Genomic DNA, 57,671 nt, shown 5'->3' with positions numbered 1-57,671 from the left:
ATTAGATACTTCTTTTACATAATCAAACTGTGGAATGAGTTCATCGGGAGGTGCTGGTCTATTTTGTTTGTATCCATCAAACATATCATTTCTGAAGGTTGATTTCCCCATATCCCAACATACAGCAACATGTGAAGGGCTGATTTCATTTATTGCTGTAAAAACGTGACGTACAAATCCTTGTATACCATTTGTCGGTGTCCCCGAAGAATTACGCATAAATTGATTGTGTAGACTTGTAGCATAATAGTGGCGAAATAATAATGCCATACCATCTATCAGTAATATTTTGTTAGACATTTTGTGAAGTACCTCTTTCTTTTTTACAATAATGGTTTTAATTGGGCATTTGTATGTTGTAATTGTTCAACAAGCGCATGATCAATTTCAAATGATAATAATTGTTGAATTTGCTTATGAATATCTTGTTCAAATTCATAGAATCTTGCTTCAGCATTTTGGTTCATTTTAATAACAATTTCTATGAGTGCTTGTCTTAAATCTCCAATGCAAGGTGCTAAAAGGTTAACTGTTGCATGGGTGATTTGCGTTTGTATTTCATTTTGTGTTTTAGCTTGTAGTATATTTTTCTTAGATAAAGATTTAGGTAATGAATCGATCATTGTAGTTAAATCTAATTTTAAATAAGGTTCATCTAAATTGATATCACTTTTGTTAAATTCTGGTTCAAAAAATACATGAATTTGTTCCAATTTTTGTTTTAAAGGCGCAATTTCAGTATGAAGTTGTTCATGAAAGTATTTCTTAACACGTTCAACCAATAAAGATTGTTCTAAATAAAGGCGTTGATGTATTTGATCTAAGTATATCTTGGTAGAATGACGTTTTTCTTCAGAAAAATTGCTATTTTTCGTCATCTGTCCATTATAAATCGATTTGACTTCATCAAGCAATTGTAATTTTAGTCGTTCGTTCAGATGATATATTTGATCTTCGACTTCATTTGACGCACGTTGTTCTGCAATCTGTAATATATCATAACTTAATATATTAGACTGATCATACCGCTTCAACTGTTCTTTACGTTGCTCGACTTGAGCTTGATTGTTCTTTGAGTCTTCTATCATTTGATCAAACGCTTCGGAAATATGCATCAGTTGTTGCAACATTTGTTGTTGTAGTATGTCTTTAGACTTAACTTGAGAAAAATACTGTATGCTTTCTTTAAGTTTTTCAATGCCTTCATTATGAGATTGTAAGGCTTGTCTACTAGAAACAGCAAAAATGTCCGAATCCATATTGACTTGTGTTAATGCATCCCCTACATATTCAACAACGTCATTCAAGTCTTCGTCAGTTTCAGCTAAATCAGTAGCATTGATAATCATTTTAAACGCTTGGTTTTCATTTAATTGGTTCATTTCTTTCATATGTTCAATGAAACGCTTATCATTTTCGGTAAATGAATGATTAAAATAACTTACATATAAGATTAAATCAGAAGAAGTTAATATTTTTTCGGTTTCATTCGTGTGTCGTTGATTATTAGAATGTAACCCTAATGAGTCAACGATAATTTTATCTTTTAGCCAATCTAGTGGTAATTTAAGATGTACAGTATTAACAAATGTTGCAAATTCATCTTCTGCGCTCCATTTTTTTATTTCTTCTTGTTCTATGGTATGCGTAAGGCCTTTGGAAATCATATCTTGATACATGTTGTAATGATTTTCAATTGCACTGACAAAAGCTAGTTTGTTTTTTTCCAAAGTCGCTTTGAGTTTACTTGTATTTTTATTTAAAAATGCTTCTATACTGTCGAAATTTTGATTTTCTATTTCAAAAACTTGATTCAATTCTTCTAATAATTGTTCAACTGATTTTAACGTAATTTGACTTTCATTACCATATGATAATTCTGTCATGGCTGCAGTCGTTGGATTAGGAGAACTTACTAGATAATTATCACCGAGTAAAGCGTTAATTAAACTACTTTTCCCAGCACTAAATGTCCCAAAGACACCAATTTTTACTACTTTTTGATCTAATCTTTCTAGCGTGTCGTTAATATCCTGCTTGGTCTGTGCAAACAGCGGGATATCTTTAATCAAATCGAGCGCTTGCGCTATTACTTTTGTATTATCTTGATTACTGTAGTGTTGTTCAGTAATAGGTTGATGAGTTACTTTTACTGAATCTGGTTGAGTTTTCGCTTCATAATGAATTTCAGTACGATCTATCAATTGATCTAACGAATCATCTATATGAATGTAATAGTGCATATAATTTTGTGTCGCAAGTGATTCTCTTAGATTACGTAATTCGATAAATTTAACATAGTCATTATAATCGTCTTCTTGTTCCGTACCTATATCGTTTGCTTTTGAATATTTTATAGCTTTTTTAAAAAGTGGATCTGATACTTTAGCGATATATTGTTTCAGTGATTTCATTAAATCATCAGCAAAAGTCAGTACATATTGATTGCTAATACTGATTTGCATTTGATATAGATCAGTAATGAGCTCTGGATGGATGGTATAGTGTTGGTTTAATATTTCATCAGTAATTTCAGATGAATTAATAAAGCGAGTTAAGAATGACATATCACTTCTGAGTGGTTGTCTGATTTCTTGATTTACTTTTTCTTGTATATGCCCTACTAAATCGTCTAAACGAGATTGTTGTTCTTCGATTGTTTTACTTTTTTTATTGAATAATCCCCCCACTTTAAAATCTTTAGTACGACTTTCTAAGTAAAACCTGATTTTCTCTCTTGTATCGTGAGTCATGATATATGCATTTTCTAAGATAGTTTTGCGTTTTTGCTTTAAAAATTCATAAAGGCGTTCAGGATTGTTTAAAAGCTTAGCTTCTTCACTTACTTGTTGATGTTGTTGGAAATTTAAATAAGCTTGATCAAAATCCGCTTCAAATATATCGAGTTTATCTAATAAGTCTTGTATTTCATATTGTATATAGGATAGCTGTTCTTCAGTGATAAATGTCACTATTCTATCTACATAATCGTCGATGGACTCTCTATGGTTATCCTTTTCAACGAGGTAATGAGAAAGTGAGTCAATTTCATTATGCTCATGCTCAAATTTAGACACATAGTATATGCGATCTAAATTGATTTCCCATTCTGCAATGGACTTTTCAACCCGTGATTTAAAAGTATCAAAACTAATTTCGTCTTCGTTATGTTTATCTATTTGGTTAATCACAAACACAACAGGTACCCCAGCATGATTCAATTGTTTCATAAACTGAAAATTTAATGCTGATTGCACATGGTTATAATCTACCGTGTAAAAGAGAACATTACTCGTATACATAAATTCTTCAGTGCTCGATTGGTGCGTCGCTACATTTGAATCTACCCCTGGTGTATCTTGTAATGTGAACCCTTTATTGAATTTATCTGAAGGACATTTGATCTCTACAGATTCTACATCAATGTTTGCTCTATTCATTTGTTTAACTTCATCATAGTTATTGAGTAAAGTATATTGTTTATTACTTAAGTTAGCGATAATTCCTTTTTCATCTGTAACTGAAACGATAGCTGTGTTACTAGTAGTTGGTACAGGTGAGCTCGGTAATATATTGTCTTCTAATAGTAAGTTAATGAGTGTAGACTTTCCAGCAGAAAAGTGGCCTACAAATGTAGCGGTATACTGTTCTAAGTATACTTTTTTAATAACTTGATTAATGATATGGACCAATCTTGTATTCTTTGATTTTTCGACTTCTTTTTTTAATTTGTATAAAATATCGAGTTGCTCAGTATTAGACATCATACTATCCCCTTTGTTACTTCTATATAATTATTCTTATTGTATAACAAATCGCTCAATGTCAAAAGTAAGTTTGTTCAATTCACTTGTTAATATATAATTAATGGTGCTTTTGCATAAGTTGTTCGTTGGTTGAGCTAGCCGCTGAATGATTTAATAAAAACGTCATTCCCTGTATCAAGGAATGACGTTGTAAGTATTACGTATAATTTATGTGCTATGCATAATATATGATCTAGTCGCTTCGGATATTTAACTTACTTCCATCTAGGCTTATCAAAATCAGTATTAGGTTTGTTAATACCAATATTTTCTTTGAGATGGAGTGTTGGGTTTTTAGCGATGTTAACAGCTACAGCTGCTACACTTTTTCTTGATACTTCTGTCCCCTTAAAGGCTTCATCTTTTTGTGTGATCTCATAATCAATTTCATTTGTATCTGTTAACCATGCTGGTCTAAAAATCGTATAGTCCAATCCAGAATTCTCAATAATATCCGCTGCTTTTTTATAAATCGGAGCATATTCACGCGTATGCTGTTCTACCCATTCACCAAATTTACCAGGTACTTCATTGTATATACCCAAAGATGTAACAAATATAAGTCTTTTAACACGCTTCTCTTGCATAGCTTTTACAATAGTTACCGCTTCTTTATCTAAATCACCTGATAAACTTGCTAATACAATGTCTACATCGTCCATAGCGTTATATACGTCTTCATAATTCGTTGCATCCCCTTCACGAACTCTAATCCGATCTGACGCATAGTCAGGTAATCTGTTCGCATCTCTCAGGAATAATCGTAAGGTATATGATGTATTTTCTAAAAATGAGTTGATTGCTGCTTTAGAAATTTCACCATTGGCACCTAAAATAAGTACTCTTGTCATCAAATCACTCCTATAATTGTTTATTTTGATAGCATATTAACATTAAATTATACTGTTCACACTTTTTAGTGTCTAGTTCGAATAGTACGTTAGATATTTAATATAACGTTATCTCGTTTATATCCACACTACTACAGTTAACCTGTTTGCACCAATATTAAACTCAAATTTAATACTTACTATAGAGTTAGACATGTGCTTATTACATTTAAAACACTTTTATGTTTCTCATTCATTTGAATTTTTTGATTGCCAGTCTTATTGACAATGCACTATCACTATAACGAAAAAAATCCCTGAATGTATAGACGTAATTAACATGAGTTCACTACATTCTATAGTCAGGGAAGATACTTATTTTATATACTGTTATTGTATAACGGGGTTTTTGCTTTTTTTAATTTTCAAATATTGTGAAATGCTATATATAATAATTCCTAACCAAATAAAGATAAATGTAATTAATTGATCTACATCAAAATGTTCTTTAAATAGGAATATACCTAATATAAACATAATCGTTGGTCCCACGTATTGTATAAAGCCAGTTAAAGATAATGGTATTCTACGTGCACCAGCTGAGAATAAGATTAATGGAATAGCTGTTACTGCACCAGAGAATAATAACCAAAATGATGAAATATTCATACCGAAAGTTAATCCGCCATGTTGCCATATGTACCATAAATAGATAAGTCCAGCTGGAGCAGTCACGATACATTCTATAGTTATACTGCTAATAGCATCTATAGGTATAAGTTTTTTGATTAAACCATAGATACCAAATGAACCAGCCAGTAATAATGAAACGCCAGGGAAAACACCCATTTTTAATGTCATGTATAAAACACCAATCACTGCAAATGCAATAGCAATCCATTCAAATTTAGTGAAACGTTCTTTTAAGAATATCACAGCGAGTAGTATACTAACTAATGGATTGATATAATACCCTAAACTGGACTGTAACACATGTCCATTGGATACTGCCCAAATAAAGGTACCCCAATTGATTGTGATGACATAACCTGCTGCAATAATTGCAATAAGCTGGATTGGATTTGAAAAGAGCTTCTGTATATCACGTTTAAAGGGTTCTGTATTTTTGGTAATCACTACCACAAACAACATGAATATCATAGAAAGTACAATTCTAAATGCCAATATCTCGAAAGCACCAATATCATTAACTAATTTCCAATATGCAGGGAGAATTCCCCATAAAATGTAAGCACCAAAAGCAAAAATGATACCTTTTTTAAACTCGGTGTTCAAGTGAAGCACCACCTTTCACTCATGATTAGTCTCGCGTTTTAATTCTGAGGTTTTCTTTTACCCCAATATTGATAATACGTACATTCAATATAGCCATTAAATAATTTTCTACGTTTTGTTGCCTTTTTATTTACTAGATGTTCAAACTCTGCGCTGCTTGTTAATACATAAGTAGATAAATGTGGATTGTGATTCATGAGTTCGCCTAGGTAACGATACATTTGTTCTACCTCATCACGATCTCCGATACGTTCACCATATGGAGGGTTACCTATTAAAGCGATAGGCTCATCTGTTTCAATAGTTAGCGTATTTACATCTTTGACGCTAAATTGAATAATATCAGCTAAACCAACCTCTTCAGCGTTACGACGTGCAATTTCAATCATTTCTGGGTCAATATCTGAAGCATAAATTTCTAACTTTCGATCGTAATTTGCTTGTTGATCTGCTTCATCTCTCATTTCATCGTAAAGTCGATCAGGCATAATGTCCCATGACTCAGAAACGAAATCACGATTAAATCCAGGCGCGATGTTTTGTGCGATTAAGCTCGCTTCAATCGCAATGGTACCAGAACCACAGAAAGGATCGATGAGTGGTGTATCGCCTGTCCAATTGGCTAAGCGTATTAAACTTGCAGCAAGCGTTTCTTTGATCGGTGCTTCACCTTGAGCGAGTCTATAGCCACGTTTATTTAATCCAGAACCTGACGTGTCTATTGTTAGTAAAGCATTATCCTTTAATATTGAAACTTCTACTGGATATTTGGCACCTGTTTCGTTTAACCAACCACGTTCTTGATACGCGCGTTTCAAACGTTCTACAATAGCCTTTTTAACAATAGCTTGACAGTCTGGTACACTGAATAAAGTGGATTTCACACTACGTCCCTGTACTGGAAAGTTACCGTCTTGTTCTATAATAGCTTCCCATGGTAGAGATTTTGTTTTTTCAAATAATTCATCAAATGTAGTGGCTTTAAATTGACCGACTACAATTTTAATTCTATCTGCTGTGCGTAACCAAAGATTACATTTGACGATTGCAGTTTCATCGCCTTCAAAAAATATTCTGCCATTTTCTACAGTTGTGTCATAACCTAGTTCTTGAATTTCTTTGGCAACAACTGCTTCTAATCCCATTGGACATACGGCTAATAATTGATACATTGATTTGCTCCTTCGTAAATAATGATATGTATTTATTTTATCAAAAGTTTTTTTAAATAGATATGACAATGCAATAACTTATTTATTATAGTTTGTTATTACATATGTATACTAAGACAATTAAAAAAGCTCTCCTTTGTGGGAGAGCTTGGGTCTAGTGATGATGCTTCTGTAAGCCATGTTTTGTACCGTTGTACTGCTAATGTGTACTAGCTACACTCGTACGCTGGTGGTAACCATCTGTCTACCGATATTTAAATGTAAATATCGGTCTTAATTATACGTTGAATTCCGCTAAAAAAGTGCTCCTACCTAATTTGGATTGCTCACTCGAGGGGTTTACCGCGTTCCACCTTTTATATTTCTATAAAAGCTACGTCACTGTGGCACTTTCAAACTATTCTAACCATATTATAATAACTTAGGTTATTTCATTGCCGTCAACTTAATGCCTTGACTTATTGTTTCGTCAAGCACGAACACTACAATCATCTCAGACTGTGTGAGCATGGACTTTCCTCTATATCTCTATAGCGATTACCCGAAACACCATCTTTAAAAGTATAGCATCTTTTAAGACTTGAAACAAATAAAAATAAGTCAAGTTTTGAATTCTTTCAAAACTTGACTTTATGTAGATGAAACTATATCTACAAATGTCATACCCTTAAAATAAGATATGGTATGTTATTTGCCGAATACTGCTTTTTCTAAGTTAGAAATTCTTTTTAGAATATCTACGTTGTTATTACTATTATTAGTGCTCTTGCTGGCAGCATTACTATTTGAAGAGAAGTTTTTATTTTCTTGTGGTCTCGATGTAGCTACACGTAATCTTAACTCTTCAAGTTCTTTTTTTAACTTATTGTTTTCTTCTGAAAGTTTTACGACTTCATTGTCTAAGTCTGCCATTTTTTGATAATCTGCTATGATGTCGTCTAAAAAAGCATCGACTTCTTCTCTTCTATAACCACGCGTCATAGTTTTTTCAAAATCTTTTTCATAAATATCTTTTGCTGATAATTTTAATGAAACATCTGACATTTTTTCCACCTCATTCAAAACTTTGTTTTTGAGACCACTGCAAGTCGTTGATAAATTCTGTTAATTCATCGAACGTCACAATGTCACAAGTATAGTTTGTTTTTTCTATAAAATCAACTAACATTTGTTTAAAGAATTTCGGGCTAGCTTCTTGTTCCTCATCATAAATCAAAAGTGTTTGATCCGTGTGATCTAACATAAACTGATCGGTTTGCTTAAATTGATGAGGACCTTCATATGGTGAGTGAAAAACACTATCTACAAAATCTGCTTGTTGAGTAATGTTTTTATATTTTGCTTGATTTTGTTCATTCCATCTATCGCTATGGCCATAAAAAGGAGTAATAATACCAAGCTTTAACTCTGGGTGTGTTGCCTTTAATTCAAGTACTACCTCAGCTGTCCATAACTCTATACCCATCTGTCCTTGTATTAATACCCATTCCAATCCTTCTTCAATCAATTGATTTAATTTATGTGCAATAAATTTTTTTAAATAGGAAACTTCTGGGGCATCATCTTTGAAGATATTGAGTTCAAATGATTTATATCCCGTAACATAAATTGTTTTTATCATAGGCTTCATTCATTTCTTTGAATATAAGTTAAATCATATTGTACTGCTTTAATTTTTTCTGTGAATAATTTTCGACTGGTACGTTTAAAGTGACATTCTACGGATAATGATTCAATGTTAGAAATTAATAGATCAAATTTCTTTTTATTCATATACTGGAGTTGTAGAATTTGCGATTCATATTTGACTAACGCATTGAGCGTTTGATCAATATGTTCAGCAAAAGGAATGACCATAGAATAAAAATCATAATCTATTTCGCTTTGTTTGACAGCTTCGAATTTTTCTTGCATAACTTGTACGTCTTTTAATAATTGGGTAATGTATTGTTGCATGAAGTTTCCTCCTACAAATCAAATTTACCATAAAAAGTGGTGAACGTCATTTCGTAACTATCTCCTTTCATATATAGCAGTTAAGATGGTTATGCGTATTGCAATATTGTTTAATTCATAAAAGCACGTTAAAATGTATATGGTGTAATGTTAATTACATAGAATGCACATTTCCTATAGCATAGTTTGGAAAAATTCCACAAAGTCAGTTATAATGGAAAAGGTTTTGAATACCAAACTAAAGTGGTGAAGAAACAATGAATTATCCAAATGGAAAGCCATTTAAAGGAAATAAGTCTCAAGTCGGACGAACTTATGAGGATAAACCTAGTAAAATAGACTATGGTGGCAGAGGCATGTCATTAGAAAGTGATATCGAACTGTCGAATAGTTATTATTTGAATCATGGTGTGGCCGTAATACATAAAAAACCAACGCCGGTTCAAATTGTAAATGTTCGTTACCCTATGAGAAGTAAAGCTGTAATTAATGAGGCTTATTTCAGAACACCGTCTACAACTGATTATAATGGTATATATAATGGGCATTATTTAGACTTTGAAGCGAAAGAAACTAAAAATAAAACTTCTTTTCCATTAAATAATATGCATGAACACCAAGTGTTACATATGGAAGCATGTTATAAACAAAGTGGAATTGTTTTTTTATTAATAGGCTTCAAATCGCTAAATGAAGTTTATCTCCTTCCCTATTCCAAATTCAAATATTTTTGGGATAGACACAAAAAGGAGATTAAAAAGTCTATAACGGTTGAAGAAATAAGAAAAAATGGTTACTATATTCCTTATCAGTATCAACCAAGATTAAATTACATCATAGCAGTTGATAAGTTGATATTAGATGAAAGTGAGGACCGCGTATGACGGAGAAGAAAAGGACTTCCCAATCTAATAAGAGTGGTGAGTCTGAACAAAAAAAGAATAGGAATATAAAAAGAACGGTTATTAAGATCATTGGTTTTCTCATTATAGCCTTTATCGTTCTAGCTTTAATAGGAATCTTGTTATTTGCTTATTATGCTTGGAAAGCGCCGGCTTTTACAGATTCTAAGTTACAAGATCCAATCCCAGCTAAGATTTATGATAAAAATGGTGAGTTGATTAAGACCATTGATAACGGGCAGCGCCGTGAACATGTAGACTTAGACGAAGTGCCTAAGACGATGAAACAAGCTGTATTAGCTACTGAAGATAATCGTTTTTATGATCATGGTGCTTTAGATTATAAACGTTTATTTGGAGCTGTTGCTAAAAACGTTACAGGTGGATTTGGTTCACAAGGTGCATCGACTTTAACACAACAAGTAGTTAAACGTTCATTCTTAACAGACCAAAAATCAATCGCACGTAAAGCCCAAGAGGCATACTTATCATACCGTTTAGAACAAGAGTATAGTAAGGATGAAATATTCCAAATGTACTTGAATAAGATTTATTATTCTGATGGCGTATATGGTGTGAAAGCTGCTGCTAAATACTACTTCAATAAAGATTTGAAAGATTTGAATTTAGCTGAGTCAGCGTATCTTGCAGGTTTACCACAAGTACCGAATACGTATAATATTTACGACCACCCTAAAGAAGCGGAATCTCGTAAAAACACAGTGCTTTATCTAATGGAGTATCACAATAGAATTACTAAGAAACAAAAAGAAGAAGCACAAAACACTTCAATTGAGGATAATTTAGTTCAACGTACAGCAAAACAACGTGAAGTAACTAAAGATGAGTCTAATCAAGAGTATGATTCATATATTAACTTTGTTAAATCAGAATTGATGAACAACAAAGCATTCAAAAATGAAGATTTGGGTTCTGTACTGAATAGTGGTGTCAAAATTTACACGAACATGGAAAAAGATGTTCAACAAACATTGCAAGATCGTGTGAATAACGGTAGCTACTATAAAAATGACGACCAACAAGTTGGTTCTTCAATTGTAGATAGTGAAACTGGTGGACTGGTTGCAATATCCGGTGGTAGAAACTATAAAGATATCCAAGATAGAAACTTAGCAACAGATGCACACCCTACCGGTTCATCCTTAAAACCATTCTTAGCGTATGGACCAGCAATCGAGAATATGCAATGGGCTACAAACCATGCTATTCAAGATGAAGAATCATATCAAGTAGATGGTGTAGAATTTAAAAACTATGATACTAAGAGTCATGGTACAGTGAAACTTTATGATGCATTACGTGAAAGTTTCAATATTCCTGCGCTTAAAGCTTGGCAGTCAACAAAAGAAAATGCAGGCAATGACGCACCGAAAAAATTTGCTTCAAAAGTAGGATTAGATTATGAAAGTGATATTGGACCTTCTGAAGTATTAGGTGGTTCTGCATCTGAATTCTCCCCTACACAATTAGCATCAGCATTTGCAGCAATTGCAAATGGCGGTGAGTATAATAATGCACATTCTATTAAAAAAGTTGTAAAACAAGATGGCGAAACAATTGAATATGATCATACAAGTAAAAAAGCAATGAAAGATTATACTTCATACATGTTAGCTGAAGTACTTAAAGGTACATTTGAAGCATATGGTTCAGCTTATGGACATGGCGTTTCAGGTATTAATTTAGCTGCTAAAACTGGTACTGGTACTTATGGTGAGCAAACTTACCAACAATATAACCTACCAGATGATGCCGCTAAAGATGTTTGGATTAATGGTTTCACTCCTAAATACAGTATGTCTGTATGGATGGGCTTTAACCAAGTTAAACAAGGTGGCGTAAACTCCTTCGTTGGACACGACGAACAAGAATACCCACAATATCTATTAGAAGATGTGATGTCTGATATCTCTCCTAAAGATGGAAAAGATTTCAGCAAACCAGATTCAGTGAGTGGCGATGATAAAGACAACTTATCAGTGAAGAGTAATCCAGATGATAATACAACTGATAACAAACCTGCAGGTCAAGGCAGTAGTTCATCTAGCTCAAGCAGCGATGATGACAAAGACAATAACTCATCTAGCTCAAGTAGTTCTTCAAATAATAGTGGTGGTAACAGTAATAGCACAACTACTAATGGAGCTACGACTCAACAACAAGGTAACAATAGTTCAAGTAACACGAATGCATTAACTAAATTATTTAATTTAAATGCGATACTTGATACTAAAAAATCTTCATAAATTTTCAAACCCGCTTTCCTTAATCATGGGGAAGCGGGTTTTTTATATACATATTTAATAGCGGATTACGATAACTCAAAAAACTAGCACTCATAATCATTTATGAGTGCTAGTTTTTGAATTTAAATTATACAATCAAGCTTGAACTAGCTGGGATTGTTTTTGCGTCGTATTTGATAAGAGGCATTCATTTTAATAAGTTCAGTTTTTAATGTTTTCATTTGGCTGTATCCCATAAAGTGATATTTACGTGCAACCATATAATCATAACGTTCTTTAAAATTCATAGGAACCACAGCATAATTAGTCAAATCACTAAAATCAAGTATATTTTGATCATTGATTTGTTTAAAGTAGTCAATAATCAAGTCAAAATATTGATCCAATAATGCTTTGGCTTCTATTGATTTTAATTTTTTCTCTTTAGCATAATGATCCAATGTATGCTCCAAATGGATGAAATCTTCTTTTACTATCATTATTTTCACGCTTCTTTCAAACTAGCTTTATACCGTTTTTGTCCCTCTCTACAATCTTCGAATAATGGACAAACATCACATTTTGGACTTCTAGCCAAACAATGGTAACGTCCAAAGAAAATGAGTTGATGATGCGTCTTATTCCAACGTTCACGAGGAACTACAGTACATATTTTGTCTTCTACCTGTCGCACATTATCTTTCCAACGGCATATGCCTAAACGTTTTGATACACGTTCTACATGAGTATCAACAGCTAATGATGGTTCGCCAAAGGCAACACTCATGACAACATTAGCTGTTTTACGCCCTACGCCAGCCAGACTTTCTAATTCTTTATGCGTTTCAGGTATCTTTCCATCAAATTGATCAATCAATGATTGGCATAACTTTTTTATGTTTTTAGCTTTGTTTCTATATAAGCCAATCGTACGTAAATCATTTTCTAAATCAGAAATATCTACTTTTAGATAATCTTCTGGAGTTTTATACTTTTGAAATAGATTTTTAGTCAATTTGTTAACAGAAATATCAGTCGTTTGTGCTGATAGTAATACTGCTATCGTTAGTTCAAATGCATTATCATGAACGAGTTCACATTCTGCATTTGGAAACATGTCAGCAATTACATCTATCATTTCAAGTGCTTTTTTATTACTTATCATTTGGATTCTCCCCATTGAGCCAATCAAATTTAGGCACCTTATTTACCGTATGTTTCATTTTAGGTTGTTTAAATTGGCTGCTTATTTTTTTGGAATCTTCAATGGTTTTGACATTATTTTTTTTCCAATTCAATAAAATACGATCAATATATTTAAGGCTCATCTTGTTCTGACTTGCTGCTTCGTCTAAAGCTGCTTGTATGACAGCCAAGTCATGTTTATCTACGTCTAACCATTGATTTAAAGTTTCAATCTCATAAGGTGATAGTGGTCTACCAAAAGCTTGTTCAATTTTCTGGAATAATGTATTAAATTCAAGTTCTGTTTGATGTTCATCTTGTTTAACATGTATTTGTTGCATAATTTCACTTAATCTATCATAAAATTTATCGAGATTCATATATTCAGTGAACTTACCTTCTTCATCCTTATTAACATTTAATTCTAGCAAATCATGCTGTATTAATCCCTGAATGATAGATGTAATTTCTCGTGAATTTAGGGAAGTCCCTTGTTGAAGTGATTCAATCGATGGTTGCTTATCAGACATTTCTGAAGCATGTATTAGCTTTATTAAAATGACTAATTCTGTTTCATTAAGTCCGAGTTCATCATAATGGTCAAGCAACTCTTTTCTAATCACAACAGGTCTTGTCTTTAATTGTTCTCTATTCAAATTAACACCTCCTATTGTGATGCTATTTTATAAAAAAGCCCAGCCATCATAATGTGTGGACTGGACGTTTTAGTAAAATTCATTAAAAATACTATGGGTATAAACGATTAAGTAAACGTGGGAATGGTGCTGTTTCGCGTACGTGCTCTACGCCAGATAGCCAAGCAACTGTTCGCTCTAAACCTAAGCCAAAACCACTATGTGGGACGCTTCCATAGCGACGTAAATCTAAATAATAACTATAACTTTCAGGATCTAATTCAAATTCATTTATACGTTGTTCTAATAACGCTAAATCATTAATACGCTCAGAACCACCTATAATTTCACCATATCCTTCTGGTGCGATTAAATCGGCACAAAGGACTGTGTCTTCATTTTCAGGATTCGGTTGCATATAGAAAGGCTTGATTTTAGTTGGATAATTAGTAATGAAAACTGGTAAATCATAATGATTTGCAATAGCAGTTTCGTGTGGTGAACCGAAATCTTCGCCCCATTCAATATCATCAAATCCTTGTTCTTTTAAGAATTTAACTGCATCATCATAAGTGATACGTGGGAACGGTGTTATAACTTTTTCAAGTTTAGATGTATCACGTTCTAAAGCGTTAAGTTCAAGTTTACAATTGTCTAGTACAGATTTTACGACGTGTGTAACATATTGTTCTTGTACTTCTAAACTTTGAATATGATCACAAAAAGCCATTTCTGGTTCAATCATCCAAAATTCTATTAAATGACGGCGTGTTTTAGATTTTTCAGCTCGGAAAGTAGGACCAAATGAAAATACTCTGCCATGAGCCATTGCTGCTGCTTCCATATAGAGTTGTCCACTTTGTGATAAGAACGCATCTTGATCAAAGTACTTCGTATAGAATAGTTCACTTGTACCTTCAGGTGCGCTTGCTGTTAATATTGGCGGATCAATCTTAGTGAAGCCATTATCATTAAAGAATTCATATGTAGCACGGATAATTTCATTTCTAATCTTCATTACAGCATGTTGTTTTTTAGAACGTAACCATAAGTGGCGATGATCCATTAAAAATTCAGTACCATGATTTTTAGGTGTAATTGGATAATCGTGTGCATCGGATATCACTTCAATTGATTTCACTTGCATTTCGTAACCTATGTCAGAGCGATTATCTTCTGTAATAGTACCTGTGATATATATTGAAGATTCTTGCGTGATTTCTTTTGCAAGTTGGAATATGTCTTCCTCTACTTCTGCTTTCGCTACAACACCTTGCATAAAGCCAGTACCATCTCGCAATTGTAAAAATGCTATTTTACCACTTGAACGTTTATTTGTTAACCACGCGCCAATTGTGACTTCTTGGTTAAGGTGTTGCTTCGCTTCTTTAATCGTTGTGTTCATAAAAAGTCTCCTATTATATTGTTATCTTCTTTTTTTAATCCTTATATATTTTAACAAAATGCATGTATAAGTTCTAGTTGCATGTGTTAACTTTTACGATTGTTAGCTTCATCTTTTTTTAATTTTTTAAGTATACTAGAAAATTGTTTGACGTCACCTTTCTTTTGGCGATAACTCTCTAAGGACTGTTCGAAAAATTGTTTGTAATTACTACGTATTAATCGATCGTCAAATGATACAATAATACCTTTATCGTGCTCATTACGTATTAATCTACCAAGGCCTTGTCTAAATCTTGTTACTGCATCCGGTAGTACATATTCTTTGAATGTAGAAGTGAACTCAGATTCCATAAGCCAATACTTGGTATTGTTCTGATTCATGAACGGTAATTTAGCTATCATTACGCACTTAATCCCATTGGATTGGAAATCAAATCCTTCAAAAAATGTACCTGTCCCCAGTAAAATTGACTTATCAAAGCTATTAAATTGCTGCACGATTTTATAATTTTGATTTTGTTGTTGAGTGAGAATTACATAATCCTCAAATTCCGGTAGTTCATTTAATAATTCTTGTACCATATGCATCATTTTATAGCTTGTAAATAATATTAAACATTTGGATTCCACAATATTTACGTATTCTATAACGTAATTAACAATTGAACTCACATAATCTTCAATATTTTTATAATTGTATGATGAAACATCATTAGGGATAAATACAGTGGTCTGATTAGGTGACATCACTGTAGTGTCAATCTCATATGTGTTAAATGCTACATCTTTATTAAACCATTGTTTAAAATGATCAAACGAATGATTAAAGGTTAATGTGCCTGAAATAAAAGTCAGTGATTTAAATTTATCTAACACTTGCTTGGTTAGTATTTCTTTTACATTGTAATCTTTCACATTCAGTCTAATCGTTGACTTCTGACTTAAATTTTTAATTGATAAATAACTTGTATGATTATTTTTCAAGCTTTGTTCCATTGCTTTGAATCGATCATTAATGTATAGCATTTGTTTACGTACAGACTTAATTGTTTTATGACTCATTCCATTGAAAAACTCTAAAGCCATATTAAGTTTATGTGTAATTGCGTGTAAGTCGTTTAAAATTGGAGTTGCGTCAAAATGATATACAAAATGCAATTTATGTACTTCATCATCGTGAATATCAGCAGTTTGTATTAAATCAAACATCGTTTTAAACAACTGTTCATTTAAATCATGTATTTCATTTACCGTTGTTTTCAACCCAAAAACATCTATAGGTGGAATGTCTAACTTTTCTAAAATTCTTTGTTGCTCTAAATGATCGATAGCCTTGAGTAATTTATCATTTTCAGTCTTACCTATGAGCCCAAGCTGATATTTAATGTCTGAGTAGCTTAGTTCATTTGTAACTTGGTTTAAAGCATAGTCAGGTAAACGATGGGCTTCATCAATGATACAGTCATCAAACAATTGATAAATTGAATTGTCATGTGCGGCATGGATTAAGTGCGCATGATTGGTGATACCAATTTGAATATTTTGAGCATTACGTTTAATAAAATTGAAATAATGGATATCGTTGCGTACTGGTACATATGTTTCGAGCTTTTGATCAAAGTACATTTGTTGCCCGCCTTTAAGATCTAACTCTTGTATGTCTCCAGTCTCAGTTTCAGTAATCCAAATTAATAATTGCATTTTCAAAATAGTAACTTCGTAATTATTCGATTCATCTTTTAAAATTTGACTAATAAGACCTAAGGAAATATAATCGCGTTTACTTTTTATTAAAGTAGCATTAATTTTAAAATTCAATGCTTGTTTAAGTGCAGGTATATCTTTTTCTAATAATTGGTTTTGTAACAATTTAGTGTTTGTAGAAATCATTACATGCTTACCTGTTTCAATATTGTACATAAGTGATGCAAGTAGATAAGCAATTGATTTTCCGCTTCCTAACGGTGCTTCAATCATCGCCTTTTCACTGTGCATTAATTGTTCGAGAATAATCTCTGATAAATACAATTGTTGAGGACGATACGTCAGATTTAATTCTTTAGTCACTAACGTATATAATTCTTTTAAAGTACCATTAAAATTTACCGTAGGTGCTTTGAAATCTATTTGCTTTTTGTAAATGATTTGTTCAAATTGATCATAAGCGTCATCTAATGTCTTATCGTCATGATTACGAACCATTTCAAACAAAATATCATGTAAGTCATACTTTAAATTTTTACTTAAATAATACAATTGCTTTAAAGTGTCTAATGGTAATGCTTCAAACTTATTAAAAGCGAGTATCATTAATTGAGCTGTAGTTGCAGCATCTTCATCCGCACGATGTGCATTATTCAATATAATACCATGCGCTTCAGCTAGCTCACTTAATTGGTAACTTTTATCTGTAGGAAAAGCTACTTTAAATAACTCTAAAGTATCCATGACTTTTTTAGGGCGATATTTAATATTACAATTTTTAAAAGACATTTTGATGAAATTTAAATCAAATGCGACATTATGGGCGACAAATATACAACCTTCTATTTGTTTATATATGTCATCGGCAATTTCATAAAAATATGGTGCTTGATTTAGCATTTCTTCTTCTATTGAAGTTAACGCCTGTATAAAAGGAGGAATTTCTAAATCTGTTTTTATCATTGAATGGTATGTACCAATGATTTTATTTTCACGAACAAATGTAATACCGATTTGAATAATTTCATCATATTCTAGTTGATTACCTGTTGTTTCTAAATCTACAACAGCATAACAAGGTTGCGTCATGTCTATTCCTCCTTTCCGTGGTTTTACAATTCAATATCTGCGCTGATTAAACAATGTTGTTCTTTATTTTCATCTATAACAATCAAAAAGCCACTGTCATCAATGTCTAGCGCTTCACCATAGAATTGTTTGCCATTTTCAGTGAATCTTAATTGTTTATTCCAAATATTTGAGGCAGCAATATATTCTTCACGTATAGATGAAAAAGGCGTGTTGAGAAATTGTGTATAACGCTGCTCTATGTGATTAACCAAAGCCTGTAAAAAATAATAACGATTTACTTTTTCAGTTGCATGTATACGAACACTTGTAGCCTTTTGGGATAAGTCTTCAGAGAAATCTTCAGGCAAGTGATTCATATTGATACCAATACCGCAAATTACCGCTTCAATGCCATCACTGTTTGCTACCATTTCTGTTAAGAAGCCACACACTTTCTGGCCTTTAATATAGATATCATTCGGCCACTTAACTTCCACCTTTTCATTACTAAACTGCTGTATAGCATCTCTTATTCCTAAAGCCATAAATAAATTAAACTTAGTTATCATATCGAAGGCAACGTTAGGTCTTAGTACAATAGACATCCATAAGCCTTTGCCTTTAGATGAAGACCAAGGTCTGTTAAAGCGGCCTTTACCTTTCGTTTGTTCATCGCTTAATATTAAAAATGTATCACTATTCCCAACTAATTTTTGTTTAGCAAGTAATTGTGTAGATTCAGTGGTTTCTAATACTTCAACGTGTTCGAAGACATTTTGTTCTTTAATCATCGGTAGCACAATGCCACTATACCATTTTTCTGGTAGTTGAATTAACCGATGTCCTTTGTGATTAATCGATTCAACTTTGCATCCTTCTATTTTTAATTGATCAATAACTTTTTTTACAGCTGTACGTGAAATAGACAATTGTTCAGCGATGAATTGACCTGAAATATATTCAGGTTGATATTGATATAACATTTGGATAACATCTTTACTATATTTTGACATGCCTTTTCACCCACTCTATTAAATCTTCTTTAATGTTTTTAACGTCACCAGCTACGACGGCGCATTCAATTTGGCGTAACGCTATTTTTACCCATGCGCCACTAGGTAGATCCATCGTTTGTATCAGATCTTTGCCATTTATATTTAACTCTTTTCTAGAAATGATAGGTAATTGCTGAATTACTTCATTAATAGTTATTGTATTTATTATTAATGGAGAAATAGTCACGATATCATTATGATTGATTACGTCTAAATAGGTTAACACTTGTAGTATATCTTCTTTGCCATAATCGTAAACAAATAATTTCAATGCCTCTTTATCATGAACTTGTGGCATATAACGCACTAATTGTTCTAGCCTATGAATACGTCTTTTGTCATTATTACTAATTTTCAATGCCGCGAGTTTTCCATCAATGGTTGGTTGTTGTACTTTTAATAAAGCAACAAACATTTCGAAAGGTAGTGGCACTTCTATCATAAATCGCGAGATATCATACTCTTTAAAGAAAGGAATGTACTTAAATGCTTCAAAATCCTTTAAGTTAGAAAAACTTTGGGCAACGTAACGACCTAGCATTAACTTTTTAAGTTCTACGATAATACGTTCAATGGATAGATGCGCGATATCCGCGATGTGTGCATGCATACCTTCATAGGTTTCTTTTTCTAAAGAGAATCCAAGTTGAGATTGAAAACGCAATCCTCTGATAATACGTAATGCATCTTCGTTAAAACGTTCATCTGCTTTGCCGACTGTTCTAATGATGCGATTTTGTATATCTTTTTGGCCTTCAAAATAATCATGTATTTGATAATCAATATCCATTGCGATTGCATTCATTGTAAAGTCTCTTCGTTTAACGTCTTCGTATAAATCTCTTACAAAAAACACTTCATTTGGTCTACGGTGATCGTCGTACTCACCTTCAGCTCTAAACGTAGTTACTTCGTATTGATCATTATTGTAGACGACATTAATCGTGCCATGGTCTCTACCAATAGGAATGGTTTTATCAAAGATCGCTTCTATTTCATCTGGCGTCGCACTGGTTGTAATATCAATATCGTGTATTTCTTTATCCATAATATAGTCTCTAACTGAACCACCTACAAAAAAAGCTTCAAATTGATGTGCTTGTAGGTGCTTTAAAATGGGTTTGGCTGTTTCGAATAATGATTTAGTCATTGTTACCCTCTAACATTTTTTTATAATAATATTCATATTGATCGGCAATTAAGTCTGATGAGAAACGTGCTGCCACGTCCTTTAACATACGCGATTGCATCGTTTTATATAAATCATTATTAGTTAATAATTTTATGGCATATTCATATGCAGCATCACTATCACCGATGTCTACAATAAATCCAGTTTCTTCATGTTTAATGACTTCTTTAATCCCACCGGCTGTTGAACCAATAGGTACCACGCCAGACTTCATAGCCTCAAGCAAGGTCAGTCCAAAACTTTCCTTTTCACTTAATAATAATACTAAATCAGAAATTTGGTAAAATTCGCTCACCCAATCTTGTTTACCTAGGAATAATACGGAATCTTCAACCGAGAGTTCACGCGCTTTTTCTTTCATATCCATGAGTTCAGGCCCGTCACCCAATAACAGTAATTTAGAAGGTAGCGTTTTGTGAACCTTTGCAAATGTATCGATAATGGTATCAATACGTTTCACTGTTCTAAAGTTAGATACATGGATTAACACTTTTTCTTCCGGTTTAATACCATAACATGCTTTTAATTGTTCACTTTTAGTCGTTGGTTGGTCTGCTTTTGTTGGAAATTCATTTTCTCTGACAAAATTATAAATAGGAATGATTTCTTTGTCTGTTTCTATAATATCATTGGTTTGTTGTGCTAATGACTGACTGACACTAGTCACTACATCACTTTCTTCGATACCAAATTTAATCGCATTTTTTAATGAATGGTCATAACCTAGTACAGTGATGTCTGTCCCGTGTAAAGTGGTCATAATCTTAATGTTCTCATTACCGGACATATGTTTTGCTAAAATTCCACAAACCGCATGAGGTACTGCATAGTGCATATGTAATATGTCTATATCGTATTCGTTAATAACTTCAGCGATTTTTGTACTTAGTGTAATATCATATGGTGGGTATTGAAAGACAGCATATTGATTTACTTCAACTTGATGGAAAGTAATATTAGGTAATGGCTTACGTATCCTAAAAGGAATATTAGATGTTATAAAATGGATATCATGGCCCCGTTCAGCAAGTTTGATTCCTAACTCAGTAGCAATAATTCCAGAACCACCCATGGAAGGGTAACAAGTAATTCCGATTTTCATAAGGTGGAACACCCTTTCTTTGTCTTTTAATTATTTTCGTTCAAAACGATTTTTGTCACGTGTATTAAATTTATTCATAGTTTCATTAAAACTTTCAGTCATGTCTATATCTAAGGAATTGGCAATACATAATAAAACGAATAAATTATCGCCCAATTCAGCTTTAATTGTATTTTCAGCTTCTGATGGTTTTTTCTTTTTTTCACCATAATAATGATTAATTTCTCTAGATAATTCCCCTACTTCTTCAGTGAGCCTTGCAAGGTTGGCTAATGGAGAGAAATAACCTGTTTTAAATTGACCAATATAGTCATCAACTTCTTTTTGCATATCACTTATTGATTTCATATTTATACGCCTCACATTCTAACAATATCTAATATAGTATAGCTTAATTTTATGCTTCATGCATTATTCCTGCAACAGTTAAACACTATAGGCGTTTGTTCGTTTATTAATGATTCATTTGAGTTGTAGGATTATTCTAAAAATAGAAAATGAACGTATATAGATCGTCGCTAAATGCATGAAGATTTGTATGAAATAAAACCTCATATTTCCATACATAAAAAAGCATCCCATTGTTTATACAATAGGATGCTAATACATTATTCACTTGATCTAGCAATAAGGATAAAGCGTGCAAGTTCTGCTAAAGCTACTGCTGTTGAAGCAACATAAGTCATTGCTGCAGCTGTAAGTACTTTTTTAGCATGACGATACTCATTTTCGTTCACAATGTCTAAGCTTTGAATTTGTTTCATTGCTCTACTACTTGCGTTAAATTCTACAGGTAGCGTAACAATGGAGAACAATACGGCAAAGGACATAAATGCAATACCTATCCAAAGTGCTGTAGAGCCTAATGTGCTTTGTAAACTTGTTAAGATAATACCAGCAAACACTGCTAAGTAACCAATAGAGCTACCTATGTTAGCAAGTGGTACTAATGACGTTCTAAATCTTAAGAAGAAATAGCCTTGTGCGTGTTGTATTGCATGTCCCACTTCGTGAGCAGCAATCGCAGTACCAGCAACCGATGGTCTACTAAAGTTAGCTGGTGATAGTACAAGTACTTTTTTTCTAGGATCATAGTGATCAGTTAGAAAACCTTTTCCTTCGATGACATCGACATCATAAATACCGTTTGCGTCTAATATTTCTAGAGCAACTTCTTGCCCTGTCTTACCACTTGTTGATCTTACTTGTGAATATTTTTCATAATTAGATTTCACTTTGTGCTGTGCCCATAGAGGGAGTACCATTAAAATAACAAAGTATACTATCATATAGATAAAAGACAAAAATCCTCACTCCTTTATTAACATTTTACTGTGAACGTTAATGATGGTCAAATATTTTAGACTTTTTAAATCGAGTTAAATATAAATATAATACTAATGGAATGACACTTAATACAAAGGCAAGATAAGCTACACTTTCCAGATGGCTACCAATAAAATCGTAAAATGGATATTGCATAAATACATAATCAATCATATCGTTGTGGAAAACCCAAATCATAGCAATTATAAAGGCAGGTGCCGTTATTTTAAAGCGTGGATAAAACAAGAACCCCTCCAACGCCATTATACCATGAGATAAAATAAGCATACATCCAATCATTGTTACTGAATCATATTGAATGAACATCACGATATTCATAATAACTGCCCAAATACCATACTTTATGAGTGATACAAAGGCAAGTGCTTCTATTATTGAAAAGTTTTTCCCAATGATGAATCCTACTATTGCAATACATAAGAATAGTGATGCTGTTGGGCTGTCTGGCACAAATGGTATAAATTGCCAGCTTGTGACTTTTAATTGTGTACCATACCAAATATAGCCATAAATAGTCCCTAATATATTACAAATAAGTAGAAAATAAATAATGATTTTGTGATAAATAACCATATGCCATAGCGATGTTAGGTTCATAATGTCAATCCTTTGTCGTTATATTTACATCTCTTAATTTAAAAGTATTAAGGATTTGAGATAATTGATAAAATAATTCTTTATCATGTAATTGTAAACTCAAATCAATATTCTCTTGTAAATGCTTAATAATAGAAGATTCACTTTGCTTTGTTAACGGTATACTATAAATATCTTGCATATACATTGCATAGTAAGGAGAGTTTAATAATTGTGCTAATAACAATTCATCAAGCCTAGACTCTCTATGCTGATTTTTATTAAAATATATCTTAATATCGAAAGGTACAGATTGACTTACAACAAAATTGAAAATCTCATCAGTATTTATAAGTTGCTGGTCTTTGAGTGTGAGTTTGATACCTTGTTTATCGGTATCAATCACAGCAATTTCTAATGTGTTGTGGTTTGAAATGATTTCGTCAACAAAATGTATTTGTTGTAAAGCATCTATTGAGCTTTTAATATAATTTAATACCCACACACTGATCCGCGACTTGAAATTATAATGAAAGAGCATATATTCAATAAACGTTACTTTAGTTTGTTGTAATTGCAATGTATCAGTCAATCTATTCACCTTCCTTATTTAGAAAGATTGTAACCTTTCAGATTCATCATGCCATGTTTCGTTACTTGGTTCGATCTCAAGCAAGTTGTTTAAAATCGCCTTCCCTTGCTCGATCTGACCGATTTCAATGAGGTAGAAATAGTAGTCACTTAAAAAGGCAGATTGTGTTTGTAGCGTTGGAAAAGCTAATTCATAGAAATGTTGTGCTTCTTTATCACGTTCTTCATGACCTAACGCATAAGCTAAATGCCACATGAAGACTGGGTCTAAGTCTTCTTCATCGACATATTGTAACAATCCTATCAATGATTCATAGTCTTCTTCTTGTCTATATAAATCGCTTAAGATGAGTAATGGTTCTTGGTATGCATTATCAACTTCTAGCGCTTGAATCAATAATTGTACACCTTCATTAGCGTCACCGTGCTCGATTTCTATACTACCGGTAGATACCATTAATTCTTTATAGAATTGACTTAATCTTAAACCTTCTTTACCAATCTCTATAGCATCAGCATGATTATGTTCATTTTCATAGAGTTGCTGTAAATAGAAGTAACCTTGTAAGAAATCAGGATCTTTGGATAATAATGATTGGATAAGTTTAATGGCTTCCAAAGTTAATTCATTTTTTTCATAGGCGATAGCTTTTTTCAAGTAATCTTCTGAATCCATCTCGTCTTCATTAATCTCATCAAACATTTTGATTGCATCACTGTAATTACCGCTCTGCAAGCTACAGTCCGCTAAGCGTGAAAAGAGATTAATACCATTCACTTCATATTCACCCGTTTCAAGCACTGTTTCATATTCAGAAGTAGCTCGTAAATACTGTCCATCATAATAGAGTATTTCTGCTAAAGCAAAATGAATGATTGGATCGTTAGGTTCGATTTCTATAGCTTCACCTAACTTATCTATTGCAACTTCTAACATATTTAATTGTTGATACAAGTCCGCTTCTAACATTAAACGTTCTGTCGATAATTCTACTTCGTTTAAATATTCTAAAGCCTCATCGGTTTGATTTTCAGACATTAAACCTTCGATGAAATAAATTAATAATTCACTTTCATCAGGATATTTATGGTATAACGTACGGAATACTTCAAGTCCTTGAGGCATTAAACCATAATTATATAACGTTTCACCAAGTACAAAAAGCGCATCATCATTTGGTGAACTTAACGCTTCATTGACACGTGAATCTAAGTTATCTAATTTTTGCAAGTTGATATCATCTATAAGTTTGTAGATATCTTCCATACTTTTTATCCCTCATTTTCTAATTGTTTTAGCTTAGGTAAGAAACCTGGGAAGGAAACATTAACTGCATCAAATTGATTAATTGTTAAAGTTTCGTCGGTTAATAAGGATGTTATAGCAAGCATCATTCCAATACGGTGATCAGTAAAGCTATCCACTGTTGCAGTTTGTTCTAATGCAGATGGATGTATAACCATACCGTCATTCGTTGGCTGTAATGTAAAACCTAATAAGTTTAACATGTTTGCAGTTGTGTCGATACGATTTGTTTCTTTAACTTTCAATTCTTCAGCATCTTTAATAATACTCGTAGCATTAGCTTGAGTACATAAAAGTGCAATGATTGGAATTTCATCGATTGCTCTTGGTACTAAGTCACCATCGATATGTGTAGCCTTCATATTCGGTGAGTATTGTACACGAATAGACGCTGTAGGTTCCGGACCATCAGTTTGATTAAATAACGTAATATTCCCTTCCATTTGTGTCACGATATCAATAATACCTGAACGAGTCGTATTAACGCCAACATTGTGAATTGTAATATCACTGCCTGGTGTAATCAAGCCAGCTACTATGAAATAAGCAGCAGAAGAGATGTCCCCTGGAACATGAAAGTCAGCAGGTTGTATATGTTCAATACCGTTAGCTGGCATTGAAATTGTAGATGATTCTGTTTTTATAGGAATATTAAAGTGTTCGAACATTGTTTCGGTATGATTTCTTGTTGTATCTTTTTCTTTAATTGTTGTAGTTTCGCCTGCAAACAAGCTTGCAAATAAAATTGCACTTTTAACCTGTGCACTCGCAACTTCCATTTCATATGAAATACCTTTTATCTTAGCTGGTTTAATGATTAATGGCGTGAAATTATCGTTAATGCCATTAATATTCGCCTGCATAAGTCTCAGTGGCTTCATAATTCTGTCCATAGGTCTTTTACCAATGGATTCATCACCAGATAAGACGGTCTCTATTCCAAGACCACATAATAAGCCAGCCACTAATCGTGTTGTAGTACCTGAATTACCAGTATATAACACTTGATGAGGTGTATTAAATTGTTTATAACCAGGTGAAGTTATCACAATTTTATCTTCATTAACTGAGATGTCTACACCTAACAGTTTGAATATTTCTACAGTACGTAAACAATCTTCTCCAAGAAGCGGTTTGTATATCGTGGAAGTACCAGTAGCTAAAGAACCGAGTATGATTGCTCGATGTGTCATAGACTTATCTCCTGGAACTTCTAACTCACCTATTAATGGACCATTTATATCAATCGTTTTACTATTTACCATTTAAGCCACCTACTTTTTAAAATATGTTAGTAATGTTGTGTATGCTTGTAGAAGTGCCTCTTTATCTACATGTTTTACTACAGGATGACCAATGCCATCTAATAATACCATTTGTACACCTTGTTGATTATTTTTCTTATCTTTGAGCATTAAATGATAAAGCGTTTCGAAGTCGAAAGTATTGATAATGTCTAAAGGATAATTTAAAGCACTTAAATAATCGATGTAGTGCGCAATGTCAAAATCTTGATTCAGTTGCTGATTAGCTACAATGAATTGGTAAATCATACCAATCATTACTGCGTGGCCGTGTGGAATTTTAAACGTATATTCTACAGCATGGCCGAAAGTATGACCTAGATTTAAGAATTTACGTACATTGGTCTCTTTTTCATCCTTGATGATAATATTAAGTTTAGTTTCGATCCCTTTAAATATATAGTATTCGATTTCATTTAGTGATGCTAAAGCAGTGGCATTTGGAAATTGTGTTTCTATATTTTGAACTGCTTCTGTACTACTTAATAAGGCGTGTTTATATACTTCAGCATAGCCGCTTAAAACTTCAGAGTATGGTAAAGTGGCTAAAAAATTCAAATCATAAATAACAGCTTTAGGTCTATAAAAAGCACCAATTAAATTTTTACCATGTTTAGAGTTAATGCCAACTTTACCACCAACACTTGAGTCATGCGCAAGAATTGTTGTAGGGACTTGTATAAAATCAACGCCACGTAAAAGCGTTGCAGCAAGAAAGCCTGTAAAGTCTCCAGTCGCCCCGCCACCAACAGCAATTAGGCATGTATCACGAGTCAATTGCTTACTTAATAGTGTTTCCATCATTTCTTCATAAAAACTAAATGACTTAGTTGTTTCGCCAGAAGGAATGACGAGCTTATGTGCGTCATATTCTGTAGTTATAAATTCTAATGTGCTTTTCCAATTAATATCTACGGTAGCGTCGACAACTAAGACTATATCTTGATAATCTTCAATATAATTGTGTAGTTGATCAAGCGCTTGATGTTCTACGACGATTGGATAGTTGTTTGATTTATAAGTAGTTTCTAATTTCATCATTTCACCTAATCACTTTATTGATTTTAAATACAAATTAGTATTCTATGTTTAATAAGCGTTGCTCTTCAATTTGTTTTTTTAATTGATCGATATGATTTGAATGGAACTCTTCTAAAATAGCTTTTGCAATTTCAAATGCCACTACATTTTCTACAACTACACTAGCTGCTGGCACTGCACAACTATCAGAGCGTTCTATTGAAGCTTTAAATGATTCTTTAGTATTAATATCAACTGAATTTAATGGTTTGTATAGTGTCGGGATAGGTTTCATTACACCATTTACTACAATAGGCATACCATTGGACATACCACCTTCAAATCCACCTAAGTGATTTGATCCTCTGTAATAACCATTTGATTCATCATAGAGTATTTCATCTTGTATTTCACTACCAGGTTTTTCGGCAGATCTAAAGCCTTCACCGAAACTTACTCCTTTAAATGCATTAATGCTCACAACACCTTGAGCAATTCTACCATCTAGTTTACGATCGTAGTGGACATAGCTTCCAATACCTACTGGCACGCCTTCAATTACAGTTTGTACGACGCCACCAATAGTATCGCCGGCTTTTTTAGCAGCGTCTATCTTGTCGCGCATTTGCTGTGCGACTTCGTCATTTATTACTCGCACATCATTTTTATCGATGTTTGATTTAATGGTTTCAATGTCGTACTCCACGTCATCTTTAATACCACCAATTTCAACAACTCTACTATATAAATTGATATCAAGTTGTTTTAATAAAATTTTGGATACTGCACCTACTGCAACACGTGCTGCAGTTTCTCTAGCAGATGAACGCTCTAATACATTTCTTAAATCTCTGTGATTATATTTCATACCGCCAATTAAGTCAGCATGCCCAGGACGTGGTTTAGTGATTACACGCTTCATATTTTCTTGATCTTCTTCACTAATAGGATTTGCGCCCATAATATTCTTCCAATGTGTAAAGTCGTCGTTAGTGACAACGAGTGTGATTGGGCTTCCTAATGTATAACCATTACGTACGCCTGAAACAATCTCTACACTATCTTTTTCGATTTGCATACGTCGCCCTCTGCCGTAGCCACCTTGACGTTTAAACATTTCTTCATTAATTTCTTCTACTTTAATTTCTAAATTTGCTGGTACACCTTCAATAATAACTGTTAACTGTGGTCCATGTGATTCCCCAGAAGTTAAATATCTCATACTTTACCCACTCCGTTCTTTAGTACTTTAAATTGTTATATGTTCTATATCTTATCATATTCATTTAAGCAAATTAATAGAAAAATAAACAAATCATAAATCTTATGAAAATTCTATCATTTTATCTATCTATAAGTGTAACATTTGTAGTTTCATTTATAATATAAACAAGCGATTTTAATATAGTTGAGGACGTTTTTAATTAACTATTTAAACACACAAATGATATTTACTCAATCGGCTAGAAATATTGTTCTTTACACCGTCGGATAAATGCTTAAGTATTTCGAAATTTTAACATATAAAAAAACAAACTGATATGGATTATTAATATCCAACCAGTTTGTTTATACTTACTTATTAAAATAGTTGCTTGTTATACAATCTATGTATGATTAATTTATTCGTACAACCACGCTTCACGTGATTCTGTATAATCACTTAATTCTTCAGGTTTAAACCAAAGTTTAATTTCTTTATTTGCAGATTCTACTGAATCAGAACCATGTATGATATTTCTACCAACTGTTAAGCCTAAGTCTCCTCTAATTGTCCCAGGTGTAGCTTCAGATGGATTTGTCTTACCTATGATGTGACGCGCAATATTCACAGCGTCTTCAGCTTCAACAACCATTGCAAAAACGGGTGCAGATGTAATGAATTCAATCAAATTATTGTAGAATGGCTTTTCTTTATGTTCTGAATAATGCTCCTCAGCTAATGATTGAGGTACAGTCATAAATTTCCCACCTACTAATTTTAGTCCCTTTTGTTCTATACGAGAAATAATTTCTCCTATCATGTTACGTTGAACCGCGTCCGGTTTGATCATTAGAAATGTTCTTTCCATTGTGTGTTTATCCCCCTGTTTTATGTATCAATATTAAACGATGTCGTTATACTCAATAAATATGTATCAATATAAAACAACTATCAGATACACTAATATACTAACAGGTAATTAAAGCGCTTTCAATGTTTTTCACACAACTTACACATTTCTTTTCCCAACTTTTTTAATCAGTTTTTTGAACAGTGCTTTTGCGCTATCATTTTCTAACTCATCAATTAGGTCTAAAGCTTTATCTAAATACTTATTACTAATACCTAAGCATTGCTGAATAACATCAGATGATCTAACTGTGTCAATACAGTATTTAAACGTTTCTGGGCTACTATTAGGACTTAATTGTTGTATTTGCTGTTTAAATGCACTATTTTTTTTCATTTCTAATAAAACCGGTAATGTAATATGGCCATTCATTAAATCACTACCCACAGGTTTACCTAATTGCTTTTCGGTACTTGTAAAATCTAATATATCATCTACAATTTGAAAACTCATACCAATGTAATGACCAATCATTTTTAGATTATGAACAGTTTTAATATCAGCGCCAGAAGCAATAGCACCTACTTCAGTAGATAATTGGATCAGTAATGCTGTTTTTCGATTAATTCTACGTAGATAATTAGTGATGGACTGGTGTCCGTTGAATTGATCCTGAAACTGAAACAACTCCCCCATACATACATCTATAATTGAATTAGATATAATTGTATGCACACGATTATCTTCAATGTCTGATATATGTTCAAGGCCTAAAGCAAGTAAGAAATTACCAGTTAGTATAGCTGTGGATTGATTCCATTTTTTAGCAATAGTAAGTCTACCACGGCGTTTATCACTTTTATCAATGACATCATCATGCACCAAAGTTGCCATGTGTATGAGTTCTAAAGCTACTGCAACACGGTATACATCTTCGTTCATTTCTTTACCAAATTGGCTACTTAAAATTGCAACAGCAGGTCTCACGCGTTTTCCTCCTGAAGAAAATAAATGAAAGGCAGCTTCTTCAAGCACTTTATCCTCGCTTTTTATAGCCTGCTCTAATCGTTTTTCGATTTTTTTAATTTCGCTATTCATATTTAACTTTGACACGCTAATCACCTTTGGTTGATTCATTTTTATTTATAGCCAAGGTGCATTGCTGCAACGCCACCTGTAAAGCTACGGACTTTGATATTACTGAAGCCTGCTTGTGTAAACAGTCGTTTTAATTTTTCCTTACCTGGAAAATCAAATGTTGATTGTTGTAGCCACTCATATTCATCTTTTGATTTGGCGAAAACCTTGCCAAAAATCGGCATTACAAATTTAAAATATAGTTTGTATAATTGCTTGAAAACAGGTGTAGTAGGCTGACTTGTTTCTAAACAAACGACCATACCACCTGGTTTAAGTACTCTATTCAATTCTTTAAGTGTAGCTAAATAATCAGGCACGTTTCTCAAACCAAAGCCAATAGTTACGTAATCAAATTCATTATCTTCAAAGGGGAGATTCATCGCGTCACCATGAACAAGTTTTATATTGTCCATATCTTTAGTCTTTTCTTTACCCACTTCTAGCATGTTCTCACTGAAGTCAACGCCAGTAACTTCGCCATTTGGACCAACCGCTTTACTAAGTGAGATTGTCCAATCAGCAGTGCCACAACATACGTCTAACGCTTTACTACCTGGCTTGACGTTCATTTCTTTCATAACACGCTTTCTCCATGTTTTGTGTTGTTCAAAGCTAATAATATTATTAAGGCGATCATATTTACCTGATATATTCTGGAAAACATTGTGTACTTGTTCTTTCTTTGCTTTATTATCTGCCATTTCAATTACCTCTTTTTTATATTATTTCAGATGCTATATCATCTAAAAATGATTGTATTTCTATTTCAGTATATTCACTTAAGTAAGAAGGGGGATTTTCTTTTAAATTAGCTATTAATTTATGATTAATTTCTTGTATATTAGCATCAGGTATGTAGCGTTGAATTGTCACAATTGGAAATCTATTTTCCACTTTTAAAATACTATCGCCCATTCGACTTTGGGTTATATTGCCATTTTGAATAGATGATTTAATTTCGTTAATTTCAACTATTGCTGAACTAATTTTTTTTTGAAATGTTAGGTCATTTAATTTTGCTAATAATGTATAAGAATGCGCACTCAACAAGTCTCCAATTAAAATGGACTTTTTAGACGATAATGTCACAGAGACTTCGTCTAAATGGCGCATTGCAGTATCTATTGTGAGGCAAGCTAGTTTAGCTTCTTCAGGAATATCATATGAATCAAGTATCTGACTTAAAATTCTATTGATATATATTGATTCATAATGATTCACACCGCTAAGTCGCTGTGCTATTTGTTTTTCTAATATGCTTAATGTCGTTTCCATGTTCACACCTCACGTTATTATCCATATACATATTAACATTATATAGAGAAAATTAAAATCAACGAAGATTAAAGTTATAAATATTTATGTTATGTGTTCCAAAAGGATGAATTTATATTTGATTTGCTATATGTATGCTTCGTTTGAAAAATTTATGATTATTGAATATATACTATGTTAGTTACATCGTTATACCGAATCATATCATATTAATATATGGGATATGTAAATATATTGAAGTTCTTATAGTTAAAAAAGGAATATAAAAAGAAAAAGCCCCTTATAAAAGGGCTTTACTTTAAGTAAAGAATTATTTAACTGCGTCTTTTAAAGCTTTACCAGCTTTGAATGCTGGAACTTTGCTTGCAGGGATATCAATTTCTTTACCAGTTTGTGGATTACGGCCTTTACGTGCAGCGCGTTCGCGTACTTCGAAGTTACCGAATCCAATTAATTGTACTTTTTCACCTTTAGAAAGTGATGATTGAATTGATTCGAATACTGCATCAACAGCTAAACCAGCTTCTTTTTTAGTTAAGTCAGCTTGTTCAGCAACAGCATTGATTAAATCTGTCTTGTTCATTATGAATTCACCTCCCCTAGGGTTTATAATGATATTATAATCATTATGCTATGACTTTAACACAACGATTACTGCTACTGCAACGATTTATGTGTAAAAAACGTTGAAATAATGGGATTTAGATGCCAAATTGTTATATATTTTTTAAATTGTGTAATAATACCTTTTTATTCTGCTTTTTTTCCGCGCCCCATTAAATCTTTGACACTTTCCGTAACGGGTCTATTTTCGAATAAAACGCTGTAAAGCGCTTCAGTTATAGGCATTTCTACATTCTGTGCTTTTGCTAAGTGATAAACAGATTTCGTTGTATACACACCTTCTACTACCATATTCATTTCATTTAGTGCTTCATCTAAAGATTTACCTTCGCCTAACTTATATCCTAAAGTGAAGTTTCTTGAATGTGTCGAAGTACATGTAACAATTAAATCACCAATGCCACCTAAGCCTAAGAAAGTAATCGGATCTGCACCTAATTTTTCACCTAAACGACTAATTTCTGCTAACCCTCTTGTCATTAAAGCAGCTTTAGCATTATCACCAAAGCCCATACCTGTGATAACTCCACTAGCGACAGCTATAATATTTTTAAGTGCTCCACCCAATTCTACACCTACAAGATCATCATTAGTGTAAACACGTAAATAATCATTCATGAATAAGTCTTGTGTTAATAAACTTACCTCGGCATTTTTAGAAGAAGCAGCAACCGTTGTGGGTTGTTTAATCACTACTTCTTCCGCGTGACTAGGACCTGACAATACGCCAATACCCGCATTATGAGCTGGTGATATAGAATCTTCTAACATCTCTGAAACACGCTTGAACGTATCATTTTCAATACCTTTTGCTACGTGTATAAATGTTTTTTTAGATGATAAAAGTGCATCGATTTCAGTGGCCACTTCTCTCATTGCTTTTGTCGGCAAGGCCATTAAATATATTTCCGAAAAATGCGTAGCTTTATTAATATCTAAAGTAGCTTCAATGGATACATCAAGTTTCGCCTGTTTCAAATATTTACTATTCATATGTTGTTCATTAATTTCTGAAACTGTGTGTTCGTTTTTCCCCCACATAAGTACTTGGTGTCCATTTTCTGCTAATACATTAGCTAGTGCTGTACCAAAACTTCCTGTGCCAAAGACTGTAACTTTAGTCATTAAATCCCCTCCGTTAACTAATTTCTTTTTCTCGGTATAATATGCACTGGTGTGCCTTCAAATCCAAAAGCAGCTCTGATTTGATTCTCAAGATAACGTTTATAAGAAAAATGCATTAATTCTACATCGTTTACAAACACTATAAATGTTGGTGGCTCTATCGCTACCTGTGTAGAATAGAAAACATTAAGTCTGCGACCTTTATCAGTCGGAGTTGGATTCATTGAGATAGCATCAGTTACTACTTCATTTAAAGTTGAACTTTGCACACGTTTTTTATGATTTTCACTAGCTTGTTGAATATATGGGAATAAAGTTCTCAGTCTTTGTTTTTCTTTTGCAGAAACAAAGGCAACTTCAGCATAATCTAAAAATTGAAATTCTTTACGAACTTCATCTTTAAATTTCTTCATAGTATTTGTGTCTTTATCGACTGTATCCCATTTGTTAACTACTATAACTATTGCTTTACCTTCTTCATGGGCATATCCAGCTACGCGTTTATCTTGTTCGATGATACCTTGATCAGCATCAATAACAACTAAGATTACATTTGAACGTTCAATCGCCTTTAAGGCACGTAAAACAGAATATTTTTCTGTATTTTCATACACTTTCCCTTTTTTACGCATTCCCGCAGTATCAATTAATACATAATCTTGCCCATCATAACTATATTCAGTATCCACAGCATCGCGTGTTGTGCCAGCTACGTTTGATACGATTACACGGTCTTCACCGAGTATTGCATTCACTAAGCTAGATTTACCAACATTAGGACGTCCAATAATAGACAAACGGATTGTATCATCATCGTAAGGATCTTCTTCTTCTTCTTTAAAGTGTTTTACTACTTCATCTAATAAATCACCTAAACCTAATCCATGAGATCCAGAAATTGGATAAGGATCTCCAAAGCCAAGTGAATAGAAATCATAAATTTCACTTCTCATTTCTGGATTATCTACTTTATTTACTGCTAAAACAACTGGTTTCTTTGATTTATATAGCATTTGTGCTACAACTTCATCACTTTGCGTCAATCCTTCTCTTACATTCACCATAAATATAATTACATCAGCTTCATCAATTGCGATTTCTGCTTGAGCTTTAATTTGTGTTTGGAATGGTGCATCTCCAATTTCAATACCACCTGTATCAATAACATTGAAATCATGCGTTAACCATTCACCTGATGAATAAATTCTATCACGAGTCACACCTGGCGTATCTTCTACTATAGATACACGTTCACCTACGACTCTGTTAAAAATTGTTGACTTACCCACATTGGGCCTGCCTACAATTGCTACTATAGGTTTAGTCATAACTAACTTCCTCTCTTATTTAATCTCTATAATTCTATCATAAGGGGTATGTAAATCAAAAGAAATATTAAATACTTGATTTGTGTAATATTAACGTCATTTTTATTTTAAGTTTTTGCATAAAAATAAATCTTATCCTAAATAAAGGTTAGGACAAGATTTAAAGTTTAGAAAACACATGTATTAAAATTTAAAATCTTTTAATTTATCTCCGAATACATCACCTAAAGTTGGATTGTCTTCTTCTTCTGAACTACTATCCAAATAAGATTTTGTTGTTTCTTTATCACTTTCGATGACATCTTCTGAAGGTAATGTAGCTTTAATAGATAATGAGATACGTTCACTTTCAATATCAACACTAAGCACTTTCACACTAACAACTTGACCAGGTTCTAATGCTTCACTAGGTGTGCCAATGTGTTTATGACTTATTTCAGAAATATGCACTAAGCCTTGAACGCCAGGTTTAATTTCAACAAATGCACCGAAGTCAGCTAATCTTACAACTTTTCCTTCAATAACATCACCTTCGTTGAATTCACCTTTAATAGATTCGAAAGGACTTGGCAATGTGTCTTTAATAGATAATGAGATACGTTCAGAATCTTTATCTATTGACTTAACTTTGACTTTAACTTTATCTCCAATCGCAACTACATCTTCTGGTGATTTGACGTGTTCATGTGATAATTCAGATACGTGAACAAGACCATCTACACCACCAATGTCGACAAATGCACCAAAGTTAGTTAAGCGAGCTACAGTTCCTTCGATGACATCATTTTCATTAAGTGAATCTAATAATGCCTCTTTTTTCTCTGCGTTTTCTAAAGCTTCTACTGCTTTACGACTAAGTATGACGCGATTATTTGCAGGATCTAATTCTTCAACTTTTAATTTTAAAACTTGTCCTTCAAAATCAGAAAAATCCTCAATAAAGTCAGTTGAAATTAATGAAGCTGGCACAAAGCCTCTTTGGCCTACATCTACAACTAATCCGCCTTTTACGACTTCTGTAACTTTAGCTTCAATTGTTTCATTATTATCTAATTGTTCTTGTAAAAATTCATATGATTTTTCTGTTTCAAGTTGACGTTTAGAAAGTATATATGCACCTGTCTCATTTTCTTCGTCATACTCTACTTTAGTAACATATGCACCAATTTCGTCTCCAACTTTAACTGCATCACTTGGATTGTCGATATGATGCGTAGAAAGTTGACTTATAGGGATGATTCCGTTAAATTTACTACCATTAACGTGCACAATTACTTGCTTTTCTTCAATTTCAAGAACCTCGCCAGTAACTTTGTCCCCTTCTTTAATATCATTAATCATTGATTCGTTAAATTCTTCAGTCATCTTGTCTGCCTCCTTATTACACTACATAATTATAACATCTTATAATTTGACAGAATTGTCAAGAAATTCCCCTCTATTTAAAGATTGACAATTCTACTTGTTAAAAAGTTGTAATATAGGGTTTTTTCAATTACTAAAAGTTAATGATTTTTACCCAATATTTACATTTATTTATAAATGTAGTTCTAAATTGTTTAAAATAATGTACTTTATTTATATACCCATTCAAAATATAATATAACCAAAATACACAATTTATTATAGAAGTGAGATATTACTGAAAGCAATACGCTTTAAATCATCGGATTGCATCAACCATTTTTAAAATTTCGTTTGTAACTGTGTTTATATCTTTTCCAGTTGTATCAAGCGTAATTGCATCATCCGCTTTTTTCAATGGTGAAATTTCACGATTCATATCATAATGATCTCGCTCAGCTATTTCTTGCTCAAGTTGTTCTACTGTGGACTCGATACCTCTTTGTTCATTATCTTTTTGTCTACGTAATGCGCGCTCTTCCACAGAAGCAATCATATAAACTTTTAAATCTGCATCTGGTAAAACGACCGTACCTATATCTCTACCATCCATTACTATACCTTTTTTCGCTGCAAGTTCTTGTTGTTTCTTGACCGCAAAAGTTCTTACTGGTTCTTTAGCGGCTACATAAGAAACGTTGTTTGTGACATCATTTTCTCTCAAGTAATCTGTGACATCCTTATGATCTAATATAACTCTTTGGCCTTTACCTTCCTCATAAGTTAACGCTAATTCAGAAGTATTTATAAGTTGATCAAAGTCTTCAGTTTTATTTTGCTGTAAATATTTATACGTTAAAGCGCGGTACATTGCACCTGTATCTACGTAAATCATAGATAATTTAGCAGCAACGAGCTTTGCTATTGTACTTTTTCCTGCAGCTGCAGGTCCATCTAATGCAATATTAATTAGTTTCATTTCGGTAAACCTTCCTTGTTGTTTGATGAATAATATTTTATCATAAATATGTATTATATTAATAGGAGGAATGCCCGCATGAAAAAACTTCTGGTCATACATACAGGTGGTACCATAAGCATGTCACAAGATGAATCAAATAAAGTTGTGACAAATAAGGATAATCCGATATCCAATCATCAAGATGTCATTAAGCAATATGCTGATGTAACTGAAATAACACCATTTAATGTCCCATCGCCACATATGAATATTCAATATGTTGAAAAATTGAAAGACATTATTGAGCATGCATCAATAAACAGTGAATATGATGGTTTTGTAATCACACACGGTACGGATACTTTAGAAGAAACAGCATATTTGCTAGATTTGACTATAAATATTTCTAAACCTATAGCAATAACAGGTGCGATGCGTTCCTCTAACGAGATTGGTTCTGATGGATTATATAACTTTATTTCAGCAATTAGAGTTGCAACGAGTGATGAGTCATTAGATATGGGAGTAATGGTTGTATTTAATGATGAGATTCATACTGCTAGAAATGTAACTAAAACACACACCTCAAATACTAATACTTTCCAAAGTCCTAATCATGGACCTCTAGGTGTAGTTACTAAAAACAGTGTACAATTCCACCATAAACCTTACGAACATTTGATCCTAAATGATATAAATCATAATTTAAATATACCGTTAGTTAAAGCTTATATGGGAATGAATAGTGATGTTCTCACATTTCACAGTGAGCAGAAAGTTGATGGTATTATCATCGAAGCGTTAGGTCAAGGTAATTTACCGCCAACATGTATCGATGGTCTAGATAAATGTTTAAAACAAAACATCCCTATTATTCTTGTATCTAGATCATTTAATGGTATTGTCGGTCCGATTTATGCTTATGAAGGTGGTGGCGTTACATTAGCAAACAAAGGCGTAATCTTTTCGAATGGATTAAATGGTCCCAAAGCAAGATTAAAACTTTTAGTCGGTTTAAGTAACGCATTGAGTATGGAACAATTAAAAAAATATTTTGAATCTCAATTATAAAGCATATAATTAAAGCGCCAACCTTTTATTTATTAAATAGGTTGGCGCTTTTGTTTTAAAAAAGCCTTAATGATACGAAGTATTTTTTTCTAAATATTTTTATGATTCTAAAGGTGTTTGTTTTTTAGATAAAATACTTTGTGTAATTATGCCGCCATGGTATTTACCATTTTCAATAAAAATGGTGTTTGCATCATTACCAGCTGCTATGACACCTGCTATATAACAATTTTCCACGTTCGTTTCATAAGTTTCTTTATTGTAAACGGGTGCAGTGCCAAAGGCATTGGTATTAATATCAATGCCTATAGATTCCAAGAACGCATAATCAGGATGATAGCCGATCATGGCAAAAACGTAATCATTCGGAATCTCGATGGTTTGATTATCTTGTTCATAAATCACACTATCTTCAGTGATTTTTGTCACATTTGAATTGAATGCCATCTCTATTTTTTCATGACGTACGAGTGACTCAAAATTTGGTAATATCCAAGGTTTTATCGCTTTAGGGTAGTCTGAACCACGATAAATCACAGTGACATTGGCACCTGCTTTTTCTAATTCTAAGGCTGCATCAACTGCCGAGTTCTTACCGCCAATAACTACGACGTTTTGATCAAAATAAGGATGCGCTTCTTTGAAGTAATGTTTAACTTTAGGTAATTCAGCACCTTCAACTTCAAGTGAATTATGATGACCATAATAACCTGTGGCAACAGTAAGGAATCTACATTGATAGACATCTTCTGTTGTTGTAATTGTAAATCGGTTATTTATTTTTTTCACTGTGAGGACTTCTTCAAAAGCATTGATACGCAATTGATGATGCTTAACCACAGCTCTGTAATATACTAGAGCCTGATTTCGGTGTGGTTTGCTATCTTCTACTATAAATGGAATATCCCCAATACTAAGTTTATCACTGGATGAAAAGAATGTTTGATGTGTAGGATAATTGTATATTGCGTCTACAACATTTCCTTTTTCAATCACTAATGTGTCTATACCTTTTTTCTTTTGTTCAATAGCAGCACTTAATCCACAAGGACCGCCACCAATGATTATACTTTCAACTGTTTGCATAATTGATTGTCCTCCTTTAACCACCAATATATTATACCAGTAGTTTTAGAAAAACCAAATGAAAGAAGTTGAAAATTTTATAACTCTATACTTCTGAGCAATGCACATTTAATTATACAGATAATATACAATTTATTTTCTATATAATTGCTTTGATTATAAATACAGCATTCTTGTCCATAGGTATAAATCATATTTACAATAGCATAAAAACTGCCAACTTTAATTATTGAAAGTTGGCAGTTTTTATAGAAATTTTATTGTGGAATAACTAAGCGTTGTCCATTATGAATGTCGTTACCTTGAATGTTATTCGCTTCTCTAATTTTTTCAACATTTTCTGGCGTACCTTCACCATAGTATTGAATTGCAATTCTGTATAAGTTTTGACCGTTTACAACATGTGTTCTTTGGCCAGAAGTGCTGTTTGATTGATCACTACTTTGTTGACTATCTTGTGCTTGGCTTGAAGAACTATTATTTTGAGCGTCTGACTGACTATTTTGACTTTGATCTGTTTGGTTTTGTCCACTTTGATTACTTTGCGTACTTTGTGAATCTGATTGGTCAGTTGAACCCCCATTTGCCGAGCTTTGTGAGTCTGATTGATCAGTGGAACCACTATTTTCTGAACTTTGCGAATCAGTATTACCTTGGTCAGATGAAGAATTATCAGTGTTGCTATTACCTGCTGACGAAGCACTATCAGAATCTGAATTCGAATTGTCATCAGAAGAAGATGCAGCTTTATCTTTATCATCATTATTCGCTTTGTCTTTATCTTTATTAGAATCTGAATCTTTTGCTTTATCTTTGTCTTTATCGGAATCAGAGTTTTTATCTTTATTATCTGCTGTTTTTTGATCATCGTTTTTACCGTTATCATCATTGTTACCAGTTAAAGCCATGCCACCAAAAATTCCGATTGCAGCTAATATTAAAATTGCAGCTAATATAGGTAATAACTTACCTAATAAACCACCTTTTTTCTTTTTGTTTTTATCATCATCGTTATTGTTGTGGTTACTATTATTTCCGCCGTTACCGCCATTACCATTTGAATGACCTGCTCCAGCAGCGCCTGCACCTGCGGCACCGGCAGTAGCACCTTTTGTCTTAGTGGAACTTTTATCTTTATTATTTTGCTCTGATTTTTCTTCTTTATTTGTATCCTTGTCTTTATGTTTGCCAGCTGCATAAGCACCCGCTCCAACAGCAGCAGCACCGCCAGCTACAGCGGCACCTTTTGTCTTGGAACCTTTTTGGCTCTCGTCCGGATTCTTATCTTCAGATTTACGCGAGTCATTACCTTCGTGATTATCGTGTTGGTGCTCAGTATTTTCTTTACTATCTCGCGGTGCTTGATCTTTATCTTTGCTAGCTGCAGATGCACCCGCTCCAGCAGCGGCACCTTTTGTCTTAGAACCCTTTTGAGTTGCATCTGGATTTTTATCTTCAGGTACGCGTGAATCATTATCTTCATGATTGTCTTGTGCGTCATTAGATTCACGTTGATCTTTATTACGCTCATTGTCATCAATTTGTGATTCTTGCTTACCATTGTGCTTACTAGCTGCATATGCACCCGCTCCAGTCGCGGCAACACCACCAGCTACAGCAGCACCTTTTTTGCTAGATTCATTATCATTTTGTCCATGCGCATCAACTTCAGAGTGGTCTTCATTCTCATCATTTATTTGACGTTCATTTGTAGACGCTTGATTTAAATTGTTGTCACGTGAATGATCATTGTCTTTATATTCATTTTGTGATCTTGATGATGAATGTGCATCTTGATGTTGATTTGATTCGTCTTGAACATCCTCATGTTGTTCGTCTTGTTCAGGTTGTTCTTGTGCATTTTGATGCGTTGCAGTATCACGTCTGCGTTGTCTACGCTGTGCATTTCTAGGAGGAAATTGTTCGTCTGATTTATCAGACACTTCCTCTTTTACATTGTCAACTGAGTTGTTAACGGAATCGTTGTTATTGTCTGGGTGTTCTTTTGGATCAATGGATTGACGATTTTTCTCAAAATCATCTTTAAAATTGTTGTTAGACAAATTCATCATCCTTCCTTGTTTTTATTTTAAGTATATACTGTTTTACCCTAAAAGGTAGTAAATATGTATATATTTATTTAATATATTTACTTTCAAATAAGCCTATAGTTCGTATTATAGCTTGTTTGAAAAAGTGAAGTAAAGCAATAGTCGATTATTCAAACAAATTTTGTAACTTTTCAGTATAATTTATTTTTCTTTTTACTTTTTTACGGTTTAAATGATGAATTGAATGTAATTCAGAATCATTATCGCAGCATTGACTCGGCTTCTCTTCAATAGACTCACCAAAAAACTCCATCATATATGACCTTCTACATTGATCTAAATTTTTATAACCTAACATTCTTATATACCCTTTACGCTTGCGTTGATATGTCGCTTCAAAAATCGTTCTTAGCTGAGAAAAAGAATAGTAGCTATTTAATATTTCTAGAATATCTTGCTTATCTGGAGGTAAAAAAGTACCTATTTCAAAAGCATTGATATCTTCAGAAGAAATCATATCCGTAAATAATAAAGTTTCAAGTAAAAAACTGTCATCTGGCTGAAACAGACTAATTGCTTGGCTATGCGTACCATCTCTTCCAGCCCTACCAATTTCTTGCATATAATTAGAGGGACTTGTGGATAAATGATAGTGAATAATTGTTCGGATATCTTTTTTATTAATACCCATACCAAAGGCACTTGTAGCAACTATAATGGGAATTTCGTTATTAATAAATTGATGTTGCACCGTGTGTCGCTCTTGATAAGATAAATCACCATGATAAATTCCAGTTAAAAAACCATAATTATAAATTTCCTTTGCTAGGTTTAGACATGTCTTTTTAGATGATACATAAATAATTGTAGGTCCTGTGGTTTCTAATGTGGGTAACAACCACTTTAATTTTCCCTCATCATCAGGAAAATTCTTATGCGTTAACGAAATGTTATCTCTATTCATACTCGTTTTAATAACGTGGAATGTTTTATTAAGCATTTGATTTAAATCAAATGTTAAATGTGGTGGTGCTGTAGCAGTTAAAGCGAGCACTGTCGCTTTAGGAAATTGATTGATAATTTTGCCAATAAGTGCGTAATGGGGTCTAAAATCATATCCCCATTCTGATAAACAGTGCGCTTCATCTAAGACAATCATCCCAATATTCAAAGTTTGAATAAGTTTGAAATTTTGTGGCTGTAAAATAAATTCCGGACTTAAATAGATAAAGCGACTGTTAGATAAAGCGTTGATATTTAACCTTCTTTCATCTTCATCCATCCCGGAGTGGATACAACTGACTTTATGTTCTCCATGTAACTTAAGTTGCATCACTTGGTCATCCATAAGAGATATGAGTGGAGAAATAATGAGTGTGGGTTGTTGTTTTATATATGTAGGTAATTGATAACAAAGACTTTTACCGCTCCCTGTAGGTAAAATACCGAGCGTATCTTTATGATCAATTACACTTTCTATAATTTCTTGTTGGCCAGGTTTAAACGATTCAAACCCAAACCATTTTTTCAGCTCATGTTGTAACATTTAATTCTCCCCTTTCTATGCCAACAATCACTAATTTAATCTTAAAATAGCTAAGATTTGGAAACAGCGCTTTATATTCGCGTAATCTTTGAGTACGGTGTGTCTCATAGTATTTCAAAAACTCTAGATAGCTTGTCGTTTCAAGATAATCTGTATAATTCGTAATATAGCCTTTGATAAATAATTCTAATATATGATCTTCAATTGTATTTATTTTTACTTGTTGTTGCGCAGCAAGTTGTTCAAAATCTAACCCTTGTTGTAATCCTTTATACGTTTGTTCGGTTTTATTTAATATGGTTGGTAAAACGATAAGTTTATGTAAAATTGGATACTTTTCTTTATTTTCAATATTAAATAATAATGTAACCAAATCGATCATTTCAAGTTCAAATAAGCGCTCTTGTGAAATGTCTTCGATTAAACTGACTTGCTGTCTGGTATACATGCTTTCTTCATAACCTTGTAAATAATAATGTAAATAGGTTGTACCATTAGTAGTAACAATTGACTGAAATAATGCATGAAGCTCTTTAATAAAATCCTCATGTAAGTTATTATTAATTATCTCTTTATATACATTTTTAACTTTCTGGTGTACAGTACTATGTTGGGTAATAGGTACAAATTGATATATGTTATGTGTAGTATTGGATACAGTTTGTATTAAAAGTTGTAATGCTTTAAACGTATTCATCAAACTATCATAGGTGTGTCGAGGATGTGTTGTAATACTAGCACTTAGATTACTTTCTGCACTAAGTTGAGTAAAATATCGCTCGAATGACGGATATTTTAAGTTAGGCATGCTGTGATATAATGATAGTAATTGTTGGCTACACGCATCAAAAAAGGTTTGATGTGATTTTTTTCCTATGATAATATTAAATATACTTTTTTCTGTTTTATAACTATGTGCGTGAGTTTGTGTAAATTGAATTATATTATACATGTATCATCCCTCATTCTATTAAACGGAAACATTTGAAAAAACTAAAAACAGTGATTACAATGATAATTGTGTTATTATTGTAGCATTTTTGTCAAAGGAGGCGAAGAAATTGGCTAAATATACAATTGTCGATATGGATACATGCATTGCATGTGGTGCTTGTGGTGCCGCTGCCCCTGATATATATGACTATGATGACGAAGGTATTGCATACGTAATATTAGACGACAATAAAGGTACGGCAGAAGTACCTGAAGAATTATACGAAGATATGGAAGATGCATTAGAAGGTTGTCCAACTGATTCAATTAAGATTGAAGAAGAATCATTCGATGGAGACGCACTAAAATTTGAATAATAAACTTTAAGTTATTGTTCTCGTATATTTTATCGAAATTTTACAGGATACCTAACAGACCTTTAAACAATCTCTATGGTAGCATAAAGTTTAAATTTGATATAAAGCAACGATATGAGTTAGTGTGTTCAAATTCCATTGGGCATGCTAATTTTTATATACAAATAAATATAAGCAGCGCTTTAACATTTGTGTTAAAACGCTGCTTATATTTTTGTTATTGATAGCGCTGATGTATGCTGATTTATTTTGGTAATACATTTTTTAATCGTCTAAATAATATAATGAATATGAGCGAAATAATAGCGCCTTTAATGATATTAAATGGTATTACACCAGAAACAATTACTATTTTAATATTTTCAACGACATGGGATAAATTCATTATCATGCCATATAACGGTAATAATACAAAATAGTTTAAAATGCTTAATACAATAGTCATTACTAACGTAGCCACAGTTAAACCTGTTATTAAAGATTTTAAATTATGTTTTTGTTTAGTTACGAAATAAGCAGTAATTAAGAAGCTGGTTGCAGCTAAGAAGTTGGCTATTGGACCTACTGGGTCACCTACGTTAAATAAAAAGTTTAATAAGTTTTTAATAAATTCCACTATCATACCTGCTACCGGCCCTAAAGTAAATGTAGCCAATAATGCTGGCACATCACTAAAATCTAATGTTAAATAAGGTGGTAAAAAAGGTATTGGGAATTTTATAAACATCAATATAAAAGCTACGGCACTCAACATGCTTATTGTAATAAGTCGTTTGGTTTGTTGTTGCATATTCAATTATCTCCTTCCATTCATCTTACACAGAATAGGAGGATTTAATTGCATAACAAACAACCCTCCATCTTCTCCCATCCAGACTATACTGTCGGCTCTAGATTCTCACTAGATCAGCCACTCACTTTATGAAACATGAGTGGGTCGCAGGCTTTCATTACTGCCGGTTGGGAATTACACCCTACCCCGAAGATGAATATTATAAATTTTATAAATATATCATAGCTTAATACTCAGGTAAAAACAATAGAATTGCTCTAAATATATATAACCCAACATAGAAAACAATAGAGACATATGACATTCAACTAAGCGCTAACGATTTAAAGCATGGTGTCCATTATGTATTACCATAAAAACAGCGCTAAAGGTATGCGTGCGTTTAGCTATACCTTTAGCGCTGTTTAGTTTATGAACTGCTATTTATCTGTATTGACTTTAGGTAATTTAATAGCAAATTGAGTGCCCTTGCTAAGTTCGCTTTTAACATCAATGCTGCCATCATGACCATCTATAATCATGCGACAAATGAATAAACCTAACCCAGTTCCTTGTTTACCTCTTTTACGCGAAGCATCTACTTTATAAAAGCGATCAAACACTTGTTGTAAATGTTCGGGGGCAATGCCGCTACCAGTATCAGTGATGTATAAGATGTTTTCGGTGTCCGTTTCACTACAACTAATAGTAATTGAATCTCCAGGGTCTGTATACCTTGTAGCGTTATCAATTAAATTAGTTAACACTTGCTCTATTCTATCCGAATCATAAAACCAAAGTTCACCATCTGTATTTGGATTCAAATCAATACTTAATTCCAAATCTGAGGCTAGTTTTTGATATTTGAGTTGCATTTTATTTAATAATGTATCAATAGGTTGTACTTTTTTATCGACCGTTAGGCCCTCAGCATCCATACGTGCAACATTGAGCAATTCATTTACCAATCTATTAAGCCGTTTCGTTTCATCTAAGACGATAGACAATGATTCATGTATTTCATCAGGTTCTGTTACAATGCCATCTACAATTGATTCTGTGTATCCTTGTAACAAAGCAATAGGCGTGCGAAGTTCATGTGACACATTCGCAATGAAATCTTTTTTCATCTGATCCATGTTATGTTCATTTGTCATATCACGTATCACTGCAACAATACCACTGGTACCATCAGGTTGAATTTGTTCAATGTAACTCGTTATGATTACAAAGTAACGTGTATTTATTTCATATTCTTCAAATTGTGTTTTTTGATCTTTAAACGTTAACTCTTTTTGTCTATCTAATTTATCTAAAGAATAATCATCAAGGATTTGGATAATATTTTGAGCCATGTCATTAGAAAGGATAACCTCTTTTTTATCATTAAAGCCTAATACCCCTTCAACCATTGAATTAATCAAACTATCTCGAATATTTTTGGAAGAAGATAGTGCATCCATATGTTGTTGTATTTCTGAACTCATCGTATTAAAAGCGCGAGATAATTCACCGATTTCATCCCGAGAATTTACTGGAACGATTTGTGAATAATCGCCTTTTGAAACTTTCAATGCTTGTGTTCTTAAATTACGTAAAGGTTTAGTAATCCTAGAAGATAAGAAAAAGGCAAATACAGTTGTTATTGCTAACGATATAATTGCAATGACTAAAATAATAATTGTAATGAGATTGTTTGTATCTTCGAGCGTTTTTAAATCTTGATATATAAACACTCCACTATAGTTGTTGCCTTTCTCATTATCTGCATTTAAATTTTTTGAAGGATAACCAATAAGCACATAAGTACGTTGCTGCCCATTGACACTAACTGGGACATGTTCTGGAATTTGCTTACCTTCATCAAATACGCGATTGTAATCCTTGTTCGATTTGATTTCTTTGAACATTTTTCTCTTAGTCACATCTTGATTATTGTTGGGCATATGTTTGTCATTCATAATAATCAACCCGACTGGTCCTTCGATAAGTTTCCGACTATGTTCAACTGCTGTGGCCTTGTTATCTGATGTTGCAACTAATTGGCTAATTCGTTTAGCATCTTTGAGTAAAGAATCTTCGGTTTCTTGCGTAAAATAAGACTGTATAAACGTAACTAGCGTTGCGCTAAGTAAAATTAAAACTGTCGTTACTATAAAAATAATAGTTAACCACAGTTTTATAACTACATTATTGAGTCGGTTCATCGTTAGATTTTACCTCAAATTTGTAACCGACGCCCCATACGGTTTGAATCATATAAGCCGCTTCTTCAGACACACGATTAAGCTTCTCTCTTAAACGTTTAACATGAGTATCTACAGTACGCAAGTCCCCATAGAATTCATAATGCCAGACTTCCTTTAATAGTTGTTCACGATCAAACACTTTATTTGGTGTTTTGGCTAGAAAAATTAAAAGTTCATATTCTTTTGGTGTCAAATTGACTTGGTTTCCATCTGCTAATACCCTATGTGCATCGTTATCAATAACAAGGTGATCAAATTCTATTAAATCACGTGTATGTGGTTCACTCTGTTCTGTATGAGCAACTTGTGTACGTCGCAAGAGTGCTTTAACACGTAATACGACCTCGCGAGGAGAAAAAGGTTTCACGATATAATCATCAGCGCCAGATTCAAATCCTTCTACACGGTTAGTTTCTTCACCTTTAGCAGTCAGCATGATTATTGGCGTTTCTTTATGCTCTCTTAAACGAGATGCGACTACGATACCATCCATTTCAGGAAGCATGAGATCTAGTAATATACATGAATAATCATGTTCCATCGCCATTTTATAGGCTTCTTTACCGTCTCTCGCTTCGTGTATTTCAAAAGATTCTCTTTCAAGATATAATTTGAGCAACCTTCTAATTCTATCTTCATCGTCTACGATTAATATTTCATTTGACATACATATGTACCTCCCACACTGCTAACTTTCAAATTCAATCACATTATAGCATATGTTAAACAAGAAAAGTGATTATACACGAAAAGTTTGTGAATTTTTTCTCATTCTATAGGATTTGTTAGAAAATCTTCACAATTATTTACCGTGTTCAGCTAATTGACGTATCACTTTTACTTCATGAGGTGTTAAAACTCTTCCTTCACCCGCATTAAGTCCTTTTAAATCTAATGGCCCAAATTCGATGCGTTGTAATTTAGTTACTTCATGGCCAAAATGTTCAAACATACGACGCACTTGGCGATTACGGCCTTCTGTAATAGTAATTTCTACAAGTGTAGTATTTCTATCTTTATCTTGATTTTTTACTTTAACTAATGCTGGTTGTGTTTTACCATCTTCTAAATCGATACCATGTTCTAATGCTTTGACTTCCTCACGCATCAAATAGCCTTTGAGTTTAACAATATATTTTTTCTTGATTTTATAACGCGGGTGTGTCATAAGGTTTGTGAATTCACCATCATTTGTTAGTAAAAGTAAACCAGATGTATCATAGTCTAAACGTCCGACTGGATAAATTCTTGTTTTAATTTGTTTGAAGTAATCAGTGACTACTTTTCTACCTTTATCGTCTGATACGCTAGTAATAACTTGGGAGGGTTTGTAGAACAAGATATATATCTTATCTTCTTGCTCTAATCTTATGCCTTCAACATCAATATTATCTGAGGGTTTTACTTTTGTACCTAATTCTGTAACTACAGATCCATTTACTTTCACCTTACCTTCTGAAATTAAGGTTTCAGCTTTACGACGTGAAGTATAACCACTATTGGCAATTCGTTTTTGTAATCTCTCTAAATCTTTATTCATTATTTTCTCCTTTTTGATTCACTAAATTACTGAAAAATGCTTCTATTTCTTCATCTTCCTCATCAGTAGTTGGCAAATCATCTAAATGTTCAATACCGAATACATTTAGAAATAATTCAGTAGTATAAAGTTGCTGGCTTCTTGAATCGGTTTCATCTCTCGCTTCGATTAATCCTCTCGCGATTAATGTTTTAACAGCACCATCAGAATTTATACCTCTAATCATTTCTATATCACTTCTCGATAATGGTTGGTTATATGCAATAATGGACAAAGATTCCATTGCTGCTTGTGATAATTTCATTTTTGACTTTTGTTCAATTAAACGTTCTATATAGCCCGAAGCCTCTTTCTTAGTTGTTAACACATAAGTTTGACCAAAGTGTTGAATCACTAACCCATCTGCTTCATATTCAGCAACAATTTGTGACAACGCAGGTTGATCTATTTCTAGTATTTCAAGTAATTGTTTTTCTTCTAAGCCTTCATCACCGGCTGTATAGAGTAATGCTTCTAGTATACCGTTATAGTTCAATGCCATAGTTTACTCCTCTTAAAATATTGATATCGTCAAAACTTTTCAGTTGTTCAATATTAACAACTCCTGATTTAGACATTTCTAAAATTGCTAAGAAATGCGTAACCACCATTTCTATAGGTTCAGTAAAATTGAACAAACTAAAAAAATTGAACGAATCCTGTTGTTGTAAACGGTCATTAACTTGTGAGGTTGCTTGTTGTATTGTAAAGGTTTCTTTACGTATGTCCACAGTCTTGGGGGTATTAAAGTCAATGCGGTTTTTCACTTTTTGATATGCGATGATTAATTCAGTTAAATCAATTGTATTGTCGGGATTCCAAGTTTCATTAGATTCTAAATGTGTTAAATCCGTGGGGTGCTTCGAATAATAGTTAGCACGTTCGGATTTTTTGTCATTCAATATTTCTGTGTATGCTTTGTAGTTTTGATATTCGATTAACCTTCCTACTAAATCATCACGTGGGTCATCATCTAATTCATCCACTTCATCTGATTGCGGTAATAGCATTTTACTTTTAATCATAAGTAATTCTGAGGCCATAACTAAATATTCACTGGCAACATTAATCTCTAGTTGATTCATGGCGTGAATATATTGCATATATTGTTCAGTTAAAGATTTCATCGGGATATCATAAATATCAATTTCAATTTTTTGTATGAGATGCAATAATAAGTCTAAAGGACCATTAAAAGCATCTAGTTTTACTTCGTACATATTTATCTACCTCATATTGCAAGTTAAGTGCGTATTTCACTAAAATATTATAGCATGTTTATAGTAAACATTTAAATTTGGAGCGGTTTTTATTATGGAAAATGCATTACAAGAATTTTATTATCAATTTCACACCAAGCAACACTACTTTCTATGCCATGATATTTTAGAAGAGGCATGGAAAGAGAATCCTTATTATAGTAAAGATGATGCTGTCGTCAGTTTAATTTTACTGGCTACAGGTTGTTATCACTATCGTCGCGAAAATAATGTCGGAGCAGTTAAATCCTTTAATAAAGCGTTACGTGTGATTAATCAAAGCACCACCAATCACCATTTAGGCCTCAAAATGGGCGCATATGAGAAAGTAATTCAAACACTAATAACAGCTGTTGAAAAGGGAAATCCATTTTCAACAATTCAATTACCTTTAACTGAGACTATGAAACAATCTGTATTAGCGCGCTATCCTGATTTTACATTAGACCCTATCAAAGTTGAAGATAGTTATATTGTCCATCATCATTTAGAAAGAGATCGAACTGAGGTACATCAAGCACGCCAACAAGCATTAAATCATCGACGCGCAAAAAGATAAACAACTACCACCCATTAACATATTAATTGTTAAACTTACAATTGCCTCTACCACCTTAAAAACACAAAAACACAGACAAGCTATTCGCCGAATAAACTTGTCTGTGTTTATGCACGTGGATGGAATTCATTATACATTTTGCGGATTTGTGATTTAGAAACGTGCGTGTATAATTGTGTAGTTGAAATATCAGAATGTCCAAGCATTTCTTGTACAGCACGTAAATCAGCACCATTCTCAAGTAAGTGCGTCGCAAATGAATGTCTTAATGTATGTGGTGTTAAAGTTTTATTAATATTAGCCTTGATGCCATACTGTTTAATCATTTTCCAGATTGCTTGTCTTGATAATGGTTTACCATGCATATTTAAAAATAATACATTGGTTACAGTGTGCTTCAATAATTGCGGGCGTATATTTTCCATGTACAAGGTTAAGTATTCAATGACCGCATCTCCAAGTGGAACAATACGTTCTTTATTACCTTTACCAAATACTTTAACAAAGCCCATGATAAGATTTACATCCTCTAGCTCAATTTGTATCAGTTCTGATACACGCATACCTGTTGCATATAATAATTCTAGCATTGTACGGTCTCTATAACCATTGTTTTTTGAAAGGTTAGGTGTTTCTAATAAATCAATGACTTCATTTATTTCTAATACATCAGGTAATTTCCTATCATATTTCGGCGTCTCTATTAATACTGTTGGATCTTTAGCAGCGTATTTTTCACGTAAAGCAAATTGATGAAAATTTCGAACTGTAGAGATAAACCGTGCTAAAGATTTTGCAGAAGCGCCTTCGTCGTGCAAATGCCCCAGACATTGTTGAATCATTTGTCTATCAACAAAATCTATATGACTTATTTTTTGGTCTGCTAAAAATGTTTCATATTTGCGTAGATCTCTTCTATAAGCCCCGATAGTATTAGCACTTAATCCTTTTTCTAGTTGAATGAATTTTAAAAATTCATCAATAATCGTATCCATTTAACCACCTCTATTTATAAAAGCGTATGAATTTCTGTGATTATTTACCTTTGGCTTGGCAATCTGAACAAACGCCATGAAACGTAAGACGATGATCTAATATTCTAAAGTTAAAATCATGTTCAACTTTATCTTCTACCTTAGGTAATAAATCTTCTTCTATTTCATCTACTTTGCCACATTCCATACATACAAGATGATGATGGAAATGCTTTGCACCTTCTTTGCGTAAATCAAAACGAGCTACACCATCTCCGAAATTAATTTTATCTACTACTTTCAATTCTGCTAACAATTCTAGTGTACGATAAACAGTAGCTAGTCCGATTTCTGGCGCCTTATCTTTAACTTTTAAATAGACGTCTTCAGCGCTTAAATGGTCTTTTTCATTTTCAATTAGAACTCTCAAAGTCGCCTCACGCTGTGGCGTTAATTTATAAGATGATTGTTGTAATTGTTGCTTCACGCGATTTAATCGTTCTTCCACGGAAGCCTCACTCCCCTACTAATAATTATAATCATTTTAATTTACATAATGATTTATATATAAAATACCAGTAATTGATAAAATACGCAAGTATGTTCGGCATCTTAATTATAATGATTATAATTAAGTAATAGGTGTTGTAAGGCAATAATCGTCTTAGCGTCTTCTAACTCTTGGCTTTGTAACAAATTATTTATATCTTTTAAGTGATAAAATTCAAGTTCGATGAATTCATCATCATCTAAATTCATTTCACCTTTTTTTAAATCTTTTGCTAAATAAATAGATATTTTTTCATTTGAAAATCCTGGCGAACCATACATCTCAGTAATTAACTCTAAATTTTCTGCAATATACCCAGTCTCTTCTTCCAATTCTCGTTTGGCTGCATCTTCTCTAATTTCATTTAGCTCTAATTTACCAGCTGGAATTTCTAGCATGACCTTTTCTGCAGGCTTGCGAAATTGCTTTACAAGAATAACTTCGTTGTCCGGTGTTATCGCACATACAGCAACCGCACCGTTATGATATACCAATTCTCGTTTAGATGTCTGACCATCGGGTAACACTACATCATGAACTTCTAAGTCAATAATGGCACCGTTGTAAATAGAATGTTTATGTATTGTTTTTTCGTATAAGTTCATTGCAATCACGTTCCTTTTAATTAATTTGAGTTATTGTTAAGATTAACATGTTGGTTAACATGGGAATAGTAAAGTTAATTATCGGTTAATATTTACTTGGAATTACTTTATGATACATTGTCGTATTGATAATAGCTTTTAATACTTAATTTTCATGAGAAACTTAATATATCGTAAATAAATTCATGTAATTTTATTATGTTCCTAACCTATAGAATAGTGTATCGAAAGGGGAAAAGACATGCAAAAAAATATATTAAAAAGTGGTATTGAAATTTCTGAGATAGGTTTAGGTTGTATGAGTTTAGGTACAAATTATGCACAAGCAGAACCTATCATTGAACGTGCCATCGAACACGATATCACTTATTTTGACACAGCAGATATATATGATAGAGGGATAAATGAAGAAATTGTTGGTAAAGCACTCAAAAAATATCAAAATAGAGATGATATTGTCATCGGAACAAAAGTTGGTAACCATTTAGCAGATGATGGTTCAACGTTTTGGGATCCTTCTAAAAAGTACATCAAAACTGCCGTTAAATCTTCCTTACAAAGATTAGGTATAAATCATTTAGATTTATACCAATTACATGGTGGCACAATTGATGATCCACTAGATGAAACAATCAGTGCCTTTGATGAATTGAAAAAAGAAGGCGTGATACGTGCTTACGGTATTTCTTCTATTCGTCCAAATGTCATAGATTATTATTTAGAGCATAGTGAAATTGAAACGTTGATGTCTCAATTAAATTTAATTGATAATAGACCAGAAGCATTGTTGAATGCTATTCACGCTAAAAATGTTAAAGTATTAGCACGAGGCCCAGTGTTTAAAGGGTTGTTAACTGCCAATAGCAATCATGCATTAGATAATAAATTCAAAGATGGTATTTTTGAATATAGTAATCAAGAATTAGGCGAAACGATTGCTTCTGTTAAAGAGGTAGAAAGCAATTTAACTGGACTTACTTTTAAATATCTTACTTCTAAAGATCCAATAGGTTCAATTATTGTTGGAGCTAGTAGTATTGAACAATTAGATGAGAATATCAACAATTATGAAGCCTCTAAAGAAATAAGTTTTGAGAAATTAAAAGCTGCTTGTGGACGTGTTAAAAACTTAGAATATACGCAACACCTTAAATAAATTTAATTAAAGCGTTAACTCAATTCTGTCGGAATAATAATGGCTAGTTAGTCCCTATTTTTCCAGATAAATTGTGTTAACGCTTTTTAATTCACCATATTACCAATGTGACTAGGCTTTGTTTTTAAAAAATGAAGTGAAGTATTTTTCTAGGAATCTAGGAGCTAATTGATATAGTTTTAATGTTCTATGCATCCACTTAGGTTCATTAATTTCATATTTACCATATATCATTCCACTTACGATTTGTTGCGCTAATTTATCAGGATCCAACATAATGGATTTATATTTTTGTGCATACATTAACGAAGGATCTGCTTTTTCATGAAAAGGTGTTGCTATCGGACCAGTATTTACAGTAAGTATATGGTAATTGGGATGCTCAAGTCTTAGCGCATTGAGTACTTGATTAAAAGCAGCTTTACTTGCACCATAATGCGCAGCATAAGCTTGCGTTAAAAATGCAGACTGACTCCCAATGCCAACAATCGTTGGATATGCGCTAAAATAAGGTTGAATGGTAGCCAAAAGTATATTGAAATTGACGATATTCAATGTGTATGTTTCAGTCATTTCATCGAGTGAATGTTGAGCTATTGATTTAAAATAACCTAAACCAGAACTATAAATCAAACCATCGATATTTTGATTTTTAAAATAGTTTTTGAGATTTAATATTTGCGATTTAGATTGTAAATCACATTGAATAATGTTCAAGTGATCAGTACCGTATTGTGTTTTCAGGTCATCCAATTTGTGTGAATTTCGTGCTAATATTGTTACATAGGCTTTTTTATTTAATAAGCTACATAATATCGAGCGGCCTAGACCGCTCGTGCCTCCAGTTAATACATAATGCTTACCTATCATTGTTATCCCTACCCTTTATCGATTTATCAATTATTATAAGTGAAATGTCAGTAATCTGTCATGTGTTCAATGAAAACATTAGCCATATTACAAAACTATGTTACGATAGGAACATAAAAACTTAGAGGAAGTGAAAAGTTCACATGAAACTAGTATTTTATGGTGCTGGTAATATGGCACATGCAATATTTACAGGTATCGTAAATTCAAAAATTATTGAATCTAACGATATTTATTTAACAAACAGGTCTAATGAAGTTGCACTCAAAGCGTATGCTGATGAATTGGGTGTTAACTATAGTTATGATGATGAAGCCTTACTTAAAGATGCTGATTATATATTTATAGGCACAAAGCCTTATGATTTTGATGCATTAGCTGAGCGTATCAAACCTTATGTCAACGAGAAGAATAAATTCATCTCTATTATGGCTGGTTTGCCGATAAGTTATATTCGTGAGCAACTGGGTTCAAATAATCCAATTGCACGTATTATGCCTAACACCAACGCGCACGTGGGTCATTCTGTAACTGGAATTAGCTTTTCAAGTAATTTTGGACCGAAATCAAAAGATGAAGTAGACGATTTAATTAACGCCTTTGGTTCAGCAATTGAAGTATCTGAAGATCATTTACATCAAGTAACTGCAATTACCGGAAGCGGTCCTGCATTTCTTTACCACGTATTTGAACAATACGTAACAGCAGGCACACGTTTAGGGCTTGAAAAATCACAAGTTGAAGAATCCATTCGTAACTTAATTATTGGAACGAGTAAAATGATCGAACGTTCAGATTTAAGTATGGAACAATTACGCAAAAACATTACTTCTAAAGGTGGCACAACACAAGCTGGTTTGAATGCACTTTCTCAATATGATTTAGAAAGTATATTTGAAGATTGTTTGCGTTCTGCAGTAAATAGAAGCGTTGAATTAGCAAGTCAAGATGACGATTAAGCACTTTAAATATATTTATAACAAATAAAAGCTGGTGAACATCATAAATGTGTTCACCAGCTTTTATTTGTTATATTAAGTCTGTTTTTAAAATGACCAAGCATCAAAATCTTTAACGAAGATAAACGGCGGTGTCGAAGCTTTTGCCTTTAAAGATTGACTAATCGCTTCTACTTCTGTTGACGTATAGCGATTACTAATATGTGTAATAAGCGTATACCCTACGTGAGCTTCTTCTATTAAATTAAATACATCATCAATATGACTATGATGGTAATTATTCGCTAATATTTTGTCACCGTCGATATATGTACTTTCATGAACCATAACCGTTGCATCACGAGCGATTAGAAATTCATTTCTACATGGCATAGTATCTCCAAATATTGCGATTACAGGGCCTTTTATCGCATCGCCTTTAAATTGATTTGAATTATAAATGAGACCGTTATACTCAAAAGTTTCGTTATTTTTAACATCTTGATATTTTGGACCTGGTTCGAGGCCAATTTTCTTCAGAGCTTCAACATCAATTTTACCTGATGTATAAGGTGCTTCTATTCTATAACCAAAAGATGGGATGCCATGATTTAACATATGTGCTTCAACGTTAAATCCATTGTGTTGATATGAAAGGTGATCTTCTATTTCTATATATGTGATTGGATAATTTAATTTAGATTCAGATAACTTTAATGTTGTTTCAATAAAGGATTTTATACCTTTTGGCCCCACAACTGTCAAAGGTTTACCTTCCCCACCTTGAAATGACCGACTAGTTAATAAGCCAGGCAAACCAAAGATGTGATCACCATGCATATGCGTTATAAAAATATGATCTACTTTGCCTAATTTGATAGAATGATGTAGTATCTGATGCTGTGTGCCTTCCCCTACATCAAATAACCAAACACTATTTGAATAAGGCTCTAAATTTAATGCAATCGCTTGTGTATTTCTTTCTTTAGTTGGTAGACCTGCACTCGTACCAAAAAATGTGATTTCCATGCATATGCCTCCTCTTCTTGTTCACATTTTATCATATAAAATATAAAAAAATATATTAAATTTGAATACTTTTAAGCAAAAAGGTATGAACATTAACGAATATTGTTCTATAATAAATAGAGATTTATAAAAAGAATTGAGGTTTTGATCTTGAATACTAGAAATAAAGATATTCCATGCTTAATAACAATATTTGGAGCGACTGGTGATCTAAGTCATAGAAAATTATTTCCATCATTATTCCACTTATATCAGCAAGAAAATTTAAATGAACAAATTGCAATTATTGGAATTGGTAGAAGAGACTTAACAAATGATGACTTCCGTAGTCAAGTGAAGTCATCAATTCAAGAACATGTGAAAGATACGAAACATCTTGATAAATTTATGGAGCATGTTTTTTATCATAAACATGATGTGAGTGATGAAGCGAGCTATCAGTCATTATTAGAAGTAAGTAATAAATTAGACACGGAATTCCAATTACAAGGTAACAGAATGTTTTACTTAGCG

The 57,671-nt window shown here is 32.9% G+C and carries 56 protein-coding genes, 1 other RNA gene and 1 riboswitch (2 of these 58 only partly in view); of the genes, 8 read left to right on the top strand and 49 right to left on the bottom strand.

Features of this window, described 5'->3' with window-relative positions:
* From QMO72_RS07320 to QMO72_RS07280, 9 genes are all read right to left on the bottom strand, one after another.
* Nucleotides 1-300: the 5' portion of a 5'-3' exonuclease gene (locus QMO72_RS07320; RefSeq protein ID WP_103267250.1), read on the bottom strand. The gene continues 582 nt to the left of window position 1, outside the view; the window shows 300 of its 882 coding nt (coding positions 1-300); the start codon lies at nt 298-300; its stop codon lies off the left edge, out of view.
* A gap of 23 nt (nt 301-323) precedes the next feature.
* Complete coding sequence (locus tag QMO72_RS07315; RefSeq protein ID WP_103267251.1) at nt 324-3,764, bottom strand: dynamin family protein; 3,441 nt, start codon at nt 3,762-3,764, stop codon at nt 324-326.
* Nucleotides 3,765-4,021: 257 nt separating this feature from the next.
* Complete coding sequence (locus QMO72_RS07310; RefSeq protein ID WP_069824037.1) at nt 4,022-4,657, bottom strand: SDR family oxidoreductase; 636 nt, start codon at nt 4,655-4,657, stop codon at nt 4,022-4,024.
* A gap of 369 nt (nt 4,658-5,026) precedes the next feature.
* Entirely contained in the window at nt 5,027-5,932 is a 906-nt protein-coding gene (gene rarD / locus QMO72_RS07305) for an EamA family transporter RarD (protein ID WP_069824036.1), read from the bottom strand.
* A 38-nt stretch (nt 5,933-5,970) separates the two neighbouring features.
* A complete protein-coding gene (locus tag QMO72_RS07300; protein ID WP_103267252.1) occupies nt 5,971-7,104 on the bottom strand; it encodes a THUMP domain-containing class I SAM-dependent RNA methyltransferase in 1,134 nt (377 codons plus the stop codon).
* Between the two features lie 167 nt (nt 7,105-7,271).
* Nucleotides 7,272-7,653: RNase P RNA component class B (gene rnpB / locus QMO72_RS07295), an RNA gene on the bottom strand.
* Nucleotides 7,654-7,791: 138 nt separating this feature from the next.
* Nucleotides 7,792-8,148, bottom strand: coding sequence for a cell division regulator GpsB (gene gpsB, locus QMO72_RS07290; RefSeq protein WP_046837400.1), 357 nt, complete (start codon nt 8,146-8,148; stop codon nt 7,792-7,794).
* Nucleotides 8,149-8,158: 10 nt separating this feature from the next.
* Nucleotides 8,159-8,725 carry an SLOG family protein gene (locus QMO72_RS07285; RefSeq protein ID WP_069824406.1) on the bottom strand — a complete coding sequence of 189 codons (567 nt, stop codon included), beginning with the start codon at nt 8,723-8,725 and terminating at the stop codon, nt 8,159-8,161.
* Between the two features lie 5 nt (nt 8,726-8,730).
* The gene (locus QMO72_RS07280; protein WP_103267253.1) at nt 8,731-9,060 is read right to left on the bottom strand and encodes a DUF1798 family protein; all 330 of its coding nucleotides are present in this window, start codon (nt 9,058-9,060) and stop codon (nt 8,731-8,733) included.
* A 257-nt stretch (nt 9,061-9,317) separates the two neighbouring features.
* Here QMO72_RS07280 and recU point away from each other — a divergent pair, with 257 nt between their 5' ends.
* Complete coding sequence (gene recU / locus QMO72_RS07275) at nt 9,318-9,944, top strand: Holliday junction resolvase RecU (RefSeq protein ID WP_069824034.1); 627 nt, start codon at nt 9,318-9,320, stop codon at nt 9,942-9,944.
* The gene (locus QMO72_RS07270) at nt 9,941-12,229 is read left to right on the top strand and encodes a transglycosylase domain-containing protein (protein WP_103267254.1); all 2,289 of its coding nucleotides are present in this window, start codon (nt 9,941-9,943) and stop codon (nt 12,227-12,229) included. The genes recU and QMO72_RS07270 overlap by 4 nt, the downstream gene beginning before the upstream one ends.
* A 146-nt stretch (nt 12,230-12,375) precedes the next feature.
* Here the strand turns inward: QMO72_RS07270 and QMO72_RS07265 are convergent, their stop codons facing one another.
* From QMO72_RS07265 to cmk, 25 genes are all read right to left on the bottom strand, one after another.
* The gene (locus QMO72_RS07265; RefSeq protein WP_103267255.1) at nt 12,376-12,708 is read right to left on the bottom strand and encodes a YpoC family protein; all 333 of its coding nucleotides are present in this window, start codon (nt 12,706-12,708) and stop codon (nt 12,376-12,378) included.
* A gap of 5 nt (nt 12,709-12,713) precedes the next feature.
* Entirely contained in the window at nt 12,714-13,373 is a 660-nt protein-coding gene (gene nth / locus QMO72_RS07260; protein WP_046837395.1) for an endonuclease III, read from the bottom strand.
* Nucleotides 13,363-14,049 carry a DnaD domain-containing protein gene (locus QMO72_RS07255; RefSeq protein ID WP_103267256.1) on the bottom strand — a complete coding sequence of 229 codons (687 nt, stop codon included), beginning with the start codon at nt 14,047-14,049 and terminating at the stop codon, nt 13,363-13,365. The genes nth and QMO72_RS07255 overlap by 11 nt, the downstream gene beginning before the upstream one ends.
* A 91-nt stretch (nt 14,050-14,140) precedes the next feature.
* On the bottom strand, nt 14,141-15,433 hold the full coding sequence (gene asnS, locus QMO72_RS07250; protein ID WP_103267257.1) for an asparagine--tRNA ligase: 1,293 nt from the start codon (nt 15,431-15,433) through the stop codon (nt 14,141-14,143).
* Nucleotides 15,434-15,519: 86 nt separating this feature from the next.
* Nucleotides 15,520-18,228, bottom strand: a complete 2,709-nt coding sequence (locus tag QMO72_RS07245) for a helicase C-terminal domain-containing protein (protein ID WP_103267258.1) — start codon at nt 18,226-18,228, stop codon at nt 15,520-15,522.
* A gap of 23 nt (nt 18,229-18,251) precedes the next feature.
* A complete protein-coding gene (locus QMO72_RS07240; protein WP_103267259.1) occupies nt 18,252-19,223 on the bottom strand; it encodes a biotin--[acetyl-CoA-carboxylase] ligase in 972 nt (323 codons plus the stop codon).
* Nucleotides 19,210-20,415, bottom strand: coding sequence for a CCA tRNA nucleotidyltransferase (locus tag QMO72_RS07235; protein WP_103267260.1), 1,206 nt, complete (start codon nt 20,413-20,415; stop codon nt 19,210-19,212). The genes QMO72_RS07240 and QMO72_RS07235 overlap by 14 nt, the downstream gene beginning before the upstream one ends.
* Nucleotides 20,408-21,559, bottom strand: coding sequence for an N-acetyl-alpha-D-glucosaminyl L-malate synthase BshA (gene bshA, locus QMO72_RS07230; protein WP_103267261.1), 1,152 nt, complete (start codon nt 21,557-21,559; stop codon nt 20,408-20,410). The genes QMO72_RS07235 and bshA overlap by 8 nt, the downstream gene beginning before the upstream one ends.
* A 30-nt stretch (nt 21,560-21,589) precedes the next feature.
* A complete protein-coding gene (locus tag QMO72_RS07225; protein ID WP_103267262.1) occupies nt 21,590-21,907 on the bottom strand; it encodes a nucleotide pyrophosphohydrolase in 318 nt (105 codons plus the stop codon).
* Between the two features lie 260 nt (nt 21,908-22,167).
* Nucleotides 22,168-22,863 carry a zinc metallopeptidase gene (locus QMO72_RS07220; RefSeq protein WP_103267263.1) on the bottom strand — a complete coding sequence of 232 codons (696 nt, stop codon included), beginning with the start codon at nt 22,861-22,863 and terminating at the stop codon, nt 22,168-22,170.
* 37 nt (nt 22,864-22,900) lie between these two features.
* Nucleotides 22,901-23,503 carry a DUF1405 domain-containing protein gene (locus tag QMO72_RS07215; protein ID WP_103267264.1) on the bottom strand — a complete coding sequence of 201 codons (603 nt, stop codon included), beginning with the start codon at nt 23,501-23,503 and terminating at the stop codon, nt 22,901-22,903.
* Nucleotides 23,504-23,507: 4 nt separating this feature from the next.
* A complete protein-coding gene (locus tag QMO72_RS07210; protein WP_103267265.1) occupies nt 23,508-24,074 on the bottom strand; it encodes a YpiB family protein in 567 nt (188 codons plus the stop codon).
* 18 nt (nt 24,075-24,092) lie between these two features.
* Complete coding sequence (locus QMO72_RS07205) at nt 24,093-25,340, bottom strand: tetratricopeptide repeat protein (RefSeq protein WP_103267266.1); 1,248 nt, start codon at nt 25,338-25,340, stop codon at nt 24,093-24,095.
* A 5-nt stretch (nt 25,341-25,345) separates the two neighbouring features.
* Nucleotides 25,346-26,644, bottom strand: a complete 1,299-nt coding sequence (gene aroA / locus QMO72_RS07200) for a 3-phosphoshikimate 1-carboxyvinyltransferase (RefSeq protein ID WP_103267267.1) — start codon at nt 26,642-26,644, stop codon at nt 25,346-25,348.
* Between the two features lie 9 nt (nt 26,645-26,653).
* The gene (gene aroB / locus QMO72_RS07195; RefSeq protein WP_103267268.1) at nt 26,654-27,721 is read right to left on the bottom strand and encodes a 3-dehydroquinate synthase; all 1,068 of its coding nucleotides are present in this window, start codon (nt 27,719-27,721) and stop codon (nt 26,654-26,656) included.
* Between the two features lie 37 nt (nt 27,722-27,758).
* Entirely contained in the window at nt 27,759-28,925 is a 1,167-nt protein-coding gene (gene aroC, locus QMO72_RS07190) for a chorismate synthase (protein ID WP_103267269.1), read from the bottom strand.
* A 400-nt stretch (nt 28,926-29,325) separates the two neighbouring features.
* Complete coding sequence (gene ndk, locus QMO72_RS07185) at nt 29,326-29,775, bottom strand: nucleoside-diphosphate kinase (RefSeq protein ID WP_069824018.1); 450 nt, start codon at nt 29,773-29,775, stop codon at nt 29,326-29,328.
* Between the two features lie 141 nt (nt 29,776-29,916).
* Nucleotides 29,917-30,870 carry a polyprenyl synthetase family protein gene (locus QMO72_RS07180; protein WP_199196692.1) on the bottom strand — a complete coding sequence of 318 codons (954 nt, stop codon included), beginning with the start codon at nt 30,868-30,870 and terminating at the stop codon, nt 29,917-29,919.
* Nucleotides 30,871-30,896: 26 nt separating this feature from the next.
* Entirely contained in the window at nt 30,897-31,598 is a 702-nt protein-coding gene (locus QMO72_RS07175; RefSeq protein WP_069824017.1) for a demethylmenaquinone methyltransferase, read from the bottom strand.
* A 16-nt stretch (nt 31,599-31,614) separates the two neighbouring features.
* Nucleotides 31,615-32,172 (bottom strand): heptaprenyl pyrophosphate synthase subunit A, encoded by a 558-nt coding sequence (locus tag QMO72_RS07170; RefSeq protein WP_069824016.1) that lies wholly within the window; start codon nt 32,170-32,172, stop codon nt 31,615-31,617.
* A gap of 310 nt (nt 32,173-32,482) precedes the next feature.
* A complete protein-coding gene (locus QMO72_RS07165) occupies nt 32,483-32,755 on the bottom strand; it encodes an HU family DNA-binding protein (RefSeq protein ID WP_002483248.1) in 273 nt (90 codons plus the stop codon).
* A 167-nt stretch (nt 32,756-32,922) separates the two neighbouring features.
* The gene (locus QMO72_RS07160; RefSeq protein ID WP_103267185.1) at nt 32,923-33,921 is read right to left on the bottom strand and encodes an NAD(P)H-dependent glycerol-3-phosphate dehydrogenase; all 999 of its coding nucleotides are present in this window, start codon (nt 33,919-33,921) and stop codon (nt 32,923-32,925) included.
* A gap of 17 nt (nt 33,922-33,938) precedes the next feature.
* Nucleotides 33,939-35,249, bottom strand: coding sequence for a ribosome biogenesis GTPase Der (der, locus tag QMO72_RS07155; RefSeq protein WP_046836484.1), 1,311 nt, complete (start codon nt 35,247-35,249; stop codon nt 33,939-33,941).
* A gap of 183 nt (nt 35,250-35,432) precedes the next feature.
* Nucleotides 35,433-36,614: a 30S ribosomal protein S1 gene (gene rpsA / locus QMO72_RS07150; RefSeq protein ID WP_103267186.1), complete on the bottom strand. Its 1,182-nt coding sequence runs from the start codon at nt 36,612-36,614 to the stop codon at nt 35,433-35,435.
* Nucleotides 36,615-36,912: 298 nt separating this feature from the next.
* On the bottom strand, nt 36,913-37,572 hold the full coding sequence (gene cmk / locus QMO72_RS07145) for a (d)CMP kinase (protein ID WP_103267187.1): 660 nt from the start codon (nt 37,570-37,572) through the stop codon (nt 36,913-36,915).
* A 78-nt stretch (nt 37,573-37,650) separates the two neighbouring features.
* On the opposite strand from cmk, the gene QMO72_RS07140 reads away from it, so the two are divergent.
* The gene (locus QMO72_RS07140) at nt 37,651-38,625 is read left to right on the top strand and encodes an asparaginase (protein WP_103267188.1); all 975 of its coding nucleotides are present in this window, start codon (nt 37,651-37,653) and stop codon (nt 38,623-38,625) included.
* Nucleotides 38,626-38,724: 99 nt separating this feature from the next.
* Here the strand turns inward: QMO72_RS07140 and ypdA are convergent, their stop codons facing one another.
* The 4 genes from ypdA to QMO72_RS07120 all read right to left on the bottom strand — a co-directional run bounded on the left by ypdA (nt 38,725) and on the right by QMO72_RS07120 (nt 44,260).
* Nucleotides 38,725-39,711: a bacillithiol disulfide reductase YpdA gene (ypdA, locus tag QMO72_RS07135; protein ID WP_103267189.1), complete on the bottom strand. Its 987-nt coding sequence runs from the start codon at nt 39,709-39,711 to the stop codon at nt 38,725-38,727.
* Nucleotides 39,712-39,968: 257 nt separating this feature from the next.
* Entirely contained in the window at nt 39,969-41,780 is a 1,812-nt protein-coding gene (locus QMO72_RS07130) for a LysM peptidoglycan-binding domain-containing protein (protein ID WP_103267190.1), read from the bottom strand.
* 148 nt (nt 41,781-41,928) lie between these two features.
* Entirely contained in the window at nt 41,929-43,308 is a 1,380-nt protein-coding gene (locus QMO72_RS07125; protein WP_103267191.1) for a RecQ family ATP-dependent DNA helicase, read from the bottom strand.
* On the bottom strand, nt 43,295-44,260 hold the full coding sequence (locus tag QMO72_RS07120) for a helix-turn-helix domain-containing protein (protein WP_103267192.1): 966 nt from the start codon (nt 44,258-44,260) through the stop codon (nt 43,295-43,297). Before QMO72_RS07120 ends, QMO72_RS07125 begins: the two co-directional genes overlap by 14 nt.
* A 109-nt stretch (nt 44,261-44,369) precedes the next feature.
* Between QMO72_RS07120 and QMO72_RS07115 the strand changes: the two genes are divergently transcribed.
* Nucleotides 44,370-44,618, top strand: a complete 249-nt coding sequence (locus QMO72_RS07115; RefSeq protein ID WP_046836491.1) for a ferredoxin — start codon at nt 44,370-44,372, stop codon at nt 44,616-44,618.
* A 244-nt stretch (nt 44,619-44,862) separates the two neighbouring features.
* On the opposite strand, the gene QMO72_RS07110 is transcribed toward QMO72_RS07115, so the two are convergent.
* The 6 genes from QMO72_RS07110 to QMO72_RS07085 all read right to left on the bottom strand — a co-directional run bounded on the left by QMO72_RS07110 (nt 44,863) and on the right by QMO72_RS07085 (nt 50,438).
* Nucleotides 44,863-45,408, bottom strand: a complete 546-nt coding sequence (locus tag QMO72_RS07110; RefSeq protein ID WP_103267193.1) for an ECF transporter S component — start codon at nt 45,406-45,408, stop codon at nt 44,863-44,865.
* A 65-nt stretch (nt 45,409-45,473) separates the two neighbouring features.
* A riboswitch (FMN riboswitch) is annotated at nt 45,474-45,609 on the bottom strand.
* Nucleotides 45,610-45,830: 221 nt separating this feature from the next.
* Nucleotides 45,831-47,597 (bottom strand): ATP-binding protein, encoded by a 1,767-nt coding sequence (locus tag QMO72_RS07105; protein WP_103267194.1) that lies wholly within the window; start codon nt 47,595-47,597, stop codon nt 45,831-45,833.
* Nucleotides 47,581-48,306, bottom strand: coding sequence for a response regulator (locus tag QMO72_RS07100; protein WP_069824005.1), 726 nt, complete (start codon nt 48,304-48,306; stop codon nt 47,581-47,583). The genes QMO72_RS07105 and QMO72_RS07100 overlap by 17 nt, the downstream gene beginning before the upstream one ends.
* A 135-nt stretch (nt 48,307-48,441) precedes the next feature.
* Nucleotides 48,442-49,179, bottom strand: a complete 738-nt coding sequence (locus QMO72_RS07095) for a pseudouridine synthase (RefSeq protein ID WP_103267195.1) — start codon at nt 49,177-49,179, stop codon at nt 48,442-48,444.
* Nucleotides 49,172-49,720: an SMC-Scp complex subunit ScpB gene (scpB, locus tag QMO72_RS07090; RefSeq protein WP_103267196.1), complete on the bottom strand. Its 549-nt coding sequence runs from the start codon at nt 49,718-49,720 to the stop codon at nt 49,172-49,174. The genes QMO72_RS07095 and scpB overlap by 8 nt, the downstream gene beginning before the upstream one ends.
* Nucleotides 49,704-50,438 (bottom strand): segregation and condensation protein A, encoded by a 735-nt coding sequence (locus QMO72_RS07085; protein ID WP_103267197.1) that lies wholly within the window; start codon nt 50,436-50,438, stop codon nt 49,704-49,706. The genes scpB and QMO72_RS07085 overlap by 17 nt, the downstream gene beginning before the upstream one ends.
* Nucleotides 50,439-50,532: 94 nt before the next feature.
* Here QMO72_RS07085 and QMO72_RS07080 point away from each other — a divergent pair, with 94 nt between their 5' ends.
* Nucleotides 50,533-51,036 (top strand): DUF309 domain-containing protein, encoded by a 504-nt coding sequence (locus QMO72_RS07080; protein WP_103267198.1) that lies wholly within the window; start codon nt 50,533-50,535, stop codon nt 51,034-51,036.
* Nucleotides 51,037-51,143: 107 nt separating this feature from the next.
* Here QMO72_RS07080 and xerD read toward each other — a convergent pair whose 3' ends face one another.
* The 3 genes from xerD to QMO72_RS07065 form a co-directional block, all read right to left on the bottom strand.
* Nucleotides 51,144-52,031, bottom strand: coding sequence for a site-specific tyrosine recombinase XerD (gene xerD / locus QMO72_RS07075; RefSeq protein WP_046836499.1), 888 nt, complete (start codon nt 52,029-52,031; stop codon nt 51,144-51,146).
* Nucleotides 52,032-52,071: 40 nt separating this feature from the next.
* Nucleotides 52,072-52,518: a ferric iron uptake transcriptional regulator gene (gene fur, locus QMO72_RS07070; protein WP_046836500.1), complete on the bottom strand. Its 447-nt coding sequence runs from the start codon at nt 52,516-52,518 to the stop codon at nt 52,072-52,074.
* A gap of 104 nt (nt 52,519-52,622) precedes the next feature.
* The gene (locus tag QMO72_RS07065) at nt 52,623-53,165 is read right to left on the bottom strand and encodes an NUDIX hydrolase (protein ID WP_103267199.1); all 543 of its coding nucleotides are present in this window, start codon (nt 53,163-53,165) and stop codon (nt 52,623-52,625) included.
* A 241-nt stretch (nt 53,166-53,406) separates the two neighbouring features.
* On the opposite strand from QMO72_RS07065, the gene QMO72_RS07060 reads away from it, so the two are divergent.
* Nucleotides 53,407-54,321 carry an aldo/keto reductase gene (locus tag QMO72_RS07060; RefSeq protein WP_103267200.1) on the top strand — a complete coding sequence of 305 codons (915 nt, stop codon included), beginning with the start codon at nt 53,407-53,409 and terminating at the stop codon, nt 54,319-54,321.
* A 111-nt stretch (nt 54,322-54,432) separates the two neighbouring features.
* On the opposite strand, the gene QMO72_RS07055 is transcribed toward QMO72_RS07060, so the two are convergent.
* Nucleotides 54,433-55,191 (bottom strand): SDR family NAD(P)-dependent oxidoreductase, encoded by a 759-nt coding sequence (locus tag QMO72_RS07055; RefSeq protein WP_103267201.1) that lies wholly within the window; start codon nt 55,189-55,191, stop codon nt 54,433-54,435.
* 143 nt (nt 55,192-55,334) lie between these two features.
* On the opposite strand from QMO72_RS07055, the gene proC reads away from it, so the two are divergent.
* Complete coding sequence (gene proC / locus QMO72_RS07050) at nt 55,335-56,150, top strand: pyrroline-5-carboxylate reductase (protein WP_103267202.1); 816 nt, start codon at nt 55,335-55,337, stop codon at nt 56,148-56,150.
* 87 nt (nt 56,151-56,237) lie between these two features.
* On the opposite strand, the gene rnz is transcribed toward proC, so the two are convergent.
* Nucleotides 56,238-57,158 (bottom strand): ribonuclease Z, encoded by a 921-nt coding sequence (gene rnz / locus QMO72_RS07045; protein WP_103267203.1) that lies wholly within the window; start codon nt 57,156-57,158, stop codon nt 56,238-56,240.
* Between the two features lie 150 nt (nt 57,159-57,308).
* On the opposite strand from rnz, the gene zwf reads away from it, so the two are divergent.
* A protein-coding gene (gene zwf / locus QMO72_RS07040) for a glucose-6-phosphate dehydrogenase (RefSeq protein WP_073504416.1) crosses the window boundary here: on the top strand, nt 57,309-57,671 show its 5' portion. 1,122 nt of this gene lie beyond the right edge of the window; only the first 363 of its 1,485 coding nucleotides appear in the window; it begins with the start codon at nt 57,309-57,311; the stop codon falls past the right edge of the window.

Source organism: Staphylococcus casei (assembly GCF_030294405.1).
GTDB lineage: Bacteria > Bacillota > Bacilli > Staphylococcales > Staphylococcaceae > Staphylococcus > Staphylococcus succinus.
Note: the sequence above shows the minus strand (reverse complement) of the source record. Positions and strands in the feature narration are given on the sequence as shown.

Coding starts and splice junctions, on each gene's coding strand:
- recU (WP_069824034.1), top strand. CDS start 9,318: ATGAATTATCCAAATGGAAAGCCATTTAAAGGAAATAAGTCTCAAGTC.
- QMO72_RS07310 (WP_069824037.1), bottom strand. CDS start 4,657: ATGACAAGAGTACTTATTTTAGGTGCCAATGGTGAAATTTCTAAAGCA.
- QMO72_RS07095 (WP_103267195.1), bottom strand. CDS start 49,179: ATGAATAAAGATTTAGAGAGATTACAAAAACGAATTGCCAATAGTGGT.
- QMO72_RS07205 (WP_103267266.1), bottom strand. CDS start 25,340: ATGGAAGATATCTACAAACTTATAGATGATATCAACTTGCAAAAATTA.
- QMO72_RS07055 (WP_103267201.1), bottom strand. CDS start 55,191: ATGATAGGTAAGCATTATGTATTAACTGGAGGCACGAGCGGTCTAGGC.
- ypdA (WP_103267189.1), bottom strand. CDS start 39,711: ATGCAAACAGTTGAAAGTATAATCATTGGTGGCGGTCCTTGTGGATTA.
- QMO72_RS07140 (WP_103267188.1), top strand. CDS start 37,651: ATGAAAAAACTTCTGGTCATACATACAGGTGGTACCATAAGCATGTCA.
- QMO72_RS07175 (WP_069824017.1), bottom strand. CDS start 31,598: ATGGCAGATAATAAAGCAAAGAAAGAACAAGTACACAATGTTTTCCAG.
- QMO72_RS07265 (WP_103267255.1), bottom strand. CDS start 12,708: ATGATAGTAAAAGAAGATTTCATCCATTTGGAGCATACATTGGATCAT.
- QMO72_RS07125 (WP_103267191.1), bottom strand. CDS start 43,308: ATGTTACAACATGAGCTGAAAAAATGGTTTGGGTTTGAATCGTTTAAA.
- rpsA (WP_103267186.1), bottom strand. CDS start 36,614: ATGACTGAAGAATTTAACGAATCAATGATTAATGATATTAAAGAAGGG.
- ndk (WP_069824018.1), bottom strand. CDS start 29,775: ATGGAAAGAACATTTCTAATGATCAAACCGGACGCGGTTCAACGTAAC.
- QMO72_RS07235 (WP_103267260.1), bottom strand. CDS start 20,415: ATGACTAAATCATTATTCGAAACAGCCAAACCCATTTTAAAGCACCTA.
- aroC (WP_103267269.1), bottom strand. CDS start 28,925: ATGAGATATTTAACTTCTGGGGAATCACATGGACCACAGTTAACAGTT.
- QMO72_RS07215 (WP_103267264.1), bottom strand. CDS start 23,503: ATGAACCTAACATCGCTATGGCATATGGTTATTTATCACAAAATCATT.
- QMO72_RS07130 (WP_103267190.1), bottom strand. CDS start 41,780: ATGAATTTGTCTAACAACAATTTTAAAGATGATTTTGAGAAAAATCGT.
- scpB (WP_103267196.1), bottom strand. CDS start 49,720: ATGGCATTGAACTATAACGGTATACTAGAAGCATTACTCTATACAGCC.
- QMO72_RS07065 (WP_103267199.1), bottom strand. CDS start 53,165: ATGAACTTATACGAAAAAACAATACATAAACATTCTATTTACAACGGT.
- QMO72_RS07105 (WP_103267194.1), bottom strand. CDS start 47,597: ATGAACCGACTCAATAATGTAGTTATAAAACTGTGGTTAACTATTATT.
- QMO72_RS07285 (WP_069824406.1), bottom strand. CDS start 8,725: ATGATAAAAACAATTTATGTTACGGGATATAAATCATTTGAACTCAAT.
- QMO72_RS07100 (WP_069824005.1), bottom strand. CDS start 48,306: ATGTCAAATGAAATATTAATCGTAGACGATGAAGATAGAATTAGAAGG.
- bshA (WP_103267261.1), bottom strand. CDS start 21,559: ATGAAAATCGGAATTACTTGTTACCCTTCCATGGGTGGTTCTGGAATT.
- QMO72_RS07085 (WP_103267197.1), bottom strand. CDS start 50,438: ATGTACGAAGTAAAACTAGATGCTTTTAATGGTCCTTTAGACTTATTA.
- proC (WP_103267202.1), top strand. CDS start 55,335: ATGAAACTAGTATTTTATGGTGCTGGTAATATGGCACATGCAATATTT.
- QMO72_RS07160 (WP_103267185.1), bottom strand. CDS start 33,921: ATGACTAAAGTTACAGTCTTTGGCACAGGAAGTTTTGGTACAGCACTA.
- QMO72_RS07080 (WP_103267198.1), top strand. CDS start 50,533: ATGGAAAATGCATTACAAGAATTTTATTATCAATTTCACACCAAGCAA.
- der (WP_046836484.1), bottom strand. CDS start 35,249: ATGACTAAACCTATAGTAGCAATTGTAGGCAGGCCCAATGTGGGTAAG.
- QMO72_RS07280 (WP_103267253.1), bottom strand. CDS start 9,060: ATGCAACAATACATTACCCAATTATTAAAAGACGTACAAGTTATGCAA.
- QMO72_RS07315 (WP_103267251.1), bottom strand. CDS start 3,764: ATGTCTAATACTGAGCAACTCGATATTTTATACAAATTAAAAAAAGAA.
- gpsB (WP_046837400.1), bottom strand. CDS start 8,148: ATGTCAGATGTTTCATTAAAATTATCAGCAAAAGATATTTATGAAAAA.
- QMO72_RS07165 (WP_002483248.1), bottom strand. CDS start 32,755: ATGAACAAGACAGATTTAATCAATGCTGTTGCTGAACAAGCTGACTTA.
- QMO72_RS07245 (WP_103267258.1), bottom strand. CDS start 18,228: ATGACGCAACCTTGTTATGCTGTTGTAGATTTAGAAACAACAGGTAAT.
- QMO72_RS07110 (WP_103267193.1), bottom strand. CDS start 45,408: ATGCAACAACAAACCAAACGACTTATTACAATAAGCATGTTGAGTGCC.
- QMO72_RS07270 (WP_103267254.1), top strand. CDS start 9,941: ATGACGGAGAAGAAAAGGACTTCCCAATCTAATAAGAGTGGTGAGTCT.
- rnz (WP_103267203.1), bottom strand. CDS start 57,158: ATGGAAATCACATTTTTTGGTACGAGTGCAGGTCTACCAACTAAAGAA.
- nth (WP_046837395.1), bottom strand. CDS start 13,373: ATGATAAGTAATAAAAAAGCACTTGAAATGATAGATGTAATTGCTGAC.
- QMO72_RS07225 (WP_103267262.1), bottom strand. CDS start 21,907: ATGAAATCAATAAGTGATATGCAAAAAGAAGTTGATGACTATATTGGT.
- aroA (WP_103267267.1), bottom strand. CDS start 26,644: ATGGTAAATAGTAAAACGATTGATATAAATGGTCCATTAATAGGTGAG.
- xerD (WP_046836499.1), bottom strand. CDS start 52,031: ATGGATACGATTATTGATGAATTTTTAAAATTCATTCAACTAGAAAAA.
- QMO72_RS07240 (WP_103267259.1), bottom strand. CDS start 19,223: ATGTCAAAATATAGTAAAGATGTTATCCAAATGTTATATCAATATCAA.
- QMO72_RS07170 (WP_069824016.1), bottom strand. CDS start 32,172: ATGGAAACGACATTAAGCATATTAGAAAAACAAATAGCACAGCGACTT.
- QMO72_RS07120 (WP_103267192.1), bottom strand. CDS start 44,260: ATGTATAATATAATTCAATTTACACAAACTCACGCACATAGTTATAAA.
- QMO72_RS07300 (WP_103267252.1), bottom strand. CDS start 7,104: ATGTATCAATTATTAGCCGTATGTCCAATGGGATTAGAAGCAGTTGTT.
- QMO72_RS07060 (WP_103267200.1), top strand. CDS start 53,407: ATGCAAAAAAATATATTAAAAAGTGGTATTGAAATTTCTGAGATAGGT.
- aroB (WP_103267268.1), bottom strand. CDS start 27,721: ATGAAATTAGAAACTACTTATAAATCAAACAACTATCCAATCGTCGTA.
- cmk (WP_103267187.1), bottom strand. CDS start 37,572: ATGAAACTAATTAATATTGCATTAGATGGACCTGCAGCTGCAGGAAAA.
- asnS (WP_103267257.1), bottom strand. CDS start 15,433: ATGAACACAACGATTAAAGAAGCGAAGCAACACCTTAACCAAGAAGTC.